51 protein-coding genes and 1 tRNA gene (2 of these 52 running past the window's edge) are annotated in these 55,650 nt (G+C 69.4%); 25 read left to right on the plus strand and 27 right to left on the minus strand.

The genetic code is table 11. The features are described 5' to 3' along the window. Both ACFVY3_RS11040 and ACFVY3_RS11045 read right to left on the minus strand, forming a co-directional pair. A protein-coding gene (locus ACFVY3_RS11040; protein ID WP_290256702.1) for an NUDIX hydrolase family protein crosses the window boundary here: on the minus strand, positions 1-377 show its 5' portion. It extends 163 nt beyond the left edge of the window; the window shows 377 of its 540 coding nt (coding positions 1-377); its start codon is at positions 375-377; its stop codon lies off the left edge, out of view. Between the two features lie 46 nt (positions 378-423). Further along, positions 424-1,221 carry a VOC family protein gene (locus ACFVY3_RS11045; protein ID WP_400159736.1) on the minus strand — a complete coding sequence of 266 codons (798 nt, stop codon included), beginning with the start codon at positions 1,219-1,221 and terminating at the stop codon, positions 424-426. A 43-nt stretch (positions 1,222-1,264) separates the two neighbouring features. On the opposite strand from ACFVY3_RS11045, the gene ACFVY3_RS11050 reads away from it, so the two are divergent. Next, positions 1,265-1,936, plus strand: a complete 672-nt coding sequence (locus ACFVY3_RS11050; protein WP_400159737.1) for a YdeI family protein — start codon at positions 1,265-1,267, stop codon at positions 1,934-1,936. Between the two features lie 41 nt (positions 1,937-1,977). Beyond that, positions 1,978-2,697, plus strand: coding sequence for a phosphatase PAP2 family protein (locus ACFVY3_RS11055; RefSeq protein ID WP_400159738.1), 720 nt, complete (start codon positions 1,978-1,980; stop codon positions 2,695-2,697). On the opposite strand, the gene ACFVY3_RS11060 is transcribed toward ACFVY3_RS11055, so the two are convergent. The 5 genes from ACFVY3_RS11060 to ACFVY3_RS11080 all read right to left on the minus strand — a co-directional run bounded on the left by ACFVY3_RS11060 (position 2,694) and on the right by ACFVY3_RS11080 (position 9,948). Next, positions 2,694-4,568 carry a glycogen debranching N-terminal domain-containing protein gene (locus ACFVY3_RS11060; protein WP_400159739.1) on the minus strand — a complete coding sequence of 625 codons (1,875 nt, stop codon included), beginning with the start codon at positions 4,566-4,568 and terminating at the stop codon, positions 2,694-2,696. The genes ACFVY3_RS11055 and ACFVY3_RS11060 overlap by 4 nt on opposite strands. 36 nt (positions 4,569-4,604) lie before the next feature. Continuing rightward, positions 4,605-5,780 (minus strand): ABC transporter ATP-binding protein, encoded by a 1,176-nt coding sequence (locus ACFVY3_RS11065; protein ID WP_290256697.1) that lies wholly within the window; start codon positions 5,778-5,780, stop codon positions 4,605-4,607. Continuing rightward, a complete protein-coding gene (locus tag ACFVY3_RS11070) occupies positions 5,777-7,369 on the minus strand; it encodes an ABC transporter permease (protein WP_400159740.1) in 1,593 nt (530 codons plus the stop codon). Before ACFVY3_RS11070 ends, ACFVY3_RS11065 begins: the two co-directional genes overlap by 4 nt. Before the next feature lie 4 nt (positions 7,370-7,373). Beyond that, the gene (locus ACFVY3_RS11075; RefSeq protein WP_290256695.1) at positions 7,374-8,426 is read right to left on the minus strand and encodes an iron ABC transporter substrate-binding protein; all 1,053 of its coding nucleotides are present in this window, start codon (positions 8,424-8,426) and stop codon (positions 7,374-7,376) included. Positions 8,427-8,589: 163 nt separating this feature from the next. Further along, the gene (locus ACFVY3_RS11080; protein ID WP_400159741.1) at positions 8,590-9,948 is read right to left on the minus strand and encodes a glycoside hydrolase family 76 protein; all 1,359 of its coding nucleotides are present in this window, start codon (positions 9,946-9,948) and stop codon (positions 8,590-8,592) included. A 160-nt stretch (positions 9,949-10,108) separates the two neighbouring features. Here ACFVY3_RS11080 and ACFVY3_RS11085 point away from each other — a divergent pair, with 160 nt between their 5' ends. Together ACFVY3_RS11085 and ACFVY3_RS11090 are read left to right on the plus strand one after the other, a co-directional pair. Continuing rightward, a complete protein-coding gene (locus ACFVY3_RS11085; protein WP_400159742.1) occupies positions 10,109-10,906 on the plus strand; it encodes an SDR family NAD(P)-dependent oxidoreductase in 798 nt (265 codons plus the stop codon). Continuing rightward, positions 10,903-12,165 (plus strand): acyl-CoA dehydrogenase family protein, encoded by a 1,263-nt coding sequence (locus tag ACFVY3_RS11090; protein ID WP_400159743.1) that lies wholly within the window; start codon positions 10,903-10,905, stop codon positions 12,163-12,165. Before ACFVY3_RS11085 ends, ACFVY3_RS11090 begins: the two co-directional genes overlap by 4 nt. Positions 12,166-12,204: 39 nt before the next feature. On the opposite strand, the gene ACFVY3_RS11095 is transcribed toward ACFVY3_RS11090, so the two are convergent. Further along, positions 12,205-13,059, minus strand: coding sequence for a DUF1684 domain-containing protein (locus ACFVY3_RS11095; RefSeq protein ID WP_400159744.1), 855 nt, complete (start codon positions 13,057-13,059; stop codon positions 12,205-12,207). Between the two features lie 130 nt (positions 13,060-13,189). Next, positions 13,190-13,810 carry a TetR/AcrR family transcriptional regulator gene (locus tag ACFVY3_RS11100; RefSeq protein WP_400159745.1) on the minus strand — a complete coding sequence of 207 codons (621 nt, stop codon included), beginning with the start codon at positions 13,808-13,810 and terminating at the stop codon, positions 13,190-13,192. Positions 13,811-13,933: 123 nt separating this feature from the next. On the opposite strand from ACFVY3_RS11100, the gene ACFVY3_RS11105 reads away from it, so the two are divergent. The 4 genes from ACFVY3_RS11105 (at position 13,934) to ACFVY3_RS11120 (ending at position 19,200) form a co-directional block, all read left to right on the plus strand. Further along, on the plus strand, positions 13,934-14,614 hold the full coding sequence (locus ACFVY3_RS11105) for an NADPH-dependent F420 reductase (RefSeq protein WP_400159746.1): 681 nt from the start codon (positions 13,934-13,936) through the stop codon (positions 14,612-14,614). A gap of 189 nt (positions 14,615-14,803) precedes the next feature. Then, complete coding sequence (locus ACFVY3_RS11110) at positions 14,804-15,658, plus strand: Rieske 2Fe-2S domain-containing protein (RefSeq protein ID WP_400159747.1); 855 nt, start codon at positions 14,804-14,806, stop codon at positions 15,656-15,658. A 128-nt stretch (positions 15,659-15,786) separates the two neighbouring features. Then, complete coding sequence (gene ppc, locus ACFVY3_RS11115) at positions 15,787-18,624, plus strand: phosphoenolpyruvate carboxylase (RefSeq protein WP_400159748.1); 2,838 nt, start codon at positions 15,787-15,789, stop codon at positions 18,622-18,624. A gap of 270 nt (positions 18,625-18,894) precedes the next feature. Beyond that, positions 18,895-19,200 carry a hypothetical protein gene (locus tag ACFVY3_RS11120; protein ID WP_400159749.1) on the plus strand — a complete coding sequence of 102 codons (306 nt, stop codon included), beginning with the start codon at positions 18,895-18,897 and terminating at the stop codon, positions 19,198-19,200. 3 nt (positions 19,201-19,203) lie between these two features. Here the strand turns inward: ACFVY3_RS11120 and ACFVY3_RS11125 are convergent, their stop codons facing one another. Both ACFVY3_RS11125 and ACFVY3_RS11130 read right to left on the minus strand, forming a co-directional pair. Then, on the minus strand, positions 19,204-19,860 hold the full coding sequence (locus tag ACFVY3_RS11125; RefSeq protein WP_400159750.1) for a DedA family protein: 657 nt from the start codon (positions 19,858-19,860) through the stop codon (positions 19,204-19,206). A 27-nt stretch (positions 19,861-19,887) separates the two neighbouring features. Next, entirely contained in the window at positions 19,888-20,859 is a 972-nt protein-coding gene (locus ACFVY3_RS11130; protein ID WP_400159830.1) for an RluA family pseudouridine synthase, read from the minus strand. A 192-nt stretch (positions 20,860-21,051) separates the two neighbouring features. Between ACFVY3_RS11130 and ACFVY3_RS11135 the strand changes: the two genes are divergently transcribed. Together ACFVY3_RS11135 and ACFVY3_RS11140 are read left to right on the plus strand one after the other, a co-directional pair. Next, on the plus strand, positions 21,052-21,681 hold the full coding sequence (locus tag ACFVY3_RS11135) for a helix-turn-helix domain-containing protein (protein ID WP_400159751.1): 630 nt from the start codon (positions 21,052-21,054) through the stop codon (positions 21,679-21,681). A 4-nt stretch (positions 21,682-21,685) separates the two neighbouring features. Next, positions 21,686-22,378, plus strand: coding sequence for an SRPBCC domain-containing protein (locus ACFVY3_RS11140; protein WP_400159752.1), 693 nt, complete (start codon positions 21,686-21,688; stop codon positions 22,376-22,378). Positions 22,379-22,502: 124 nt separating this feature from the next. Here ACFVY3_RS11140 and ACFVY3_RS11145 read toward each other — a convergent pair whose 3' ends face one another. Continuing rightward, complete coding sequence (locus ACFVY3_RS11145) at positions 22,503-24,053, minus strand: PLP-dependent aminotransferase family protein (protein ID WP_400159753.1); 1,551 nt, start codon at positions 24,051-24,053, stop codon at positions 22,503-22,505. A gap of 60 nt (positions 24,054-24,113) precedes the next feature. Here ACFVY3_RS11145 and ACFVY3_RS11150 point away from each other — a divergent pair, with 60 nt between their 5' ends. Then, on the plus strand, positions 24,114-24,779 hold the full coding sequence (locus ACFVY3_RS11150) for a YitT family protein (protein WP_400159754.1): 666 nt from the start codon (positions 24,114-24,116) through the stop codon (positions 24,777-24,779). Positions 24,780-24,804: 25 nt separating this feature from the next. On the opposite strand, the gene ACFVY3_RS11155 is transcribed toward ACFVY3_RS11150, so the two are convergent. From ACFVY3_RS11155 to ACFVY3_RS11180, 6 genes are all read right to left on the minus strand, one after another. Next, positions 24,805-25,644: a DNA-formamidopyrimidine glycosylase family protein gene (locus ACFVY3_RS11155; protein WP_400159755.1), complete on the minus strand. Its 840-nt coding sequence runs from the start codon at positions 25,642-25,644 to the stop codon at positions 24,805-24,807. Next, positions 25,637-30,724, minus strand: coding sequence for a DEAD/DEAH box helicase (locus ACFVY3_RS11160; RefSeq protein WP_400159756.1), 5,088 nt, complete (start codon positions 30,722-30,724; stop codon positions 25,637-25,639). The genes ACFVY3_RS11155 and ACFVY3_RS11160 overlap by 8 nt, the downstream gene beginning before the upstream one ends. 54 nt (positions 30,725-30,778) lie before the next feature. Further along, complete coding sequence (locus tag ACFVY3_RS11165) at positions 30,779-31,417, minus strand: DUF4232 domain-containing protein (protein ID WP_400159757.1); 639 nt, start codon at positions 31,415-31,417, stop codon at positions 30,779-30,781. A gap of 133 nt (positions 31,418-31,550) precedes the next feature. Beyond that, complete coding sequence (locus tag ACFVY3_RS11170) at positions 31,551-32,336, minus strand: YcnI family protein (protein ID WP_400159758.1); 786 nt, start codon at positions 32,334-32,336, stop codon at positions 31,551-31,553. 133 nt (positions 32,337-32,469) lie between these two features. Next, on the minus strand, positions 32,470-33,090 hold the full coding sequence (locus ACFVY3_RS11175; protein ID WP_400159759.1) for a hypothetical protein: 621 nt from the start codon (positions 33,088-33,090) through the stop codon (positions 32,470-32,472). Between the two features lie 91 nt (positions 33,091-33,181). Next, the gene (locus tag ACFVY3_RS11180; protein WP_400159760.1) at positions 33,182-33,502 is read right to left on the minus strand and encodes a DUF1905 domain-containing protein; all 321 of its coding nucleotides are present in this window, start codon (positions 33,500-33,502) and stop codon (positions 33,182-33,184) included. Positions 33,503-33,936: 434 nt separating this feature from the next. On the opposite strand from ACFVY3_RS11180, the gene ACFVY3_RS11185 reads away from it, so the two are divergent. Beyond that, positions 33,937-34,116 (plus strand): hypothetical protein, encoded by a 180-nt coding sequence (locus ACFVY3_RS11185; RefSeq protein WP_400159761.1) that lies wholly within the window; start codon positions 33,937-33,939, stop codon positions 34,114-34,116. 17 nt (positions 34,117-34,133) lie between these two features. Here ACFVY3_RS11185 and ACFVY3_RS11190 read toward each other — a convergent pair whose 3' ends face one another. Next, entirely contained in the window at positions 34,134-34,889 is a 756-nt protein-coding gene (locus ACFVY3_RS11190; protein WP_400159762.1) for a GAF and ANTAR domain-containing protein, read from the minus strand. Between the two features lie 884 nt (positions 34,890-35,773). Here ACFVY3_RS11190 and ACFVY3_RS11195 point away from each other — a divergent pair. Beyond that, entirely contained in the window at positions 35,774-36,433 is a 660-nt protein-coding gene (locus tag ACFVY3_RS11195) for a PAS and ANTAR domain-containing protein (protein WP_400159763.1), read from the plus strand. A 17-nt stretch (positions 36,434-36,450) separates the two neighbouring features. Here ACFVY3_RS11195 and ACFVY3_RS11200 read toward each other — a convergent pair whose 3' ends face one another. Both ACFVY3_RS11200 and ACFVY3_RS11205 read right to left on the minus strand, forming a co-directional pair. Next, entirely contained in the window at positions 36,451-36,876 is a 426-nt protein-coding gene (locus tag ACFVY3_RS11200; protein ID WP_290256671.1) for a low affinity iron permease family protein, read from the minus strand. A gap of 136 nt (positions 36,877-37,012) precedes the next feature. Beyond that, positions 37,013-38,362 carry a sugar ABC transporter substrate-binding protein gene (locus ACFVY3_RS11205; protein ID WP_364136532.1) on the minus strand — a complete coding sequence of 450 codons (1,350 nt, stop codon included), beginning with the start codon at positions 38,360-38,362 and terminating at the stop codon, positions 37,013-37,015. Between the two features lie 218 nt (positions 38,363-38,580). Here ACFVY3_RS11205 and ACFVY3_RS11210 point away from each other — a divergent pair, with 218 nt between their 5' ends. Both ACFVY3_RS11210 and ACFVY3_RS11215 read left to right on the plus strand, forming a co-directional pair. Next, positions 38,581-39,549, plus strand: a complete 969-nt coding sequence (locus tag ACFVY3_RS11210; RefSeq protein WP_290256669.1) for a carbohydrate ABC transporter permease — start codon at positions 38,581-38,583, stop codon at positions 39,547-39,549. Continuing rightward, positions 39,549-40,508 (plus strand): carbohydrate ABC transporter permease, encoded by a 960-nt coding sequence (locus ACFVY3_RS11215; RefSeq protein ID WP_290256668.1) that lies wholly within the window; start codon positions 39,549-39,551, stop codon positions 40,506-40,508. Before ACFVY3_RS11210 ends, ACFVY3_RS11215 begins: the two co-directional genes overlap by 1 nt. Positions 40,509-40,920: 412 nt before the next feature. Here ACFVY3_RS11215 and ACFVY3_RS11220 read toward each other — a convergent pair whose 3' ends face one another. From ACFVY3_RS11220 to ACFVY3_RS11230, 3 genes are all read right to left on the minus strand, one after another. Next, on the minus strand, positions 40,921-41,706 hold the full coding sequence (locus ACFVY3_RS11220) for a hypothetical protein (RefSeq protein WP_400159764.1): 786 nt from the start codon (positions 41,704-41,706) through the stop codon (positions 40,921-40,923). Between the two features lie 20 nt (positions 41,707-41,726). Then, positions 41,727-42,362 carry an ABC transporter ATP-binding protein gene (locus tag ACFVY3_RS11225; RefSeq protein ID WP_290256666.1) on the minus strand — a complete coding sequence of 212 codons (636 nt, stop codon included), beginning with the start codon at positions 42,360-42,362 and terminating at the stop codon, positions 41,727-41,729. Between the two features lie 62 nt (positions 42,363-42,424). Next, positions 42,425-42,973 (minus strand): helix-turn-helix domain-containing protein, encoded by a 549-nt coding sequence (locus tag ACFVY3_RS11230; protein ID WP_400159765.1) that lies wholly within the window; start codon positions 42,971-42,973, stop codon positions 42,425-42,427. 118 nt (positions 42,974-43,091) lie between these two features. Here ACFVY3_RS11230 and ACFVY3_RS11235 point away from each other — a divergent pair, with 118 nt between their 5' ends. Together ACFVY3_RS11235 and ACFVY3_RS11240 are read left to right on the plus strand one after the other, a co-directional pair. Beyond that, positions 43,092-45,416, plus strand: coding sequence for a putative bifunctional diguanylate cyclase/phosphodiesterase (locus ACFVY3_RS11235; RefSeq protein ID WP_400159766.1), 2,325 nt, complete (start codon positions 43,092-43,094; stop codon positions 45,414-45,416). A gap of 171 nt (positions 45,417-45,587) precedes the next feature. Then, complete coding sequence (locus ACFVY3_RS11240; RefSeq protein ID WP_400159831.1) at positions 45,588-45,848, plus strand: rhodanese-like domain-containing protein; 261 nt, start codon at positions 45,588-45,590, stop codon at positions 45,846-45,848. A 167-nt stretch (positions 45,849-46,015) separates the two neighbouring features. On the opposite strand, the gene ACFVY3_RS11245 is transcribed toward ACFVY3_RS11240, so the two are convergent. Both ACFVY3_RS11245 and ACFVY3_RS11250 read right to left on the minus strand, forming a co-directional pair. After that, positions 46,016-46,243: a DUF2188 domain-containing protein gene (locus ACFVY3_RS11245; protein WP_290256662.1), complete on the minus strand. Its 228-nt coding sequence runs from the start codon at positions 46,241-46,243 to the stop codon at positions 46,016-46,018. A 209-nt stretch (positions 46,244-46,452) separates the two neighbouring features. After that, the gene (locus ACFVY3_RS11250; RefSeq protein ID WP_400159767.1) at positions 46,453-47,403 is read right to left on the minus strand and encodes an SRPBCC family protein; all 951 of its coding nucleotides are present in this window, start codon (positions 47,401-47,403) and stop codon (positions 46,453-46,455) included. A 211-nt stretch (positions 47,404-47,614) separates the two neighbouring features. Between ACFVY3_RS11250 and ACFVY3_RS11255 the strand changes: the two genes are divergently transcribed. The 4 genes from ACFVY3_RS11255 to ACFVY3_RS11270 all read left to right on the plus strand — a co-directional run bounded on the left by ACFVY3_RS11255 (position 47,615) and on the right by ACFVY3_RS11270 (position 52,333). Further along, positions 47,615-48,379, plus strand: coding sequence for a histidine phosphatase family protein (locus ACFVY3_RS11255; RefSeq protein ID WP_290256660.1), 765 nt, complete (start codon positions 47,615-47,617; stop codon positions 48,377-48,379). Continuing rightward, complete coding sequence (locus ACFVY3_RS11260) at positions 48,363-49,250, plus strand: NAD(P)H-hydrate dehydratase (protein WP_400159768.1); 888 nt, start codon at positions 48,363-48,365, stop codon at positions 49,248-49,250. Before ACFVY3_RS11255 ends, ACFVY3_RS11260 begins: the two co-directional genes overlap by 17 nt. 120 nt (positions 49,251-49,370) lie before the next feature. Beyond that, the gene (locus tag ACFVY3_RS11265) at positions 49,371-51,875 is read left to right on the plus strand and encodes a molybdopterin-dependent oxidoreductase (RefSeq protein ID WP_400159769.1); all 2,505 of its coding nucleotides are present in this window, start codon (positions 49,371-49,373) and stop codon (positions 51,873-51,875) included. Then, complete coding sequence (locus tag ACFVY3_RS11270) at positions 51,872-52,333, plus strand: hypothetical protein (protein ID WP_290256657.1); 462 nt, start codon at positions 51,872-51,874, stop codon at positions 52,331-52,333. The genes ACFVY3_RS11265 and ACFVY3_RS11270 overlap by 4 nt, the downstream gene beginning before the upstream one ends. Before the next feature lie 175 nt (positions 52,334-52,508). Here the strand turns inward: ACFVY3_RS11270 and ACFVY3_RS11275 are convergent. After that, a tRNA-Ser gene (locus tag ACFVY3_RS11275) sits at positions 52,509-52,598 on the minus strand. Positions 52,599-52,725: 127 nt separating this feature from the next. Here ACFVY3_RS11275 and ACFVY3_RS11280 point away from each other — a divergent pair. The 4 genes from ACFVY3_RS11280 to ACFVY3_RS11295 all read left to right on the plus strand — a co-directional run. Further along, on the plus strand, positions 52,726-53,751 hold the full coding sequence (locus ACFVY3_RS11280) for a dehydrogenase (protein WP_400159770.1): 1,026 nt from the start codon (positions 52,726-52,728) through the stop codon (positions 53,749-53,751). A 3-nt stretch (positions 53,752-53,754) separates the two neighbouring features. Next, on the plus strand, positions 53,755-54,153 hold the full coding sequence (locus ACFVY3_RS11285) for a 6-pyruvoyl trahydropterin synthase family protein (protein ID WP_400159771.1): 399 nt from the start codon (positions 53,755-53,757) through the stop codon (positions 54,151-54,153). A 7-nt stretch (positions 54,154-54,160) separates the two neighbouring features. Further along, the gene (locus tag ACFVY3_RS11290) at positions 54,161-55,270 is read left to right on the plus strand and encodes a glycosyltransferase family 4 protein (RefSeq protein ID WP_400159772.1); all 1,110 of its coding nucleotides are present in this window, start codon (positions 54,161-54,163) and stop codon (positions 55,268-55,270) included. Positions 55,271-55,350: 80 nt separating this feature from the next. Next, positions 55,351-55,650, plus strand: partial view of a DNA glycosylase AlkZ-like family protein gene (locus ACFVY3_RS11295; RefSeq protein ID WP_400159773.1) — the 5' portion only. Its footprint extends 951 nt past the window's final position; the window shows 300 of its 1,251 coding nt (coding positions 1-300); it begins with the start codon at positions 55,351-55,353; its stop codon lies off the right edge, out of view.

Genomic DNA, 55,650 nt, shown 5'->3' on the forward strand with positions numbered 1-55,650 from the left:
TAGGCCAGGGCGACGGCGTGCTGCCGGTCGTCCGTGTAGCCGGTGTGGGAGGGGGAGGGGAAGTATTCGGCCACGGTGAACGGCACGGGGCTGACCGGCAGCTGCGGGAACGCCAGCGGGCCGAGGTCCTTTTCCATGTGCCGCAGCAGCGCGGCGCGGATGGTTTCGCGGTACAGGACGCGGCCGGAGACCAGGGAGCGGACCATGGTGCCGTCCTCGTCGGCCTGCAGCAGCGTTCCCACCTCGTTCACGAACCCGAGCGGGTCCAGCCGGACCGGGACGGCCTCGACGTAGACCATCGGCAACCGGCCCCTGGCCTCGAAGAGGTCGTCGTCGGAGAGCCAGCCGGGATTCGGGTCGGGGGTGCGCACGTTCATGCTTAAGTTCTACCCCATCCGGGCTGGACGGACGTGGTGGACGGGGTCAGTCCGCCGCCGGGGCCCGGGAGATCCAGAGCGGGTGGGCATGCGTGGCCCCGGCCTCCGCGTCCGGGTTGGCCAGGTGCAGCAGCGGGACCGGGGACTGCTCCACCAGGGCCGCATCCTCCCCGGCATCCTCAAGCCGGCGGCGCAGTTCCCCGAGGTCGCCGGCGTACTCGAACGCGAGCCCCGCCGCAGCCTGTCTTGCACCCGGTGCGCCCGTCCCGATCATCAGGATCCCGCCGTTCTTGGCGGTAAAGGACTCGGCTTCCTCTGCGCTGCCGGTGGCGGCTCCGGTGCCGGGGACAGGGCGCGGGCGGGCGCCGATGTCCCGCAGCGTGCGGGCGGCGGTGGCGGGATCCGCAGCGAACCAGAGGCCGACGACGGCGAGGTCCGGGTCGGCGTCCGGCACGCCGCCCCAGCCGCCGTCGGCCGCGCGGACCGCGGGGTCGGCCAGGAAGCTGAACCCGTCGGCGGCGGTGACCTTGCAGGTGGAGCCGTGCTCGGCGTCGAGGACCTCCGCCCGGGTGCCCTGGCCGGAACCGTCGGGAGCCCCGGCGGTGCCGGCGGACTCCGCGGTGCGGCGGGCGAATTCGGCCAGGTCCCCGACCTCGACGCCAAAGTCGGTGCTGCCGTCCTCCGCGGAGCCGGCCTCGGCGAAATGCAGCGCCAGGCGGCCGGACCCGGCGTCGAACTCGCGCCAGGTGGCGTCGTCCACCGTCTTGACCAGGCCAAGCGCGGTCAGCAGCCGCTCCCACTCGTCCATGCGGGAGGTGTAGTGGATGGGACGGACGCGCAGCATGGGGGTCTCCCTCGTGGGTGTGGGCCGGGAGCACAATAGTGCCATGGCTGTTGAGCTGATGGAACTGCTGGTGAAGGACGCCGCCGCGTGGCGGGCATGGCTGCAGGACCACCACGGGACCAGCCCCGGCGTGTGGCTGGTGCTGCACCAGAAGGGCGGCTCGGTCACCGAGCTGGACTACGAGGCCGCCCTGCAGGAGGCCCTCTGCTTCGGCTGGATCGACGGCCAAGGCCGGCGCCGGGACGAGGAGAGCTCGTTCCAGCGGATGACCCGCCGGGGTCCGAAGAGCGTCTGGTCGGCCAGGAACGTGGACCGGATCGCGCGGCTCGAGGCGGAGGGGCGGATGGCCCCCGCGGGCCGGGCCGCCGTCGAGAGCGCCAAGGCGGACGGCCGCTGGGAGGCTGCCTACGAGGGTCAGGCGACCGCCGAGATGCCGGCGGACCTTGCCGCGGCGATCGCGGCGGACCCTCGGGCGCAGGCCATGTTCGAGGTCCTCACCTCCGTCAACCGGTACGCGCTGATCTACCGGACCAACGCCGTGAAGCAGGCCGCAACCCGGGAGCGGAAGATCGCCGGGTTCGTCGAGATGCTGGCCCGTCACGAGACCCCGCACCCGCAGGCGCGCAAACCCCGCGGCCCGGAGAACCAGCGCCCGGAGAATCAGCGCCCTGCGAACCAAGACCCCGAAAGTTCGGGCCCGGGGAGTTCCCGGTAACCGCACGGAGGGCGGACAGCCGGATGTGGCAAGGTGGACCAGTGCCTATTACCGAACGCCAGCAGCAGCGCGGAGCCCTCCGGACCCCGCCCTCGCAGCGGACGGTGTTCTTCTCCGCGGCGGCCTTGCTGGTGGCCGGGGAGGCCGTCTTCTGGCTGATGGTGGCCGGCATCCAGACCAACTCCGGGCTGGCCGTGTTCGACGGCGGGATCCACGACGCCCTGGTGGACCACCGGTCCCCGCTGGCCACTGCCGTCCTCACGGCGGTCAGCACCGTCACCGCGCCGGCCGTCCTCACGGTGATTGGCGGCCTGCTGGCCCTCGGCTGGGCACTGCTCCGGCGCGAACTCTGGCGCCCCGGACTGTTCCTGGCGGCGGTGCTGGCCGCAGCGTGCGCCACCACGCTGGTCAAGCAGATGGTCTCCCGCGCCCGGCCGTCCGCCTCTGACTTCCTGATGGGCCCGGACGACGCGCTGTCCTTCCCCTCCGGCCACACGCTCGGCGCTGGGGTGTTCCTGCTGGTCCTCGGGTACCTGCTGCTCGGCAGCGCGGCCGCCCGCCCGGCACGGCGTTCGACGGCGGCCCTGGCCTTGGCCGGTGCCGTGCTGGGAACGCTGGTGGTCGGCTTCAGCCGGCTCTACCTGGGCTACCACTGGCTGACCGACGTGGTGGCCTCGCTGGGCCTGGCGGTGGCGCTCGCCGGCGTCGCGGTCCTGGTCGACGGGCTCCGCAGCGCCCGGCGCACGTCGCCGGACGCCTAGAAGGCCACCCCGAGGGCCTGCGCCAGGACCACTGCCGAGGCCGAGGACCACGCCTGCGGGTGGCACGAGGCCGGATACGGCACCGCCGTGCGCGACTCCGCCGCACTCACGCCGGCGAAGAGCTCCGGGAGGCGGTGGCCGAAGGCCGCGGACGCCGCCAGCAGCCCCTCGGCCAGCACCCGCGCCTCCTCGGTGAACCCCTCGGCCAGGAGTCCGCGCACCGCAATGGCCGTGTCGTGGCTCCAGACCGATCCGCAGTGGTAGCTGAACGGCCAGAACCCGGTGGCCCGGCGGGAGAGGGTGTGCAGGCCGTAACCGGAGAACAGCTCCGGGCTCAGCAGCCGGTCCGCCACCAGCCGGGACTCGGCGGGGTCGAGGATCCCGGTGCCAAGCAGGTGGCCCATGTTCGAGCCGGGAACATCCAGCGGGGTGCCGTGGCCGTCCAGTGCCATGGCGGGGAACCGGCCGCCGTCGTCCTCCACCCAAAAGCGCTCGCGGAAGTCACCCCTGAGGCCAGCGGCGAAGTCCCGCAGCTCCGCGGCGCCCGGTTCGCCGTAGGCGTCGAAGAGGTCCGCAGCCTCCAGGGCGGCCTGGTAGGCGTAGCCCTGCACCTCGGCGAGGGCGATCGGCCCGTCCGCCTGGCGCCCGTCGCGGAACTGCATGGCGTCGCGGGAGTCCTTCCAGCCCTGGTTGCTCAGCCCATGGCCGGAGGTGTCCTGGTAGCTGAGGAACCCGCCGTTGCCGGCGTCCCGCCCCGCAGCCCCCGCCGCCAGCAGCCAGTCCGCGGCGCGCACGGCGTTAGGCAGGAGGGAGCGGACCGCGGCGTCGTCGGTGCCGGCGCGGCCGAGCTCGCCCAGCAGGCACAGCCACAGCGGCGTGGAGTCCACGGCGCCGAAGTACACCGGCGGCAGCCGCAGCGCCTGGCTCTCGAGAATCAGTTCCTTGGCCCGCAACTCGTGCAGGATCTTGCCGGGCTCCTCCGCCGCGGCGGGGTCCGTCTTCGTGCCCTGATAGGCGGCGAGGGCACGCAGGGTGCCCGCGGCGAGGGCCGCGTCCAAGGGCAGCAGCAGCCGCGCGGCCCAGAGCGAGTCCCGGCCGAACAGGGTGAAGTACCAGGGGGCGCCGGCGGCGAGGAACGGGGCGTCCGGGGCCGTGCGGGTGGCCAGCCGCAGCCCGTCCAGCTCGTCGAGGGAGTTATCCAGCAGGGCGCCCAGCGGCCCGGCCGGGCGGTCGCGGACGGACCGGGCCGCCGGGACGTGTGCGGGGACGACGGCGTCGCCGGTGTCGGTCAGGGTGGCCTGCCACTCGGCCTCCATCGGGCGCCCGGCGGACGCTGTGCCGCGCCAGACCAGGCAACCGTCCTCCACCCGGTCCGGCGCGGCGACGGTCAGGGTTTTGCCCTCCTCGGCCCACCGCAGCGAGGACCCATCCGCGGACACGGGCTCCAGCGGCTCGCGGAAGCGGCCCAGCCGGATGGCGGCCATGTCCGTGAAGTCGGCCGCCAGCCGGACCCGGACCTCGGCGTCCAGCTGCGGCAGCGAGGTGGCCAGCCGGAGCGAGACGCGGACGGCGCCGGGGGTCACGGTCCAGGTCTGGACGAGTTCGACGGCGGGGTCCTCGGTGGGGCCCTCGATGCCGCGGACCAGGCCGCGCACGGTGAGCACCCCGCCGGGCGCCGGCTCCACCGTGGCCGGTTCGGGGGCGAAGCCGTTGACCGTGGTCTCGGCCCGGCTCAGCATCCGGGTGTCCCCGTGGAGCAGACCGGTGAACCAGCCGCCGCCGTCGGCCAGCCGGCCCTCGGCGTCCAGCCAGAGCTGGGTGGGGGCGGCCACGGAACAGTGCTGGCGGTGCAGGGCTGGTTGTACGCTCATCCGACCAGCCTAGGACCCCGAGGTCCCGGGAGGGTCCTAGGCCTGCGGGGTGTCCTCGACCGGGAAGGCCACGGCCTCGCCCACCACACGCAGGCACAGCTCGGTACCGGGACGGGCGATCGAGGCGTTCCAGTGCCGGATGGTGATGATTTCGCCGCCGCCGGGGTAGCGGTGGTCCGCCACGTCGCCCTCGGCCAGCTTCGCCGGGACCGGGAGCTGGAGCCGGACCGTGGTTTCGGGGCCGAAGTAGTCGGTGTCCACCACGGTGCCGCGGATGGGTCCGTCCTCGGCAATCCGGATCTGTTCGGGCCGCAGCATCAGCTGGACCCGGCCCTGCGCCGGCGGGCGGCGGACCGGGATGCCGCCGAGCGAGCAGGTGGCCAGGGACCCCTCCATCCAGGCGTCCAGGATCACGGCGTCGCCCAGGAACTCCGCCGTCGCCCGGTCCGCGGGGCGGGTGTAAACCACGAACGGGTTGCCGATCTGGGCGAGCTTGCCGCCGCGCATCACGGCCACCTGGTCCGCGAAGGAGAGCGCCTCGGCCTGGTCGTGGGTGACAAGGATGGTGGTGACCCCGGCGTCCTGGAGGACCTTGCCCACGGTGCGGCGGGTGGCCACCCGCAGGCCGGCGTCGAGGGCGGAGAACGGCTCGTCCAGGAGCATCAGCTCCGGTTCGCGGGCCAGGGCGCGGGCCAGCGCCACGCGCTGCTGCTGGCCGCCGGAGAGCTGGTGCGGCCGGCGCCTGGCCATCGCCGGGTCCAGCGCCACCATCTCCAGCAGCTCCGCTACCCGCGCCTTGACGCCGCGGTGCCCGCCCGGGAGCTTACCGGCGTCGAGCCCGAACGCCACGTTCTGGCCTACGGTCAGGTGCGGGAAGAGCGCGCCGTCCTGCGCCACGTAGCCCACCTGCCGCTTGTGCGCCGGGACCCAGACGCCGTCACCGGCCACTTTCTGCCCGCCCAGGGAGATGCTGCCGGTGTCCGGATGTTCGAACCCGGCGATCAGGCGCAGGAGGGTGGTCTTGCCCGACCCCGACGGGCCCACGATCGCCGTCGTGCCGCCGCGGGCCACGGAGAGGTTGACGCCCTTGAGCACCGCCTGCGAACCGAAGTTCTTGGTCACGGCCGCAACCTCCAGGTGGCTGTTGGTGCTGGGCGCCACGGAGGCGGCGATCCGGGGTTCCGGAAGCCGGGAGGGGTGTTGTTCGGTCACTGTCCCGCTGCTTTCTTGGACTGCTGGAAGAGGAGGTAGGTCATCGGGGCGGAGAGCAGGATCATCAGCAGCGCATACGGTGCGGCGCCGGCGTAGTCGATCTCGCTGCTCTTGCTCCAGAATTCGGTGGCCAGGGTGCGCGTGCCGTTCGGGGAGAGCAGCAGCGTGGCCGTCAGTTCGTTCACGATCGCCAGGAACACCAGCGCCGCGCCGCCGGCCGCCGCCGGGGCGGTCAGCCGCAGGGTGACGCGCAGGAACGCCAGCAGCGGAGGCTTGCCCAGGGCCTGGGCGGCCTCGTCCAGTTCCTTCGGCGCCTGGGCCAGCCCGGAGCGCAGGTTCACCAGCGCACGCGGCAGGAACAACAGCACGTAGGCGGCGATCAGCAGCGTGGTGGTCTGGTACAGGTCCGGCGCCACCCTGATGCTGACGGTCACGAAGGCCAGGCCGACGACGATCCCGGGCATCGAGCTGGTGACATAGTTCGAGAGTTCCAGGGCCTTGCTGAACCAGCTGGGCCGGCGCACCGCGAGGTAGGCCATCGGAAACGCGACGACGGTGGTGGCGGCGGCCCCGGCCAGCCCGTAGCCCAGGGTCTGCAGCAGAGCGGGCAGGAACTCTTCGGCGGACCAGATGTCCGCGCCGCCGGCGACGATCCAACGCACCACGAAGGTCAGCGGCAGGCCGAACGCCAGCGCGGTAACGGCCAGCAGGAACAGCTGGGCCGGTGCCTGGTAGAAGCGCAGCGGCAGCCGCAGGGCCCTCGCCTGGGCCCCGGAACCCACCCGGGCGTAGCGTGCGGTGCCGCGGCCGCGGACCTCCACCAGCAGCAGGATCAGGCAGAAGAACACCAGCACGCTGGCCAGCATGTTGCCGGCGGCCCCGTTGAAGGTGGACTGGTACTGGACCATGATCGCGGTGGTGAAGGTGTCGAAGCGGATCATCGCGAAGGCCCCGTACTCGGCCAGCAGGTGCAGCGCCACCAGCAGCGCCCCGCCGGTCATCGCGATCCTCAGCTGCGGCAGCACCACCCGGAAGAACGCCCGCCACGCGCCCAGCCCCAAGGACGCCGCGGACTGTTCGATCGCCGGGTCCAGCCGGCTGAGGGTGGCCGCGGCCGGAATGTAGACCAGCGGGAAGTAGGACAGCGTGGCGATCAGGACCCCGGACCACAGGCCGCCCAGTGACGGGACGGCGGAGACCCACGCGTAGCTGTTGACGAACGCCGGGATGGCCAGGGGAGCGGCCAGCAGCACGGCCCACCCCCGGCGGCCCTTAAGCGTGGTCCGTTCCACCAGCCACGCCCCGCCGACGCCGATCACCAGGCAGAGCGGGACGGTGAAGACCATCAGCAGCACGGTGTTCAGCAGCAGCTCACCCACCCGCGCCCGGAAGATCAGGCTGACTGCGGTGTCCCAGCCGGTGGCGACGGTCATCACCGCCACGTAGCCCAGGGGGAGGAGGGAGAACAGGGCGATCAGGACCGCCAGGATGGCCACCACGGACACGCCGAACGGCGGGCGGGGGCGCTTGCCCCGGCCCGCCGTCGTCGTGCTTCCGGTGGTCCCGGGAGCCGCCAGCGTCTTGGTCACTGGTTTAGAGCAGTCCTGCCTTGGTCATCAGATCGGTGACCTTGGCGGAGTTGAGCTTGGCCGGATCGACCTTGGGTGCCTGCAGGTCCTTGATCGGGACCAGCTTGTCGTTCGACGGCACATCGGAGGCGATCGCGTACTCGAAGGAGGTGCCCTTCTGCAGGATCTCCTGGCCCTTCTTCCCGGTGATGAACTTCAGGAAGGCCTGGGCCGCGCCGGCGTTCTTCGAGGACTTCAGCACGCCGCCGCCGGAGACGGAGAGGAACGCGCCCGGGTCCTGGTTCTTGAAGAAGTACGGCGTGACCTTGTTGGAGTTCTCGCCGGTCTTCGCCTGGTCACCGTAGTAGTAGTAGTGGTAGATCAGGGCGGCGTCCACCTCGCCGGCGTTGACGGCCTTCATGGCCGTGCTGTTGCCCTTGTAGGCCTTGAAATTGTCCTTCATGCCCTTGAGCCAGGCCTCCGTGGCGGCCTCACCCTTGAGCTCGAGCAGCGCGGAGACGATTGCCTGGAAGTCGGCGCCCGACGGCGACGCGGCCCACTTGCCCTTCCACTCCGGGTTGGCCAGGTCCAGCATGGACTTGGGCAGCTTGTCTTCGCTGATCTTGGTCTTGTCGTAGACCAGGACGGTGGAGCGGGCGGCGATGCCGGTCCACTTGTTGGTGGACGGGCGGAACTCGGCGGGGACCTGGCCGATGGTGGCCGGGTCAACGTCGGCGAAGAGGCCGGCGTTCTCCACCTGGGCCATGGCCGGGGAGTTCTCGGTCAGGAAGACGTCGGCGCGGGTGGCCTGGCCCTCCTGGATGATCTGGTTGGACATCTCGGTGTCCGAACCCTGGCGGAGGGTCACCTTCACGCCGGTCTCGGCGGTGAACTCGTCCACCCACTCCTTGGTGAGGGATTCGTGCTGGGCGTTGTAGACCGTGATCTCACCGGAGGGCTTGCCGTCGGCGCCGGCGCTGCTGCCGGAGGAGGACGAACCGGAGCCACAGGCTGCGAGGCCGAGCGCGGCGGTGGCGGCGAGGGCGACGCCTGCCAGCGCGTTCTTGCGGATCTTCATGGGGCTGCTTTCTGCAAGGAAAAGGTCGTAGGAACCCGCCTCCGTGAGCGGGAGGTTAGGGCATGCTCACTACAAAAAACTGTAGGTTAGCCAAACCTAAGCAACCAAGCCGAGAGCGCCTTAAGTGAGGGAGATCACACGAATTACGAAACTATTGCGTGACTTAATTGGTTTCGTGTTGCAGCGGGGCCGTGGCGTCGACGACGGCTGAGGCGGGATCGGGTTCGGCGGGCACGTCCGGGCGGGCCTCGCCCGTTTGTTCTTCGCCCGTTTGTCCCTCGCCCGGCTGTCCTTCCGCCGGCTGCTCCGCGTCGGCGGCGTCGACGATCGCGGGCAGGCGGGGCGCGATCGAGGCCGCGGCTTCGAGCACCATCCAGGCCTGCAGCTGGGTGGAGAGTTCGACGTCGGCGCCGGCCGGGTAGGTGCGGCGCGCGGGGAGCTCGGGCCGGGCGGAGAAGACCAGCCGGGCGCCGTTGCGGGCCAGCGGCTCGTTCGCGCCGACCACGCGCCGGCCCTCCCAGAAGGCCTCCGCTGTGTCCGTGACCAGCCGCGCCGCCGTCGCCCGGGTCTCCTCCGGGAGCCGCTCGTCCACCGCGGCGAGGGCCAGGTAGCGCACCAGAATCCCGCTGAAGAGGCCGCCGTCGCCCGTTCCCTCGCCGCGGACCACTTCGCCGCGGCGGCCCAGCAGGGGTGCGTCCACGGTCAGGTGCTCGCGGACCGCGGTGATCAGTTCCTGCGCCCGTGCCAGGTTCGCCTCGCCGCCGAGCTCCAGCAGGGCCCCCAGCGCCGGGCCCTGGTTGTAGGTGTAGACGGCCTCTTCGAGCCGGGGTTCCCCCTCCGGCACAATCCGCAGGCCGTCCTGGTAGAGGCCCTGCTCCGGATCCAGCAGCTTGGCGTCCAGCCAGTCCAGCAGCGACTGGGCCCGCGCCGCCTGGCCGGTCCGGGCGTAGTGCAGCGCCACCGGCCCGGTCGCCGGGGTGTTCTTGAAGTCCCGCTTCTTGCTCCAGAAGGTGCCCCCGCCCAGGTCGTCGGTGGAGGCGGCATCGAACTGTGCCCCCAGCCGGGTGAGGACGCGGGCGTTGCGGCGGCGGCCGGCGCTCTTGCGGCCGTCCTCGGCCAGGAGTTCCAGCCGCCGGGTGGCCAGGGCCAGCCAGGCCATGTCGTCGTAGTAGCTGTTGACCACGGTGAAGAGGTTCCGCACCCGGATGCCGTTGAGCAGGCGGGAGGCCAGCTTGCCGGCGCTGGGCAGGTTCTTGCCGTCGAAGTGCGCCGGGGTGTGGCCCGCGACGCCGAGTTCCCGCCGCCCGGCGTCGACCAGGCAGTCCATGTAATGCGCCTGCCACCAGTAGTGCCAAGGCCGGGAGAGGTTCTTCAGCCGGCTTGAGGGGCGGACGATGGCGCCGATGTGGGTGCCGGGGAGGAAGAAGAGGCTCTGGCCGAACAGCCGGGTCACCGAACGCGCGGCTTCGTCGGCGCGGAAAGACCAGTTCGGGGCAGGGGAATGGGCGGCGGCTGCGGTCATGGTCCCAGAGTAGTGGCGGGGGCGCCCGCGGCGCTGAATCTCCACGAATGGGTGCGCTCTGTGTCAATTCCAGTTAACGTGTACTAACTAACGTTTCCGGACGCCGCGGCCCGGCCGGCCTTGTGCGACCGGGCAGGGGTTTCCACATCAAGGAGGATGTATGGACGTCTTGGGTACCGTCGCACTGATCACGGGCGGCGCGTCCGGGCTGGGCGCCGCCACCGCACGCAGGCTCTTCGACGCCGGGGCCTCGGTGGTCCTGGTGGACCTGCCCGGCGCCGCGGGGGAGGGCCTCGCCGCCGAACTGAACGGGATGGAAAGTGCCGCCGGGAACCGGGCCGTGTTCGTGCCCGCGGACGTCACCAACGAGGAGCAGGTGCAGGCCGCCGTCGACGCCGCCGCGGAGCTTGGACCGCTGCGCATCGTGGTGAACTGCGCCGGGATCGGCACCCCGGGCAAGGTCCTGGGCCGCGACGGCGTTCTGCCGCTGGAGGCCTTCAACCGCGTCATCCAGGTGAATCTGGTGGGCACCTTCAACGTCATCCGGCTTGCCGCCGCCGCGATGGCCGCCACCGAGCCGGTGGCCACGGAGCTCGGCGGCCCCGAACGCGGCGTCATCATCAACACCGCCTCCGTCGCGGCCTTCGACGGCCAGATCGGCCAGCCCGCCTACGCCGCCTCCAAGGGCGCCGTCGCCGCCATGACGCTGCCGATCGCCCGCGAACTGGCGCGCTCGCTGATCCGCGTGGTGACCATCGCGCCGGGCATCTTTGAGACTCCCATGATGGCCGGGCTGCCGCAGGAGGCGCAGGATTCCCTGGGCCACCAGGTGCCGCACCCCTCCCGGCTGGGCCGGCCCGCGGAGTATGCCAACCTGGCCGCGCACATCGTTGACAACGCCATGCTCAATGGCGAGACCATCCGGCTGGACGGCGCCATCCGGATGGGCCCGAAGTGACGCTCGCGATGGACCGGGTGCAAGGAGAGCAGGCGCAGGCGGGCCGGGCGCGGGAGGTGGCTGTTTCCGAGGCCGCCGACGGGCTTCCCGACCTGCCCGGCGCGGACTTCTTCGGCTACGAGGCGCTGCTCAGCGACGTCGAACGCGCCAAGCTGGCCGAACTGCGCGGCTTCCTGGCCCGCGAGGTGGCGCCCTATGCGGAGGAATGGTGGAACCGCGCCGAATTCCCCGCGCACATCCTGCCCAAGCTCGCCGCCCTGGAGCTCAGCACGCCGGTCCAGCGCGGCTACAGCAACCTCTTCGCCGGGATCGTCATCGCCGAGATCACTCGGGTGGACACCTCCCTGGCCACCTTCTTCCTGGTGCACCACGACCTGTTCGTCGAGTCGCTCTACGAGTTCGGTTCCGAGGACCAGCGTTCCCGGCTGCTGGCGGACGCGGCCAGCCTGCGCACCACCGGCGCCTTCGCCCTGACCGAGCCGAACCACGGCTCCGACGTCGCCGGCGGCATGGAAACCAGCGCCCGGCGCGTCTCCGGCGGGGACGAGGGCGATTACTGGGTGCTCAACGGCGCCAAGCGCTGGATCGGCAACGGCACCTTCTGCGACTACATGCTTGTCTGGGCCCGCGACGAGGCCGACGGCGCCATCCGCGGCTTCATCGTCGACGCCACCCTCCCCGGGGTGAGCCGCAGCCGGATCGAGAACAAGATCGCGCTGCGGACCGTGCAGAACGCGGACATCGTCTTCACCGACGTGCGGGTGGCCGAAGCGGACCGCTTCGCCGGCATCAGCAGCTTCGAGGACACCAACGAGCTGTTGCGCGGCTCCCGGATCATGGTGGCGTGGCAGGCGGTGGGCCAGCAGCTGGCCGCGTTCGACGTCGCCCGGCAGTACGCCGTCGAACGCCGCCAGTTCGGCCGGCCGCTGGCGAAATTCCAGCTGGTGCAGCAGCAGCTGGTGACCATGCTGGGCAATGCGGTGGCGAGTACCGGGATGATGGTGCGGATTGCCCAGCTGGAGGACGCCGGCGCCGCGGACATGCCGCAGGTGGCTCTCGCGAAGTCTTACGCCAGCGCCCGGATGCGTGAGACCGTGGCGATGGGGCGGTCACTGCTGGGTGGCAACGGAATAGTCACCGACTACCGGATGGCCAAGATCTTCGCCGACGCCGAGGCGATTTACACCTACGAGGGCTCCTTCGAGATCAACACCCTGATCGCCGGCCGGGCCGTCACCGGGGTCTCGGCGATCGTCTAAGGCACTCGACCTTGGGCGGGCCGCATCGCGCTGCGGCTGTCAGTTGGCGACGGCGTCCTCCGGGGCGCCGTCAGGCACCCGTTCCCCGGCCTCAATCCGGTAGTCCAGGCTGTTGTTCTTCACCGGCATGGGACAGGTGCCGTACGGGGTGAAAGCGCTGGGATAGTTGATGGCCCGGTTGAAGTCCAGGACCACGGTTCCGTCCGGCCTCGGGCGGGCGGTGGAGACCTTGCGCCACTCATCGGTCGAGTCGCCGTTTGTCTCGTCGTGGAACGTCACCGTCAGGGCCCCGAGCTTCTCCTCCTCGGCCTGCAGCCGGTACTCATGGTTGCTGCCGGGCAGTCGGAAGACGAGTTCGCCGACGCTGCGGTGCACCCCGTCCACCAGCGGGTTCGCGGTGCCGATCGGGACGTCCACCGGCTCCGGGTACGGCTCAAACCGCGCCTCAACCACCAGGTCCGGCCGATAGCCGAAGGTGGGGACGCCGCCGAAGTCCGTGAACACCGGAGACCGGGAGTCACGTGTCCGAATGGCGTACTTCCCGCCACGCATGGCCAGCTCCACCCGCACCTGGGTCCCGTCCGTGCCGCCGAACTGCACCCAGATCAGGGATTCCTCGTCGGCCAAACCCGCGCTGATGGTCCCGTCCACCGGCTCTCCGGTCTCCACCAGGGTCAGGCCGTCCACGGCCGCAGCGGTGAGGAACGCCGTCGTGCCGTCCGTCCACCAGAGGCCCGGAACCAGCTCAAGGGTGGACGCCTCATCCGCGAGCCACTGGAATGACGTCAGGGTCAGCCAGCCGTATTCGGTAGCCAGTGCGGCGTCGCGGTTGGTGCGGAACCGCCGCCAGCGGGCCAGCTGCGGGTCGGCGTTCTGCGCGTCTGCGGGGGTCATGGTCATCTCCGGGGGTTCAGCCCAACTGACTGACAGTAGAGGCCGTTATAAGGGCCCAAAACGGCTTCTGCTGCGAGCGAGTTGGGTGGGAGCGGGCAGGGGGAGGGGCGGTTGCGTTGTGCGAGGTGGGTCAGCGGGGGACAGCGACGGCGGCGGCCACCAGCTGCTCGGCCGTGGCCTTGGCGGCGGCCGCGGCGGCGGGGTCGGCGTCGAGCACCCCGCTGGCCAGGCCGCCGTCGAGGATCAGGGTCAGGCTGCGGGCGAGGGCCTCCGGATTCCCGGCGCCGGCCCGTTCGGCCAGCTCGGTGATCCAGGCAAGGATGGACTGCTTGTGCGCGACGGTCCGCTCGTGCACGCGGGTGCCGGAGGGGGACTCGGCGGCGGCGTTGATGAAGGCGCAGCCGCGGTACCCGTCGCGGCGGCAGGCCGTGGTGAGCGCGTCGAACAGTCCCACCAGCTCGCGGGCCGGATCCGGTCCGGCGGCCTCGGCGGCGGCGTGCAGCTGACCGGACCAGACCCCGTCCACGTGCTCCAGATAGGCCAGGATCAGGTCGTCCTTGGCCGGAAAGTACTTGTAGAACGTGGCCTTGGCAACGCCCGATTCGGCGATGATCGTATCAATCCCCGCAGCCCGCAGGCCGTGGGCGTAGAACAACCGGAAGGCCGTTGCCAGAATCCTCTCCCGCGCCTGGCCGACGGGCGTGCGGACCGCCTGTGGGGCGGCCGGGGCGGGTGCTGCTGCTGGACTCATACCTCCATGCTACAGACCGGTCTGTCTGCGCGCCCTTGTGCATAGACAGATCTGTCTGATAGCGTCCCGAAAAGAGGTAGACAAACCTGTCTGCCAAGAATTCCCGTCTCCAGTGAGGTCACCATGAACATCGCAGTCTTCGGCACCGGAACCGTCGGCCCCGCCGTCGCCGCCGCCCTCGTCGCGCTCGGCCACGACGTCGTCATCGGCACCCGCGACCCGGAAGCCACCCTGGCCCGTACCGAGGCCGGCCCCATGGGCGGCGTCCCCTTCGCCCAGTGGCACGCCGAGCACCCCGGCATCCGGCTGACCACCTTCGCCGACGCCGCCGCCGGGGCGGATCTGATCGTCAACGCCACCAACGGCTCCGGTTCCCTCCCCGCCCTCACCGCGGCCGGCGAGGAGAATCTGGCCGGCAAGGTCATCATGGACATCGCCAACCCGCTGGACTTCTCCCAGGGCTTCCCGCCGTCGCTGAACCCGGTGAACACGGACAGCCTCGGCGAGCAGCTGCAGCGCGCCTTCCCGGCGGCCCGGGTGGTCAAGACGCTGAACACCATGAACGCCTCCCTGATGGTGAACCCCGCCAGCGTGGCAGGCGGCGACCACTCCGTGTTCGTCTCCGGCAACGACGCCGAGGCCAAGGCCCAGGTGTCCGGCCTGCTCGCCGAGCTGGGCCACCGCGACATCATCGACCTCGGCGACATCACCACCGCCCGCGGCACCGAGATGCTGCTGCCGGTCTGGCTTCGGCTCTGGGGAGCGCTGGGCAACGCGGACTTCAACTTCAAGATCGCGCGCTAAGGGCGGCCGGGGACCCGAGACCCGGGACCCGGGAGCTGCGGAGGGGTCCGGGGCCAAAGTCCCGGGCCTTGAAGCGGCCCGGGGTGGAACACTTGGTCCATCCGGCGGCCCGGCAGCGCCGGGCCGCCTCAGGCGACCGGCAGTCTCCCGTGCTGTGCGGTCGTTCCGCCCGCCACCCGAGGAGTCGTTATGAACCCGATGGATTCCGTCGTCGCCGCCATCGAACGCCTCGACGGGCTGGACGGTCCGGCGTCGGCCCTTGCCGGCCTGGTCGGCAAGGCGGTGCAGCCCCGCGCCGTCCGCAACCTGCTTAGCGGCACCGTCCTGGGCCACCCGCTGCATCCCCTGCTCACGGATATCCCGATCGGCGCGTGGACCATGGCGTCCCTCCTGGACACCGTGGGTGGAAGGGAGATGGAACCGGCCGCGGACCTACTGGTGACCGTGGGGATCGCCGCGGCCGTTCCGACGGCGGCGGCCGGCCTCAACGACTGGTCGGACACCGCCGGAAAAGCACGCCGGGTTGGGCTGGTCCATGCCGCGGTGAACACGGTGGCCCTGGGTCTCTACGCCTGTTCCAGCGCCGCCCGCTTCCGGGGCAACCGCGGCGCGGGGACGGCGCTGGGCCTGGCGGGACTGGGCGTCCTGACCTTTGGCGGGTTCCTCGGCGGCCACCTGAGCTTCGCCAATGCGGTCAACGTCAACAGGACCGCGGACCGGAACGGCCCCTCGAAGTGGACGCCGGTGCTCGACGACGCCGAACTCCCCGAGGGCGGCTCGCGCAAGGTCGAGGCGGGCAAGGTCACCGTCCTCCTGTACCGGACCGGCATGGCGATCCTCGCCGTCGACAGTGTGTGCAGCCACGCCGGCGGCCCGCTGGAGAAGGGCACGGTCGACAACGGTTGCGTGGTCTGCCCCTGGCACGGCAGCACATTCCGGCTGGCCGATGGAGAAGTGGTCCGGGGCCCGGCCACCCGGCCCCAGCCGGCCTATGACACCAGGATCACCGAGGGGCGGATCGAAATCAGGCGCCGGACGGCCTGATACCCCCGGCCCAATAGACGGAACCGATTCCCCACGCGGCGCGTGAGGCGGGTAACATCCCAGAGGTAACCCGGCTCACAGTATCCAGCGCAGTGTACGAGCCACCTCGAACCTCGAAAGATGCTTCCATGGCTGACACTGCACTGACCTCCGGCCTCGAGCTGGCCGACGACCTCGCCGCCGAACTGCGCGCCGACGTCCGCCGGGTGTCCACGCTTTTGGGCGAATCCCTGGTCCGCCAGCACGGCCCCGAGCTCCTCGATCTCGTGGAGCAGGTGCGGCTGCTGACCAAGGAATCGAAGGAAGCCGCCCGGGGCGGCGCTGACGCCACCGGCCCCTGGAGCTCGTACGACGTCGTCGCCCAGGTCCGCGAACTCCTCGGCTCCCTGCCGCTGGACCAAGCCACCGACCTGGTGCGGGCCTTCGCCTTCTATTTCCACCTGGTCAACGCCGCCGAGCAGGTCCACCGGGTCCGCGGGCTGCGGAACCGCCAGGAAAAGGACGGCTGGCTGGCCAAGACGATCGCCGAGATCGCCGAGAAGGCCGGCGCCGGCGTGCTGCAGGACGTGGTCAACGCCCTTGACCTCCGGCCGATCTTCACCGCCCACCCCACCGAGGCCTCCCGCCGCTCGGTGCTGGACAAGGTCCGGCGGCTCTCGGACATCCTGGCCCAGCCCACCGCCGAGGGAACACCCGCCCGCCGCCGCCAGGACCGGCAGCTGGCCGAGGTGATCGACCAGATGTGGCAGACCGACGAACTCCGCCAGGTCCGGCCCACCCCGGTGGACGAGGCACGGAACGCGATCTACTACCTGACCGGGATCCTGACGGATGCGATGCCGGAGCTGATGTCCGACTTCGCGGACCTGCTGGCCGAACACGGCGTGACCCTCCCGGTGGGCACGGCGCCGGTGCGCTTCGGCTCCTGGATCGGCGGCGACCGGGACGGCAACCCCAACGTCACCGCCGCCGTCACCCGCGAGATCCTGCAGATCCAGAACCAGCACGCCGTCCGGATCTGCATCGAACTGATCGACGGTCTGATCTCGATGCTCTCGAACTCCACCGCACTGGCCGGCGCCGACCAGGCGCTGCTGGACTCGATCGACGTCGACCTCAAGAACCTGCCCGGCCTGGACCGGCGCGTGCTGGAGCTGAACGCCCAGGAGCCCTACCGGCTCAAGCTCACCTGCATCAAGGCCAAGCTGCTGAACACCCGCCGCCGCGTGGCCGCCGGGTCCACGCACGAACCCGGCCGCGACTACGCCGCCACGGCCGAACTGCTGGCCGAGCTCGAGCTGCTGGACACCTCGTTGCGCAACCACCAGGGCGCGCTGGCGGCCGACGGCGCCCTGGCCCGGGTCCGGCGCGCGGCGGCCTCCTTCGGTCTGCACCTGGCCACCCTCGACATCCGCGAGCATGCCGACCACCACCACGACGCCGTCGGCCAGCTGATGGACCGGCTGGGCGGACCGGGAGTGCGCTACGCCGAGCTGAGCCGGGCCCAGCGGCTGGAGGTGCTCGGCGCCGAGCTGGCCTCCCGCCGGCCGCTCTCCGGCCACCCGATCAAGCTCGACGGCGCCGCGGACGGCACCTATGACGTCTTCCGCGAAATCCGCCGCGGGCTGCGCACCTTCGGCCCCGACGTCGTCGAAACCTACATCATCTCCATGACCCGCGGCGCCGACGACGTCCTCGCCGCGGCCGTCCTGGCCCGCGAGGCCGGCCTGGTGAGCCTCTTCGGCGAGGCGCCGTACGCCAAGCTGGGCTTCGCGCCGCTGTTGGAAACCGTCGAGGAACTCCGCGCCTCCGCCGAGATCGTGGACGCGCTGCTCTCCAACTCCTCCTACCGCGAGCTGGTCCGGCTCCGCGGCGACGTGCAGGAAATCATGCTCGGCTACTCGGACTCCAACAAGGAATCCGGCGTCATCACCAGCCAGTGGGAAATCCACAAGACCCAGAGCAAACTGCGCGATGTCGCCGCCAAACACGGCGTCCGGGTGCGGCTCTTCCACGGCCGCGGCGGGTCCGTGGGCCGCGGCGGTGGCCCCACCTATGATGCGATCCTTGCGCAGCCGAACGGCGTGCTCGACGGCGAGATCAAGTTCACCGAGCAGGGTGAAGTCATCGCGGACAAGTACTCGCTGCCCGAGCTGGCCCGGGAGAACCTCGAACTCTCCCTCGCCGCCGTCCTGCAGGGGTCCGCGCTGCACCGGGCGCCGCGCACCACCAAGGACCAGCGCGATCGCTACGGCCACGTCATGGACACCGTCTCGGACGCCGCGTTCGCCCGGTACCGCAGCCTGATCGACGACCCGGACCTGCCGGCCTACTTCGTGGCCTCCACCCCGGTGGAACAGCTCGGCTCGCTGAACATCGGCTCGCGACCGTCCAAGCGCCCCGACTCCGGCGCCGGGCTGGAGGGGCTGCGGGCGATCCCGTGGGTCTTCGGCTGGACCCAGTCGCGGCAGATCGTGCCCGGCTGGTTCGGCGTCGGCTCCGGGCTGAAGGCCGCCCGAGAGGCCGGCCACACCGAGCAGCTGGCCGTGATGATGGAACACTGGCACTTCTTCCGCTCCGTGCTCTCCAATGTGGAGATGACGCTGGCCAAGACGGACATGGACATCGCCGGCTACTACGTCTCCACCCTGGTCCCGGAGAAACTGCACCGGATCTTCCACGCCATCCGCGCCGAGTTCGACCTCACCGTGGCCGAGGTCCGAGCCCTCACCGGGGAGAACCTGCTGCTGGACGCCCAGCCCGGGCTTAGGCGCTCCCTGGAAATCCGGGACCAGTACCTGGACCCGATCAGCTACCTGCAGGTGGAGCTGCTGCGCCGCATCCGGGCGGCAGGCACGGGGTCCTCGGACGCCGAGATGACCGGCGGGGAGATCGACGAGCGGCTGCAGCGGGCCATGCTGATCACCGTCAACGGCGTCGCCGCGGGCCTGCGCAACACCGGCTAGTCCCGGGCCTCTTTGGTGACGCTCCCTCAGGTGTGGCGGGTTTTTTGGGTGATGCTCCCTCAGGCGTGGCGGGTCTTCTGGTGACGCTCCCTCAGCTGTGGCGGGTTTTTTGGTGACGCTCCCTCAGGTGTGGCGAAAAATTCGCCGCAGGAAGCGCTTGATCTGAGGGGGCGTCGTCCTGGGGGCGGCAAGATCTGAGGGAGCGTCGCCTTGGGGGCGGCTGGATGTGAGGGAGCGTCGGGGGTCGGGTGGGGTGGTTAGGCTGGATCCATGCCCTCCTTCCAGACCAGACTGAAGATCACCGGACTCCGGCCGGGGAATCCGCCGGAGGCCGTCATGGACGCGGCGCTGGAGGCGTTGGGCACGCGCCACCACGTGGAGGCCCACCAGTTGGAGCTGGCCGGCGGTGTCCCGCAGCTGAACCTGCGGTTCCTGGTGGAGGCCACCGCCTACGCGGCGGAGAACAGCCAGGCTCTGGAGGCGGCCGCCATGATGCGCGACGCCGTCGAACGCGTGGCGCTCACCGGGAACCTCACGGTGCTGCGTCGCAACCGCGGCCGCTGGGCACCGGTGTAGGCCCTAGAAGTCCAGTTCGGCGTCGGGGTCCGTCTGCCCGTCCCCTGCCGCGCCTTCCCGCTCCACCACCGGGGAGCGGCTGCCGCGGCGGCGCGTCACCACCAGCCCGACGACGGCGCCGATCACGATTCCCAGCGCCACGCCGATCAGTGAACTCGCCCAGAACGGCAGCCTGGTGGCCGAGCCGGTGGCGTAACCCAGACCCACCGACCACATTGCCCACAGCGTCCCGCCCAGGGCCGCGCAGAGGCTGAACCCGCGGGTGGAAACATTCGCAATTCCCGCCGCGGCCGTAGTGGCGAGCCGGCCGCCGGGGATGAAACGGAGGCCGATGATCCCGCCGTAGGTGGATGAGCGGCCAGCCTTGGCGATTGCCTGGTGGATGCCGCTGTGGAACTGCCGGCCCCACCTCCAGCGGTCCAGGACGTGGCTGAGCCGGCGCTTGAAGAGCTGGAACACCAGCAGGTCGCCCAGCCAGGAGGCGGCCGCGGCCAGCAGGATGATCAGGAAAACGTTGGCCCGGCCGTCGGCGCACAAGGCGCCGCCGGTGATGATCAGCATCTCGGACGGGACCGGCGGGAAGATGGCGTCGCCGACCACCATGGGGACGATCCAGAAGTAGATCGCCGAACCCCAAGTATCAGCATTGGCCAGGTCCATGGCCACAACGTACCGCATCCGTGGCGGTTAGTTGGTGCGGGCCTCGGAGAGAGTCAGCCGGCTGCGGTATTCGACGGGATTTCCGGAGACGGGGTCCACGAAGCGGATGCCGCGGGCCAGCAGCTGCAGCGGCTTGGAGTAGTCGTCCGGGGCCTTGTCCAGCAGGTCCGGGTAGAACGCGTCGTTGACGATCCCGAGTCCCAGGGAGGCCATATGCACGCGCAACTGATGGGTCTTGCCGGAGTGCGGCTCGAGCCGGTAGAGGGCACGGCGGGGGCTCGCGTCCCTCCCTGCACAGCCGTCGTCGGTGCCGCCGTGCGCCGCCGCGAAGGTGCGGATCCGCTCGATCCGGGTCTCCGTGTTCGGCTCACCCTCGATCACCTCGGCCAGCAGGTAGCTGCGCGACTTGGTCATCCGGTTGCGCACCACCACGGGGAAGTCGACGGCGGGATGGCCGGGGGCGGGCTCCGCGGCGGAAACGCACTCGTATTCCTTCTGGACCTGGCGCTTCTCGAACAGGACCTGGTACTTCCCTCGGGTCTCCGGGTTGGTCGAGAGCAGCAGGATCCCGGCCGTCATCCGGTCCAGGCGGTGCATCGGGATCAGGTCCGGCAGCTGCAGCTGGTTCCGCAGCCGGACCAGGGCCGACTCCTGGATGTAGGTCCCGCCGGGGGTGGTGGGCAGGAAGTGCGGCTTATCCACCACCAGCAGGTGCTCATCCTGGTGCAGGATGTTCAGCTCCACCGGCATCCGGATCTCCGGCGGCAGGGTGCGGTAGTACCAAATGAACGTGTGGTGCCGCAGCGGGGTGGTGCGGTCCAGCGGGATCCCGCCCTCGCCGACGATCTCGCCAGCGTCAAACCGGTCCGCGATGCCCTGCGGGTCGATGTGGCCCCAGCGGTGCATCATGTAGTCCATCGCGGTTTCCCACGGACCCTCCTCCGGCAGTCGCAGGCGGGTCGCATTCACGCCATCGCGCACGGGGAGGGGGGATTGCATCACCGGTCCATTCTACGCGGCGGGGTTTCGCGGGCCTCCGGCGTTGCCCGCCCCTCCCCGGCGTCTCGGCCACTTCGACGGTTCCCTGCCGGTTAGACGTTCTTGAGCGTCTTTTTGACAGGGAACTGTCGAGGCGGACCGACGGAAAAATATTCCTTGACAAATAAATCTGTCGGTGATGAGACTTGGAGCATGCAAGCTATTGAAGTGATCGAGGATCCGGCGGCCGCGGAAGCCACCCTGGACCCCATCCGTACCCGGATCCTGCGCGAGCTGACGGACCCGGGCTCCGCGACGCAGCTTGCCGCCAGGCTGGGACTTCCCCGGCAGAAAGTGAATTACCACCTGCGGACCCTGGAGCAGCACGGCCTGGTGGAGCTGATGGAGGAGCGGCGGCGCGGCAACGTCACCGAGCGCATCCTGCGGGCGACGGCGTCGTCGTACCTGATCTCACCGGCCGCCCTGGCCTCCGTGGCCCCGGACCCGCGCCTGTTCTCGAACCGGTTTTCGGCCTTCTGGCTGCTGGCACTGGCCGGCCGTATGGTCCAGGAAGTGGGCCGGCTGATCGCCGGGGCGGCCGCCGCCCGGCAGGAACTGGCCACCTTCGCGATCGACGGCGAGATCACCTTTCGTTCCGCGGCGGACCGGGCAGCCTTCGCCGGGGAACTCGGCGAGGCGGTGACCCGGCTGGTCGACAAGTACCACGACGGCGGCACCGAGCACCCGGCGGCCTCCCGGCCCGCGGGGCGGAAGCACCGACTCGTCGTCGCGCTCCACCCTGCACTGAAGAACCCATCCCCAACCCCCACAGCCAAGGACTAGGACCATGACCGACAACCGCGAATTCGAGATCGTCTACGACACCGACCTGCCGGGCACGCCCGAACGCGTCTGGGAGGCCGTCACCGCCGGCACGCCCGCCTGGATGTTCCCCACGGACCAGTGGCCCGCAGTGAAGACGGTGGAGGAGTACCCCTCGCATTTGGTGTCCCGCATGGAGGGCCCGGACGGCTGGTTCAACCAGCTGGAGCACGTGCTGGAACCGCTCGAGGGCGGCCGCGCCCGGCTGCACTACGTCCACAGCGGGATCTTCGCGGACAACTGGGACCAGCAGTACGACGGAGCGAGCAAGCACACGGCGTTCTACCTCCACACCCTCGGCCAGTACCTGAAGCACTTCGACGGCAGGCCCGTCGTCTTCACGGACATCCAGGCGCCGGCAACCTCGCAGGCCCCGGACGGCTTCGACCGGCTCAAGGAGGCCCTCGGCGTCGCCGGCTCCATCGCGGGCGACACCGTGGAGCGTGAGCTCGACGGCGTGGGGCGCCTCGCGGGTGAGGTGGACTTTGTGAACGAGAACTTCCTTGGCCTGCGCACCGCGGACGCGATGTACCGGTTCTTCGGGCGCAACGCCTTCGGCGCTCCGGTCGGCATGACCGTGCACGACTTCAGCGGCCACGGCAATTCCGAGGAAACGGCCCGGGCCTGGGGCAGCTTCTTCGCGAAGGTCTACGCGTAGGGAGCGTCTCCCGCCGTTTCGACGGTTCCCCGCCGGATAGACGTTGCTGAGCGTTGAATCCGCAGGGAACCGTCGAAACGGGCCGGGGCGGACCTCGAAACGGGCGCGGATGTCGAAGTTCGCGTCAGGCGATGGCGGCGGAGGGCCCGGCGGCCAGCGGCCGGCGCAGCTGCGGGGACCGATCCAGCCGGTCCTGGGCTTCGCGCAGGGAGAGGACCGCGGTCTCCAGCTGCTCCGGCGGCAGGGTGAAGGGCAGGCGGAGGAACTGGTCGAAGGCCCCGCCGACGCCGAAGCGCGGCCCGGCGGCCAGGCGGAGGCCGACGTCGGGCGCCACAACGGCGAGGCCCGTGCTGACCGGGGCCGGCAGCCGGCACCAGACGGACAGTCCGCCGACCGGCCGCTCCGCCCGCCAGTCGGGGAGGTGCCGGGAGATCAGATCCAGCAGGACGTCCCGGTTGGTGCGAAGCGACTCTAGGCGCACCGGGAGCGGCTCGTTCAGGTCCCGGACCAGGTGCGCGGCGGCGAGCTGCTCCACCACCGGGCCGCCCAGGTCCAGCGTGGTCCGGGCCGCGGCGAACCGCTGGATCAGCGGCTCCGAGGCGCGGATCCAGCCCACCCGGAGGCCCGCCCAGTGCGACTTGCTGAGCGAGCCGATAGTCACCACGGAGGGGCCGAACGCCGCCATTGGGGTTGAGGGCAGGCCGTCGAGGTTCAGTTCCCGGAGCGTCTCGTCGGCCACCAGCACCGTCCCGGCGGCTGCGGCGGCCGCGGCGAGCCGGCGCCGTTGCGCATCCGGCATCAGGCGGCCGGTCGGGTTGTGGAAATCGGGAACGACGTACGCCATCGCGGGGTGCTGCTGGAGTAACGCCGCCTCCATCGCCTCCAGGTCCCAGCCTGCGTTGCCCGGTGTGGCATCAGGTCCGCTGGCGCCCCGGGAATTGCCCTGGCCGCCCGGTTTTCCAGACCCGGCCGCGGCGCCGGCCGCGACGGGCATCGCCACCGGAACCGCCCGGCACCCGGCGGCGCGGATGGCGTCGAGGGCATTCGGGTAACTGGGGTGCTCCACCAGCACCTTTCCGGACCGGCCCGCGAGGGTGCGCAGCACAATGGTCAGCGCATGCTGCGCGCCCGACGTCACCAGTACCTGGTCCGCCGTCGTCGGCACCCCCGCGGCGGTGTAGCGGTCCGCGATCGCCTCGCGCAGCGGCGCCACGCCCAGCGCGTCGTAGCCGAAGCCGGGCAGCAGGGCCGGCAGTTCGGTGAGCGCGGCGGCGAAGGCGCGGTGCACCACCTCGCCGCTGGCCGGAAGCGAGGCGTATGCCAGGTCCAGGACACCCTCCGGCGCGGCGAGTCCGGGCGCGCCGCTGAGCCTCCGGCCGGTCTCCACCGGGTGCGCGCCCCGGGCGGGAATCCGGCTCCGGCTGCGGCTGCCCTGGCCCCCGCTGAGGTAGCCCTGCTCGCGGAGCAGCGCATACGCGGCGGTCACAGTGGTGCGGCTGATGCCGAGGCTTTCGGCCAGGGACCGCTCGCTGGGCAGTGCGACGTCCAGACCGATCCGCCCGTCGAGGATGAGCAAACGGACGACGTCGGCCAGCTCGCGGTAGGCGGGGGAGGCCCCGGGGTTCCAGCTTCCCAGCAGCCGGCCGAGGGATGCGGGCGTCAGCGATCCTGTCATAGGGCCAGTATTTCAAACTGGATATGGAATTCAATGCCAGTTCTGAGACAGGATGGGTCCATGATGACGCGCAGACTCACCCAGCTCCTGATTGGCCTCGTTCTCTACGGCATCTCCCTCGCCATGGTGATCCGCGCCAGCCTGGGTACTGCGCCGTGGGACGTGCTCCATCAGGGCCTGGCCGGGAAGACGGGGCTGAGCCTGGGCACGACGGTCATTATCGTCAGTTTCCTAGTGCTCCTGATCTGGATTCCCTTGCGGCAGTGGCCCGGGATCGGCACCCTGGGCAACGCCGTGCTGGTGGGTGTCTTCGCCGACATCGGCCTGGCCGTCATCCCGAAGTTTTCGCACCTGGGTGGCCAGGCGGCTCTCCTGGTCGCGGCCGTGCTGCTGAACGGGCTGGCCTCGGCCTTGTACATTGGGGCCGGGCTGGGCCCGGGCGCGCGGGACGGCCTGATGACCGGGCTCGCAAGGCGCACCGGCTGGCCCGTCCGCAGGACCCGTACCGGCATCGAGGTGGTGGTCCTCGGCGCGGGCTGGCTGCTGGGCGGTTCGGTGGGTCTGGGAACGGTGCTCTACGCGCTGGCCATCGGCCCGCTGGTGCAGCTGATGCTGCCCCGCTTCACCATCGCCGACCCTCAGAAGGGCACGGCCGAGGGCGCAGCGGACCTCGCCCGGACCGACCCGGAGGAAGCCGTCGCCGGCACCACCGCGCCGGCATCCTAACCGGCCTAAGCTCTGTCCGCCCGGTTCAGGTGCCCTCGGGTGGCGGCTGGCAGGTCGGGCAGAAGTAGATGTCCCGCTCCTCGGTCCCGGTGGCCTTGGCCAGTACGCCCCGGCGGATCGGGGTCCGGCATTTCAGGCAGGGCTGCCGTTCCCGGCCGTAGACCCAGTAGGGTGGCCGGCCTTCGCTGCGGCCCACGGGCACGCCGCGGGCGTTCAGGATGGTGACCCGCCGGCCGGGGCCGAGGTTGGCGCCCAGCATGAGCTTCGCGTCCATGATCATGGCCGCCAGGTCCGGGACGGCGGAGACCGGGGCGGCGGGGTGCACCTTGGACAGGAAACACGCCTCGCACCGGTAAATGTTGCCGATCCCCGCCAGGTTGCGCTGGTCCAGGAGGGCGACGCCGATCGGCACGTCGGGGGCCGCGAGCAGCCGGTTCTCGGCCTCCGCCAGGTCCCAGTCGGGGCCGAGCAGGTCCGGGCCGAGGTGCCCGACGACGCTGTCTTCCTCCGCGGTGGGCACCACCTCCAGAACGCCGAGGGAGAATCCGACCGCATCGGCGGTGGCGGTGCGGAGCACGCAGCGGGCGGTGAATCCGGGTTTCCGCCAGCGTCCGCCCGGCGGATAGACCTGCCAGGTGCCCTCCATCTTCAGATGCGAATGGATGGTCAGCCGGTCCTGGGGGCGCGGCCCGGCCACCCGCATCAACAGGTGCTTGCCGCGCGGGACCACCTCCTCCACGGTCCAGCCGCCGAGCTTGAGGGTGGCGAAGCGGGGCACCCGGAAGTCGGTGGCCAGCAGTTCCTTGCCGGCCAGGGCGGCGTGCAGCTGCGCGGCGGCACGGAAAACGGAATCTCCCTCAGGCACGGATTCTCAGTCCCTTCGGGGTGGAATAGGCGCCGGCCTGCGCCAGGGCGGCCGCCACCGGGGTGTCCAGGATGCCGTGGCCGTTGACCTTTTCCATGATGAGTTTGTCGACGGCGCCGCGCTTCACCACTCCCACCAGGGCAGCGCCGGCGGCGGCCAGCACCGCGGGATCGGCGCTGAAGGCCAGCAGCGTCTTGCCGCCGCGTTCGACGTAGAGCACCAGTGCGCCGTCGACCAGGACAACCAGCGCGCCGGCCTTCCGTCCGGGCCGGTGCCCGGTGCCGGCTTCGAGGTCCTGCGCCGGCCACGCCAGGGCGGCGCCGTAGGGGTTGGCCGGGTCCGTCGCGGCGAGGGCCAGGGCCACCGGCTCCGCCTTGTGCACCTCGGCATCCTCGACGTAGGAACGCAGCCGGTCCACGGTGGCCGGGACGGCGAACTGGGCGGCGCCGAGCTGTTCGATGAAGTAGCCGCGGCGGCAGCGGCCCGCTTCCTCCAGCCGGGCCAGCACCTTGTACATCAGGCCGAAGCCGCCCAGGATGTTCTCGGCCATGACCGAGCCGCGGGTGACCACGCCGTAGCGGTCCAGCAGGAGCTCGGCGGTGGCCCGGGCATGGATCGTGGCGTCCAGTTCGGGTTCCGGCAGCGCCGACCAGCGGCCGGCGGCCAGCGGCGGCGTCGGGGTCGCCGCCGAGGCGGACCCGTACCTGCCGCCCGTCAGACCCGGGGAGCCTAGCAGACCGGAGCCGTGCGAGCGGCCCAGCCGGTTGAGCCGCGGGGCGCGGGCCCGGGGCGCACGGCTGACCTGCCGGTGCGCGGTATGGCCGCCGGCGATCAGGGCCCGGACCGGGGCGAAGGTGTCGCCGGTGATCCTGCCCGCCCAGGCCAGGTCCCAAAGGGCGGAGACCACGTCCTTGTCGCTGAGGACGCTGTCCATCCCGCCGGCGATCTCGGTCAGCTGCCGGAAGAAGTAGCCGCCGCCGTTGGTCCGCAGATGGTCCAGCAGCCGCTGCTGGGCGTCCCCGGGTTCGAAATCGGCTGCCGGGTTGAGGGTCAGCTCGGCGGAGTCGGCCAGGTGCAGGCTGACCCAGCCGTCGTTGCCGGGCAGCGACCCGGCGCCGGACCAGAGCACCTCGCCGGCGGCCATGAGCTCGTCCAGCATGGCGGGCTGGTAGTTCGAGACCCGGCTGGCCAGGACCAGAGGCTCCCAGGCTGAGGCGGGAATCGGCACACCGGAGAGCTGGTCGATGGCGGTGATGATGCCGTCCAGGCCGCGCAGCGCCGACTGACCGCGGCTGCCGGGGACGCGGACATTCTGCCACGCGGGGAGGAACCGGCCGTAGGCGGACGGGTCCACGGGCTCCACCTCGGCGCGCAGCGCGGCGAGCGACCGGCGCCGCAGTTTCCGCAGCACCTCGGCGTCGCACCATTCACTGGTTCCCGCCAGGGACACCGTCTCCGCCGTCTGGCCGGCGTCGTCGGAGGCAGCGGGCGGGGCGTCGGGCGCGGTGACGTGCGGCCGGAATTCGCCCTCGACCACGCGGCCGTCGGCTCCCAGCCGTTTCAGCGCCGTCCCTACGACGGCGACGCCGAGCCCCAGCCTGGCGGCGGCTTCCGCTGCGGTGAAGGGACCGTGGGTGCGGGCGTAACGGGAGACCAGGTCACCCAGCGGGTCCGCGACGGGTTCGATGAAGGCCAGCGGCACGCCCATGGGCAGCGGCACCCCGAGGGCGTCGCGGAGCCGGGCGGCGTCTTCGACGGCGGCGAACTTTTCCGTCCCGCCGATGTTGACCTTGATGGCGCGGTTGGCCCGCTGCAGCGCCGCCAAGTGCGTCGCGGCCTCGGCTGTGGTGGCACTGGCAGCCCCCGCGGGTGCCGCCGATTCCCCGGCCGCGGCCCCGCCGTCGTCCGGAGTCCCGCCGCCGTTGGACCCGGCCCCGCCGCCGTCCGCGGGAGCTGCCGCGGCCGCGGAAACGTCGGTAGAGGCTTGGCCTGCCTCGGCGGTTTCCAGCCGGGCCGCCACTTCCTCCGGCGTGAGCGGACCGAGCAGCCGGAGCAGGTCGGCCACGCCCTCAACGCCGCGCATCCGCCGACCGGGAGCGAGGCGCTGCAGTTCGCGTTCGGTTTCGTCGATAACCTTGGCGTCGAGGAGTTCGCGCAGCTCCACCCGGCCCAGCAGCTCGTTGAGCAGGGTCGAATCGAGGGCCAGGGCGGCGGCGCGGCGCTCGGCCAGCGGCGAATCGCCCTCGTAGAGGAACTGGGCGACGTAGCCGAAAAGCAGGGACTTCGCGAACGGCGACGGCTGCTGCGTGGTGGTTTGCAGGATCCGGAGCTCCCGCCGCTCGATCGCGGTTGCGATGTCCTTGAGCGCGGGCAGGTCGTAGACATCCTGCAGGCATTCGCGGACCGTCTCCAGCACGATCGGGAAGGTCGCGTACTTGCGGGCCACGTCCAGGAGCTGGGCCGAGCGCTGCCGCTGCTGCCAGAGCGGCTGCCGCTTTCCGGGCGTCTGACGGGGCAACAGCAGGGCGCGGGCCGCGCACTCGCGGAACCGGGAGGCGAACAGGGCACTGCCGCCCACCTCCGCGGTGACGATCTGTTCCAGTTCCTCGGGGTCGAAGAGGAACAGGTCCGCGCCGGGCGGTTCGTCGTCCATCATCGGCACGCGCAGCACGATGCCGTCGTCGGCGGCCATCGCGGAGCCGTCCATGCCGTAGCGCTGGTGCAGCCGCTGCCCGACGGCCAGGGCCCACGGCGCGTGTACCGGCATGCCGAACGGGCTGTGCAGCACCACCCGCCAGTCGCCGAGTTCGTCGTGGAAGCGTTCCACCACCAGCGTGGTGTCGCTGGGGACCACCTCGGTGGCGGCCTTCTGCTCGGCGAGATACTGGATCAGGTTGTTCGCGGCGAAGTCGTCCAGGCCGCTGGCCTTGCAGCGTTCGGTGGCGGGGCCGACGTCGGACGCGGAGAGTTCGCGGATGAACGCGCCCAGGGCGCGGCCCAGGTCCACCGGCCGGCCGAGGGAGTCGCCGCGCCAGAACGGCAGTTTGCCGGGCTGGCCGAACGCGGGGGAGACCAGGACCCGGTCGTGGGTGATGTCCTCGATCTTCCAGCTGGTGGCGCCGAGGGCGAAGACGTCGCCGACGCGGGATTCGTAGACCATCTCCTCGTCCAGCTCGCCCACGCGGCGGCCGCCCTTGGCCGTGGACTTGGCACCGGATGCGCCCTCGCCGGAACCGCCGGAGGAGCCGGTGCCTTCGACCTCGGTGCCGATGATGTAGACGCCGAACATGCCGCGGTCCGGGATGGTGCCGCCGGAGGTGACGGCCAGCCGCTGCGCCCCGGGCCGGCCTTCAATGGTGCCGTTGTTGCGGTCCCAGACGATCCGGGGCCGGAGTTCGGCGAACTCGTCCGAGGGGTAGCGTCCGGCGAGCAGGTCCAGTGTCGCCTCGTACGCGGAGCGGGGGAGGGACGCGAACGGCGCGGACCGGCGCACCGTGGCGAACCATTCCTCCACGTCGATCGCGCCCAGGGCGGTGGCCGCGACGGTCTGCTGGGCGAGGATGTCCAGCGGGTTGGCCGGCACGTAGAGGCGTTCGATCTTGCCGTCCAGCATGCGTTCGACCGTGATGGCGGTGTGCACCAGGTCCGCGCGGTGTTTGGGGAAGAGAACGCCCTGGGAGATCTCGCCCACCTGGTGCCCGGCACGGCCCACGCGCTGCAGGCCGCTGGCCACCGACGGCGGGGATTCCACCTGGACCACCAGGTCCACGGCGCCCATGTCGATGCCCAGCTCCAGCGAGGAGGTGGCCACCACGCAGCGCAACCGGCCGGACTTCAAGTCGTCCTCGATCATGGCCCGCTGGTCCTTGGACACGGAGCCGTGGTGCGCGCGGGCCAGCACCGGATCCGCCCCGGCGGTGCTGCCGGCCTGGGCCATCATCTGCGCGGGGGTGTTGCCGGGTCCGGACGGCGCCGGGGTGCCCCGGCCACCGCCGGCAGCGGCGCCCGCAGAGTTGGTGCCGGGGCCGCCGTCGTCCCAGCCGCCACCCTCGGCCATCAGTTGCCGCTCCGCGTAAATCTCGTTCAGCCGGGCGGTGAGGCGTTCGGCGAGCCGGCGGGAGTTGGCGAAGACGATGGTGGACTGGTTGGCCAGCACCAAGTCCACGATCTTTTCCTCCACATGGGGCCAGATCGAGGCGTGCGGCTGCAGCCCGGACGCCGGCCCGGAGTCGAACGCCCCGGCCGCGCCCTGCAGGTCCGACATGTCCTCCACCGGGACGGAGACTGTCAGGTCCCAGGTCTTCTTCGAGGGCGGCGCCACGATTTCCACCGGCGCTGACCCGGCGAGGAACTGGGCCACCAGCTCCTTCGGCTCCACGGTGGCGGAGAGGCCGATCCGCTGCGCCGGCTTGGGCAGCAGGGCATCCAGCCGCTCCAGCGAGACGGCCAGGTGCGCGCCGCGCTTGGTCCCGGCGACGGCGTGCACCTCGTCGACGATGATGGTATCCACCTCGTCCAGGGTCTCCCGCGCCTTGGAGGTCAGCATCAGGAAGAGCGATTCCGGCGTGGTGATCAGGATGTCCGGAGGGCTGCTGAGCAGCGCCCGCCGGTCCGCGGCGGGGGTGTCGCCGGAGCGGACGCCCACGGTGGTCAGAGGCGCGGGCAGGCCGAGGCGTTTGGCCGTCTGGGTGATGCCGATCAGCGGGGCCCGGAGGTTCCTTTCGACGTCGACGCCCAGGGCCTTGAGCGGGGAGATATAGAGGACGCGGGTCTTGCGCTTCGGGGTCTTCCGGCGGCCCTTCTTCGCGGGTTCGACGGCGTCGGCAGGCTCAGCGTCGGTGGCACCGGCCGGGGCGGAGACCAACAGCCGGTCCAGCGCCCAGAGGAAGGCGGCGAGGGTCTTGCCCGACCCGGTGGGGGCCACCACCAGGGCGTGCGAGCCGGAGGAAATGGCGTTCCAGGCGCCGTTCTGCGCCGGGGTGGGCGCGGAAAAGGCCCCGAGGAACCACTCCCGGGTCGGCCGGCTGAACCGGTCCATTGCGTCGGCCGCGAGTGTGGTCGCGAGCTCCTGCCCCTTCATTCCTCCATCATGCCTTACGGCACCGACAGTATTGGGCGGGCCCCTAAGCCAGGGTTACATCGCGGTGAAGGCGCCGATGGTCAGCAGGTTGATGCCGGCGTTGCTGCAGGCATCCTTGGGCGCGGCGAGGAACAGGGAGGCCGTGTCCTCGGGCGGGTAGACCCGGAAACCGGCTGCGGGGGTGCGGGTGCAGTCGGGGTAGTTGCCGGCCTGGGTGTACCGGAGGGTGGCGCTGCCGGCCTGGCCCGGGGCGAGGAGCACGTCGGCGGCCGGGGTGGAGTCGTCGCGGGTGGCCGCGGCGCCGATGGGGTCGCCGTCGGCGCCGGCGGTGAGCGAGACGCCGGCGAAGCCCTTCAGGACGCACGGTTCGGCGCCGGTGTTGGTGAGGATGAGCTTGCTGTAGACGCTGCCGGCGGCCCCGCCGCCGGTGGAGTCGAGGGTGGCCTTGAGGTTGGCGGCCTTGCAGAGGCCGGGGCCCGCGGCGGCACCCGAGGCGGCCGGGGACGAGGAGGCTGGCGCGGACGACGCCGGTGCGCTGGGCGCTGCCGCGGAGGTGGCCGGTGCCGCCGTCGTGGACTGAGCGGATGACGGCGGTGCGCTGGCGCTCTGGGTCTGGGCCTGGCCGCAGCCGCTGAGCAGCAGGACCGCCGCAGCGGCCGCCGTTACGGAAGTGATTGCTGCTTTGCGATTCATCTGCTGAGGCCTCATGAGACCACTGTTATGCGGCGGGGTTCCCCTCGTCAACGGTGCCACGACGCGGAAACCCGATTGATGCCCGGATTGTGATTTCCGGGCATCAACCGGGGGTCACATGACGCTGCGGAGGCTACTTGGCGGCGGACCGCCGGCCGCGCAGCAGCGCCACGCCGCCCAGCAGCGCCACGCCGCCCAGCACCAGGCCGCCGATCCCGGCGACGAGGCCGGCCCAGCTGCGGGCCTGCGCGCCGCCGTCGTCGTTGCTGTGAGTATCCGCCGACGTCGTTTCCGCCGTCTGTGCCATGCCGTCCCCGGAGCCGGCCGCGCCGTGGCCCGCGTGCCCGTCACCGGACTTCGCCGCGGTGATGGTCACGGATGGGGCGGGGGTCTTGAGGGACTCCTCGTCCTGGCCGGCCTGCGGGATCTGCGACCAATCGGTCTGGCCCGTCTCGCAGCTCTGCAGTGTGGGGAAGTACAGGGTCTTCCCGGCCATGTCCGGCAGCTTTACAGAAAGCACCAGGGTGTCGCGGAGCTCGTGGCTCAGCGGCGCCTTGGCTGTGTAGACGATCTGGCTGGTCCGCGTGGTGATGGAGGTGCCGTCCGCCAGTTTCTTGGGCTGGGGGAGTTCCTCCGTGACCTTGGAGGCGGTCCAGTTGGGGTTGACCGTGGGCTGGGCGTCGTTGAGTTCCTCAGGCAGCGTGATGGTCATTTTGGTGGTGCCGGCCTGGTCGCAGCCGTGCGGGATGGCGAACGTGAGCAGCGAGTAGGAGTTGGCGGCGGTGTTGTTTGGCGTGGCCTCGACGTGGGCGGAGGCGGCGCTTACCCCGGTCAGCAGCAGTGCGGCGGTGCCGCCGGCCACGGCGGTGGCGGTGAAAGTGCGGCGCAGGGCGGAGGGGGTGGAAAGGGCGCGGGTCATCATCGTGTGGGTGCCTTTCGGGCGTGCGCGCATGAGGGCGCGCGGACGTGGGTGGCGCGGCACGGGTGCGGGATTGGGGCCCGGATGGTCCGGGGCAGGCCGGCAGGTTCGGCCGCGGCCGAAGAAGGGTGGGTTAGACGACGACGGCGAGCGGCGGCCCGCGGCGGCAGTCCCGCCGGAGGTTGCGCCAGGGCAGCGGCTGCGCGGGCTCGTCCCGGAAGGGTTGGACGGTGACGGCGGCGCGGGGTGCGGGTAGGGCTTCGGGCAGCCTGATCAGGGGACGCAACCAGGCGGCGAGCGCCCAGAGCGCGGCCTCACCGCGGGCCAGCAGTAGGGCGCAGATGAGGGTCGCCAGGGCGTGCCCGGCGATCATCCAGAGCGCCAGGCCGGAGTCCAGGTCGTGGTGCTCGAGGGTGCCCGCGGGGTGCGGGAGCAGCGTCGGGACCTGGTGGTGTGACCGGACGGGGGCGCCGCCGTCGGCGGTTGCGGCGGGCCCGCTGAGGGCGGAAAACGCCTCGTGCAGCACCACCTGACCGGTTCCCAGCAGCCCGGTCATGGCGGCGGCGTTCAGCTTGAGCCGGGTGGCGGCGGTGGCCGCGAGGCCGGTGAGTGCCAGGACGGCGCCGAAGATTCCCGGGATGGGGAGGTCCCCGCCGGCGATCACGTGTGCCGCGGCGGCGAGACCCACCATGGTGACGGACACCAGGGCGGAGCGAAGCGCGTGGAAAGGCGCCCCGGCACGGGTGTGGCGCACGGTGACCTCCCTGGCGGCATCTGGCGGGCTGCGGACGGGGCCAATTCTACCGTTCGTCGAACTTGCTGCCGTGCATCGGCGGGAAAGTCGGTCACATGGTGGGGCCGGTGCCGTTCGCCGCCCGGCCGTTGCGCGGCGCCACGGACAGGGACACCTCGACGTCGTCGCCCACCCTGAGCCGTTCGCCGAGCCGGACGTGCTTCCGTACGGGCAGCACGTACCCGCCGTCGCGGGGCAGGAGCGAGGTCTCCCACTCGGTGGCGCCGATGCAGACCGCCACCGGGATGGCACCCCAGCCGTAGCTGGCCTCGGCAGCGTCGGCGTGAATCTCGTCGGACGCGTCCGGCGGCAGGGCCAGCCAGTAGAAGGGTGCCGGCCCGCGCCACTCGAAAAGCTCTGCCCTGAAGGTCATGTCCACGGCTCAGCACCGTAGTGGCTGGCCCGGGTGTTGGCAATGGTTCTCCGCGGGTCCCAGGACTTCTGTGGCGCCGGATCCGCACTGGACAATCAAATAAAGCTAGATAGACTAGTGAAATTGCAAGCAAGCTTACTAAAGGGGTGATTCGAATGACGGCAGTCGCCAACCGGAGAATGGCGGGACCCGCAGGCGGAACGCACGCGGAGTCGCTGCGGAGGTTCCAGGAGCCGGTGCGCCCGGCCGTCCCTTCGAGTCAGCCCGCGGTGGATCCCCTCGACGCCGACGGGACGCCCATGCACTGCGGCGCGAAAATGACGTCCACGCCGAGTCCGACGACCGTGCTCCCGTGGGCACAGTTCCACACCGGCCAGGGCGAGTGGGTTTGCACCTGTGGATTCCGTCGGCCGGCAGATTCCTCATCCGACCCTTTGGCCGCGATTCGCGCAGCGGGGGCCCGGCTGGAGAGCCTGCAGTGGGAGATCGACGCCGCGGAGGCCGCCCTGGCCGCCGCCGTCCGAACCGCCACCGAGGCGGGGGTGGACGCGAAGTCGCTGATGTTGGAGACGGGCCTTACGTCGATCGAACTGCTGGAGCTGCAGCTGCGCTGAGGATGGTGCGGCACGGCTTAGGCGAAATGTGTCGTGATCTTGCCGCCCCCTGCCGACTCGACAATGGAGGCGGCTACGTCCCGAAGCTTGATGTTTCGGTGGTTCGAGGCTGACTTGATGATGGCAAAGGCCTCCTCCTGGGTGCAGCGGTTTTGAGCGATAACTATGCCCACCGCCATATCGATGATCGTCCGGGAGGTCATCGCCAGCTTCAGGTTCTCGGCGGCTCTGCTGTGTTCGCTCAGGAGAAGTGCGAGCCGGAGCCCCTTTGCGGCCTGGGCGACAAAGGTGCGGGCCCGCTCCACCGCTCCGCCGTCCAGAGCGTGGGCGGTCTCGGAATACAGGTTGAGACCCGCGCGCGCCGAGTTGTCCGGGAGATGAAACGGTACGGCGAGTACGGAGCGGACGCCGTGGGCCATCGCAATGTAGTTGTAGTCGGGGAACGTGGTGTCGCTGGCGAGGTCCGGTATGTGAACCACCAGCTGTCTCCTGCTGGCCATCAGGCAGGGGCCCTCATCCAGCTGGTATTGAAGCTCATCCAGCATCAGTGCCTTCTCACCGCTGCTGGCCACAGTCCCCGCCTCGCCGTGGCGTAGCAGGGTGATGCCGCAAAAAACCTCGCCCTTCTGGGAGGAGAGGGTAGCCGCGGCGTAACAAGCGAGTTCGTCGAGGAAATCGGCCACATCCTGGGTTTCCAGCAGCAGGTCCTGCAGATCCAGCGCTATGGGCTCGGTGCTGCCGGTGCCCGGCTCGGGATCTTTAACGGAGGTCATGTCTCATAGTTACGCCGATCCCCGGCCGGCGCTAGGGGCAGCCGGCAGGCCGATGGTTCCCTGCGGCCGTTGTGAACAGTCTGTCCTGTGATCTGCTTAGCGCCGGCTCGAAGGTCTCCGGGATAGGGCCGCCCCCCAATGAAGCGGCCCTATCCGGAGGTCGCGCCGACGGCGCAGGATCGCGGCTAGGGGCTCCGTCCTTCCGGTCGGGGAGCGCGCCGGTCCAGTTCCTTGTCGATGTGGTCGAGAAGGTCCAGCCATAGGGAGGGTGCTTCGCTGCCACCGCCGTTCAATGCCGCGCGGCGCAGTGCCCTGAGATCGGATGAAGGCACATCGGACCAGCTTGGATGCCGAAAAAACATCCGTGCCGGCGGCCCGGGGTGGCCGCTCACGCCGCCTGCGCCTGTGTTCGCCGGCCTGCCGTCCGAGAGGCGTGCCGCGGTCCGCTCATCGTCGAGGTCCTAACCCCGATGTCTTTCAGCACGGCCGGGGCTTCGTCCCATGCATAGGCGAGGAAGCTGTCGTCCAGGAACAGATCGCATTGTGGGAGGGCCCTCTGTGCCCTGTTGCATACCGCTTGAAGTGCCCGAACGTTATGCCGAGTGAGTACGCCTACGGGGCGAATCGTGACCGACGAGGCGTCAAGGTCAACCGAAACCGTGACGCCGATTTTTCCGGTGGTCATAGAAATAGATCTCTCTATGGAACACGAAGGGCCGCGTCTTGACCCACAAGCAGGGTACGGTGCTCCGCTATGAACGCGGAAGTAACTTAGCTCACTTTTTCGGAAGAAGGTCCCTGCGCCTACATCAAGCCTTTCGATCCTTGCCGGAGCGGGAAGGAGCCGCTACCGTCAACCCGCGAAGGGGGTTCTCATGGATTGGTTGACACGCCCGCTATTCGCGAGCCGGCCGGGTCCCGACGATCTGATCGCGGGCTCATTCGTCACCGACGGTAAGACCCACGACATGGAGTGGTCGGATGAGATGTACGCCATCCACGGCTACGCGCGCGGGGAAATTGTTCCGACCCTTGCGCTCACGCTTGCCCACAAGCATCCCGAGGATCTGCCCCGCATTTTGGAAGTCAACGAGGACCTCGTGCGGCGTGGAGGACATGTGGCCATTTATCACCGGGTCATCGACGCCGGCGGCCGGGAACGCAAGGTTCTCACCGCGGGAGAGGCCTTCCCCGACGGGTCAGGTGGGCTGCGGACCATCGCGGGCGTCATGCTGGACCTCACGACGACCGTCCACGACGAAACGGCGACGGCGGCGCGCGACGCCATCCAGGGGGCGCTCGGGACCCGGTGCGTCATCACCAAGGCCCAGGGCATCCTCATGGGCCGCGCTTCCATGACATCGTCCGAGGCGTTCACCGTGCTGCGCGCCTACAGCAACCACGTCAACGTCAAGCTGGCGGAGGTCGCAGCGACGCTGGTGGGGCTGGCCGACCGCGACGGGGACAGGATGCCCTTCGAGTGCTTTCTGGACGCGCTCCTCCGCGGCTCCCCAGACCCCGCGAAAGGGTCCCTCCTGCAATAGGAGCGGCCGGAATGACCCTAGGCCAGGCCCGCGGCCGCAGGGGGACCCGACCGTTCGTCCCGGGCCGCCTGTCCGGCGGCGCCAGCGATCCGCTTCCGCTGGGCCTCGATCTCCTTCTCGCCCTCATGCTCGGCGTCGTAGAGCTTGGCATTGCCGACCTGGAGCTCGAGCATCAGGGCGTCAAGCTTCACGTGCAGGGCGGCCGTGTCACGGTTCTGGGTGTTCTGGATGATGAAGACCATGAGGAACGTGACAATCGTGGTGCCTGTATTGATCACCAGCTGCCAGGTGTCGGAGAAACCGAGGAGCGGACCGGTGAAGGCCCAGATGATCAGAACGACCACCGCACCGACGAAAACCCAGGCATGGCCGAGGACCGCCGCCGTCCGGGTTGTAAACCGGGTAAAGATATCCGGGCGCTCCCGCCCCGCCTGCTGAACCATACCGTCACGCTTTCCCTTGCGGAGTGCCGGCCCGGCAGGAGTTGGACGGCCGGTTTTCCGGTTACCTTCAGTGTGGCACCAACCGGTCATTCCGCGCCGCAGTCCGTGCCTGACCGCAGCGAGGAATGACGGCAGCCTAGGAACCTGACTGGTCGTAGGCGCGCTTGGCGGCGGCCTGGGCGTCAGCAAGCGCCTTGCCCGGATCCTTGGTCCCGAGCAGGGCCGAGGCGATGGCGTTGTTCAGTTCCGTTTTGATGGTTTGACCCGCGGGGGAGGCGCCCAGCGTCTTACCGGCCGGGAGGACGTCGTAGTACGTCTTGATCGTTTCGTCGAAGCCGGCGTTGCCACTTGGCTTGACGAAGGTGTCCCTGATCAGCTTGTCGGCCGACGGGGAACCGGTGAACAGCCCGGTGTTGATGCCGCCCGGCGTCGATGCGATCTTCTGTGCCCGAGCCTCCCCGGCGGCCTTCCATGCGTCGTCGGTGACCAGGGAGGTCATCCACGCGCAGGCAGCGTTGGGATTCTTGGCGTTTGCGGGAATGACAAAGGACGTCCCCCCTGCCACGGTGAACGGCTTGCCGTCTTTGTCCTTGAAAGGAACGGCGGACAAGTCCAGGGATTGCGAGTAGGGGGCCAGGACGTTGACGTACCACTGGGCGTCAACCTGGGACCCCACCTGGTTTTTGACGAACTGGTTCTGCTTACCGAACGTGTCGAAGGAATCGGAGAAGCTCTTGGCCTTGGCATAGCCGCCCTGCGCGTCATAGATCTGCTTCAGGAAACTGATCGCGGCTGCGTTGGCCGGGTCGTCCAGGACGGGGGCTCCCTTGTCGTCCACCAACCGTCCGCCCTGGCCGAGGATCCACAGTTCGGCCTGCCCGGCGGCCACCGGGTCGAATCCGAGCGTTGAGGGGTTACCGCCGTCGGCCTTCGACGCTTTTCCGACGGCGTCCAGCAGCTTCGTCTTGTCTGAGGTGTCAATGTCCGCGGCCGCCACGCCGGCGCCCTGGAGAACCTTCTGGTTCAGGATGATGGCTGCCGGCTGATAGAACTGCGGCACTGCCCAGACCTTGTCCTGATAGGTCACCTGTTGGGTGACGGCAGGGTAGAACTGCTTTGCCGGGTCCATGCCGTGGGCCTTGAAGCAGCCGTCCAGTGGCTTGATCAGCCCCTGGGCGGCGTAGGTCGCGACGAACGCGCGGTCCATCTGGACGACGTCGGGTACCTCACCGCTGGCCGCGCGGGTCGTGAATTTCTGCGCATCGAACGGCGTCTGATCCATCGTGATCTTCACGTTCGAGAGCTGGGACGATGCGTAGCCCATGCGTGCCTTGCCGACGTCGTCGGCGTTATCGAAGGCCCATGCCGTGATCGTCCCCGAGGCGTCCTTGGAAAAGTCCGCGCTCGCCGCCGGGGCACTGGTGCCCCCGCCGCCGCAGGCAGTCAAAGCGGTCACCGCCAGGGCCAGCACTGCGGTGTTCGTCATCTTTCGAAAATGCATCTTTGCATCCTCCCCAATCGTCGATGGTGGTGGTCGCTGCCGCGAGACCCTCGGCTAAAAGCGATTCGGGTGCAACACTGTAAGCAAGCTTCCTATTTCGAAAGCTAGCCCACGCCGCGGTGTGACGCAAGGGACCGGCCCCGATGCCGGTGCGCGGCGGGGCAGAGACCGCCGTGGAACCACGGGAGAAAGGGTGATGCCACATGACAGCCGAATCAGCCGCGCGAATCCGGCGCCCCGGGGGCAAGCCCCGGAAGGCCCGGGCACACCGGGTGAAGTACAACCGCAGGGAGGCCCTGGCTGGCTATCTGTTCATCTCCCCGTGGATCGTGGGCTTCCTCGTTTTCATGCTCGGTGCGATGGTCTACAGCCTGGTCATCTCCTTCAGCCGCTACAACCTGGCGACTAACGTGGCCAAGCCCGCTGGCGTGACCAACTACCAGCTCCTGTTTCAGGATCCGAAGGTCGCCTCCTCACTGGCCAACACGCTCTTCTACGCGGTCATGGCCGTTCCCCTGGAGATCTGTGTCGCCCTGGGGCTGGCCCTGCTCCTGAACCGCGTGGGCCGAGGCGCCGGGATTTTTCGGACCATCTACTACCTGCCCAAGATGACGCCGTCGGTGGCGACCGCGGCGGTTTTTCTGCTGCTGCTCAACGGCAACACGGGGGCCATCAACCAGGCGTTGGCGTTCTTCGGCATCTCGGGACCGCAATGGTTGATCGACCCGGCGTGGGTCAAACCCTCGATCGTGCTGATGACGCTGTGGGGGGTCAGCGGCACCATGGTGATCTTCCTGGCCGCACTCAAGAACGTGCCGCGGGAACTCTACGAGGTCGCGGCCCTGGACGGTGCCGGGCCGGTGCGGAAATTCTTCTCCATCACCGTCCCGATGATCTCGGGGGCCATCTTCTTCAACGTGATCGTCCTGACGATCGCCGCACTGCAGGTTTTCGATCAGGCGTACCTGCTCTTCTGGCGGGACCAAACCAGCGCGTCGCCGGAGGCCTCGCTGTTCTACGGCATCTACCTGTTCCAGCAGGCCTTCCGGGAATTCAACTTCGGGTTCGCCTCTGCCATGGCCTGGGTGCTGTTCGTGCTGATCCTGTTGATCAGCCTGATCCAGGTCCGGTTGGGAAACCGGTTCGTCTACTACGAGGGGGAGAAACGCTGATGGCCACCACCAATACCGAAACCGGCGCGACGCCGGAGGCCGGCCCGCTGCTGGCGGAAGCTGGCCGTTCCGCCACTGCCACGCCTGCCCCGGCCCCGCGCCGTCGTGTCCGGCGTCCCCGCACCACGGCCGGCAAGGTGGTGCTTGGCGTCGTCCTGACGGTGATCAGTGCCGTGTTCCTGTATCCCCTCGTGTGGCTCATTGCCGCCAGCCTCAAGCCCCGCGGGGAGGTTTTCGACAACGCACTGATCCCCGCGACGTTTTCCCCGCAGAACTACGTCGAAGTCTGGGATCAGCTCCCGCTGGTGAACTGGGTGACCAACAGCTTCCTCATCGCGGTGCTGGCCGCCACCCTGGTGACGCTCTCCAGTTCCCTGGTCGCCTTCGGGTTTGCCTACTTCCGTTTCCCGGGCCGGAACATCCTTTTCGGTCTTGTGCTGGCGACGATGATGTTGCCGGGCGCCGTGACCATGGTGCCGCAGTACCTCATCTGGAAGAACTTGGGCGTGCTGGGCACCTGGATACCGCTCTTCGGGATGAATCTCTTTGGCTCGGCGTTCTATATCTTCCTGCAGCGGCAATTCTTCCTGGGACTGCCACGGGAGCTCTTCGAGGCCGCGCGGATCGACGGCGCCAGCTACTTCGGCTTGTTCCGCAGGATAGCCCTGCCGCTATCCGTGCCGTCGCTCGTAGTGATCTTCATCTTCGAGTTCCAAGCAAGCTGGAACAACCTGCAGTCCGCGCTCATCTACCTCAATGCCGGTTCTGTCCAGGGCTTCACCGCTCCGCTGGGGATCGCCTATGCCATGACCAAATACAGCCCCACTAACGGCGGTCAGGGCGACTACCAGTACGTCATGGTCGCAACACTTTTGATCACGCTCCCCATGCTCATCCTCTTCGCTTTCGGACAGCGTCACTTCATCGAGGGGGTTGCCACCGAAGGCAGGAAGGGGTAGCGGGACTGCCGTGAAAGTCGGGGGGACCGGCCCGCATGTTGACCTTCACATAACGGGGGAACACGATGGAGTGATCGGGGCGGCGCCCGGTCACCCTCATCGTCTCGCGCCGTCCCGGCAACCAAGCCTCGAAGCCTTAAGAAAGGACGCATCGTGAGTGAAACTCCGGAGTCCGGCGGCCGCCTCCACAGCGAAGATCCGGCCGAGGGTGTGGACCATGACGGCGCGGCGACACCCGCGGGTGGGCCGGATCAGGGAAGCCGCAGTCACGCTGAAGAGCCGTCAGAAGGGCCCGATGCCGGGGACGACGGCGCCCGGCCCAGTGCGCCTGACGCCGGGGCGGGAGAACCGGAAGTCCCGTAGCTCTCTTTCGTAGTGCTGGCGGGCCGAGGACTTCTTCCCGGGTACGGGCTCAGGCGCCCAGTACTTTGCTGCTGCGGAAGCCCAGTGCCGTCACCCTGACCAGAACCGCGGAGCCGGTGAGCATGGCGGCCAGCAGGGCACCGAGCATCGGCACTATCCATGAGGACTGCAAAAGAATCGCGGGCCCGATCAGCAATCCCGGGAGTACGGCCAGGAGGCGGATAGGGCCGCCATTCATCCCGGCCTTGGACTCCAGGCTGCCGGGGTACAGCAGCGCCCCGAGGAGTGTGGCTGCGGAAGACCAGAGGCCCATCGATAAGGGCACGACAATGAGCGCAGCGGTGTAGGCGCTAGTCACCCGGACACCAAGACCTCCTGCGAACGCGGCGAAGGCGGCTGCTCCCGCAAAGGTCACCGTCGCCACGGCCCAGGACGCCGCCGTCATCCACAATCCGGCGCCCAGGTAGGCGTCAAAGAGCCGGCGGCGCGGAATGGGGCTGGCCAAGAGCGCCTCGATGGCACCACCGCCGACGTCGTCTGCCACGACCCCGGGGATCGTCAGCGTGGCGATCAGCGCCACGAGCATTCCCAGGATGGCTGGAGTCATCGTCATCAGGTACGTCGTCATGGGCGCGAACGTCCCTGCGGCGTCGTGGACGGTGACTATCCCGGCCCCCGCGTCCGGCCCGGTTTCGCCCGGCCACGAGGCCCCTGCCAGATTCTGCGTGCCGGCGAACACCATGACCCCCAAGGCTGCCCCGGCGACGGCGGCAAGCCAGACGGCGGTACTTCGCTGCTGGCGCCAGGACCGCCTCGCAAAAGCGAGACTTCTCATGCGCATCAGAGTTGCCGGTGTCATGCGGCTGCCCCGAAAGCGGCAAGGATCTCAGTTTCGGTAACGGGTGTGCTGCCGGGTGAGAGTTTCACCAGGCTGAACCCATCAATAATGAGATAGGTTCGGGCAATCTGGAGCGCCTCCGGAACGCTGTGCGTCGAGTACAGCACGGTGCGGGTCTCTCCCCACTGTCGGAGCAGCTCCCGGGTCTGCGCCGCGTAGACCGGATCAAGCCCGCTGAGGGGCTCGTCGAGAACAATGAACGCCGGGTCGGTCATCGCGAGCCGGGCAAGGTCGGCGCGCTGACGCTGACCGCGGCTGAGCTGCTTTACCTTCAATTGCATCAAGGTTCCCAGATCGAACCGTTCGACCAGCTCCGCCACGCTAACGGTGGTGGCCCCGGGGTAGGTGGCCGTCATGTCCCTCCAGAATGAAAGATTCTGCTCAACAGTGAGTGCGGACGCCAGGGCTGACTCGTGTCCCAGATACCCGATCCGTGAGCGCACCGCCGCGCCATCTTCGACAGGGTGGCCGAGGACCGTGCAGCTGCCGCCAAGCGGCGGGATGATTCCGCACAGTGTGCGCATCAGGGTGGTTTTTCCGGCCCCGTTCCTGCCAAGAAGCGCCGTCACGCCGGGTTCGAGCTCAATGTCCATCGGCCCCACCTTGACGCTGCCCTCATAGCCAATGGTGAGGCCCGAGAGTTCCGCTGTCGCCCTCATTCCGGAGCACCGCCGTCGGTCGGGGGTACCGGTAACAGCACCGTCGTCAGCTTGTGCTTTCGCCGCCCGCCTCCCGGCCCGTTCGACCTCAAGGACACTAACTCCTTGAGGACCGTTTGGAGGAGGGTGTCCACCTCCTCCGGGGTGGCCCAAAAGTCGGCCTGAGCGAAGTTGACCCGGTCGGCCGGGAGGTCCGGCGGGGCACCGTGCACGTAAGCGCCAAAATCTCTGATCAGCCCGGTGCTGAAGACCGTGAAGACTGTCAGCAGTTCCTCGCTGCTCAGCGACATCAGTTCGTCCGCGGTGGGGTTCGCCACTCCCGGCGCTATCCGGTACGTCCTCTCGATGGCGCCGCGTATCTGTTCTTCAACAACGACGTCGATCAGGCCGTGACGCGCCAGGATGGCGATGTGGCGGTACAAGGTGGCGACGGGGACGTCGGGGATCCGCTCCCTGATGGCATGTGTGGTGAGGCCTTCCTCGCCGAGAAGGGCCTGGACAATACGCAGTCTCACTGGATGCAGCAGCTGGGATGAGTTCGCCATACGCCCACAGTATCATTATCGATATTGATACTGTTGGACTGGTGTTCCTCGTTCCGGTTACCCCGTGCGGTCCGAGGTCGATAGTGCGACGGGAGAGATGTCTTTGATGAGGGGCCTTATGAACGATCCGACCTTGCGTGCCGTCCGCGCCGCCAGCGCGTCCCGACGGCTCCGGATCGGATTTTCGGCTGCCCTGCTGGCCGGTGCCGCGATCTTCTCCGCGGGGGTGTTCCTTCGGGAGTCGGACGCCTTCAGCCCGCTGGTGGATGGGTTCCTGTCGCAGCTTACGGAGTGGCTGCCGGCGGCGGTTTGCTGGTTCATGGCCCTGCGGAGGCGCGGTCGGGGACCGGAGCTCGCCTTGGTCGCCGGGGCCCTGTCGTGCCAGGCCGCCGGCGACACGTACTACATGGTCCTTTCTGCCACCGGCCAGGTCGTTCCCGTCCCGTCCCCGGCGGACATTGGGTATATCGGCTTCTACATTCTGTTTCTCGCGGCACTGTGGTCGATCGTGCGGCGACGCCTTGCATCGATGGCGTGGCCCGTCGTCCTCGATGGCATCGTGGGAGGCCTTGGTGCTGCCGCTGTGCTGGCCGTACTCATGGACCCGGTGATGGCCGAAATCATGTCTTCCGGCCAGCGGTCGGCCACGGCGGTCATTGGGGCCGTCTACCCGCTCCTCGATCTGCTGCTGGCGGCGACCGTCCTGGGTATCGCCGCTACGCCCGGACGTGTCCTGGGGCGTGGATGGATCCTGCTGGTCACCGGGCTGCTGCTCTACACCGCTGCCGACGTCGTCTACATCGATCTCCAGCTCCGCGGCCTTTACGCGGTGGGGACACCCCTGGACCTTGCCTGGGCGGTCGGCACGGCGTTGATTGGGTGCTGGGCTGCTTTCCACGGCACCCCGCGGCGACGCTCGCTAAGGGACGTGTCGTGCGTGCCAGTCCAGGCAGTTCCGGGGCTGGCGACGCTGGCGGGGCTGGGTGTCCTCCTGCTGGGGACGCAGGTCCACATCATGCTGCTTGCGGTGGTGCTGGCCGGTCTGACTCTCGCCTCGGCGGCGTTGCCGTTGGTCTTCCGGCAACGCATCCGCCTGTTGGATGCGACCCGGCAAGCACGAACGGACGAACTCACTGGGCTTCCCAACCGGCGGGCTTTGTACTCCGATGTACCGGGCCGGCTTTCGGATGTCCACCGCAGCAGTGCAGTGCTCCTGCTGGACTTGGACAAGTTCAAGGAAGTCAACGACGGGCTGGGTCACCATGTGGGGGATGAGCTCTTGAAGCATGTTGCCGCCAGGCTTGTGGGGACCCTGCGGCCGGAAGACTTTCTGGCGCGTATGGGCGGGGATGAGTTCCTTGTCCATCTGGCCGACTGCGGGCCGAGGGCTGCGGAGACAGTTGCCCTGGCCCTGCGGGATGCGCTGGGCGAGGCGTTTGATCTGGGCGGTGTGGTGGTACAGGTCAACGCCAGCATCGGCATTGCGAGCTTCCCCGAGCACGGCACGGAACTGGGGTTGCTGATGCGAAAAGCGGATATGGCCATGTACGCGGCCAAGTCCACGCGCAGTGGCCACGCTCTCTACACCGGTGTCACGGGCGGCCCCGGAAAGACGCACTTCCACAGCGTGCAGTCCCTGAACGAGGCACTGAGCCAGGGTCAGCTGGTGCTGCATTTCCAGCCAAAGCTGGAGCTCGGAACGGGGGAGGTCCGCGGCGTGGAGGCTCTCGTTCGATGGGACCACCCGACATTGGGGCTGCTGCAACCCGACGCGTTCCTTGACCGCTTTGAGGAGGCCGGCTTGATGCCGGCCTTGACGGAGGTTGTCCTCGGCGCGGCCCTGGACCAGGCGGCACGCTGGGAAGCGCAAAAGCTCGGAATGTCGGTAGCAGTCAATCTTTCGGCCAGATCCATCATGGATTCACGCCTGCCTGCGAAGGTTGCCGCGATGGCGGACGCGCGCGGGCTCCCTGCCTCGGTGCTGGTTGTCGAAATCACCGAGGACGTCCTGGTGGCAGACAGGGCCCGCGCTACCGCTGTCCTGGCGGCGCTTCGCCGCATGGGGGTCAAGATTGCGGTCGATGATTTTGGCAAAGGCTTCAGCTCGCTGTCCTATCTGCGCGAACTGCCCCTCGACGAGCTGAAACTCGATAAGTCCTTCATTTTCACCATGCTGGACGACGCGCGTGCCACGGCCTTGGTTGTCTCGACCATAGATTTGGCGCATAGCCTCGGGTTCGAAATGACCGCTGAGGGCGTCGAAAGTGAGGAGGTGTACCGGGCGCTGGCGGACTTCGGCTGCGACCTCGCCCAGGGTTATTTCATCTCCAGACCGGTCCCGGCGGGGGAGCTGACCGCGTGGCTGGCGTCCCGCGGTTCTGACGAGATCGCGGGTTTTGCGATCGCCACAGACGTTGACTTCGCCGGATCGGCGAGGCCGTAGCCCTGCGTTCAGAGCGATGGCGGATTCGATTAGGCTTTCGCCATGATCCGCCAGTCTTTTCGTTCGATCGACTAGCTGCTGCTCGCGAGTCGCGCCAACCTGAAGCGCGTGTCTGCGTCAGAGCTCGACGGGGAAGTCGCGGCAGGTGCCCTCGTCGTCGACACGCGGCCGGTGGACCAGCGGGAGAGGGACGGCGCCCTTCCGGGTGCGGTCGTCATCGACCGAAATGTCCTTGAGCGGCGGCTCGATCCTTCCAGCGCCCACCGGCTCCCGATGGCACACGATTACGATCGGCGGATTGTGATTGTCTGTAATGAGGGCTACAGCTCCAGCCTGGCAGCAGACACCCTGCAACGACTGGGCCTTTTACGGGTGACCGACCTTATTGGAGGTTTCCAGGCCTGGGCTGCGTGGCGACAGGAAGCCGGCTAGCCCGCTGCGCTGTTTTCCGAGGTTCGCCAGCGCACAACGTTCGGCGCGGTTGGCTCCGGCCGGAGCGCCACTTCGCTCACCAGACTTCCCTCGAGGTGAGGGAGGGGCCGCCACACCGGACCCTCCCTCACCTCATGCATGCCTTGGCGGTCAACCCGCCTCGGGCCTTAGCCCGGGACGTTTCGTGGATCGTTGCCGTAGCTGTTCTTTTCGGAGATCACACCGTCCTGGTTCTTGATGATGTGCTCGACCTTGTCGCCCCGGGCGGCCTCCCGTCCTGCAACGACCGCGTCCTCTTTGGAGCTGTAGCCGGCGCCGAAAGCCCGCTGGGCACCATCGCGCTTGTTCTTCCACTGTCCGTCTTCGTAGTACGTCTCAATATCTCCCTGAGGCATGACACGCTCCTTCTGCCGTTCGGTTTTGCCCTACATTGGGTAGCGAAAAGCCCCGCGGCACTGGGGGACCACGGGGCATTTCCAAGGCTTCTCCGCCGCATGGGGGGACGGGCGGAGAAGCTGATACCAAACTAATAGAAAGTAGGCTTACGATTCAAGTCTCAGTGCCTTTCCGGCGCGGCGGAGGGTCGGGCGAACGGCGGTCGCTTTCAGTGCTGGCCCAGGCTGCCGCCAGCCGGGGGAAGAGTCCCCTCGACGCCATGGCCTCGTTCGTCCCGTTCGGCCTGGCTGGCGGTGTCGGCGGCGGCCGTGCCGTCCGAATCGCCGTCGTCGTCGATCAGTCCGTTGGTCTGGTCGAAGGGCTTGGCGACGGACCGTTCCGAAAGCCGCTCCGTGGCTGAGTCGCTGCCGGTTCCGGCGGGCGTGGTTGTCTCGGTGCCGCCGGGGAAGACGCTCCCGGTGGTTCCTGTCGGTGGAACGGCGTCGGCTGCCCGCGCCGTCGCCGTCCCGGAATCCGCCGTAGCCGCGGAGCCTGCGTCGGTACCTCCGCGCTGTGAGGAGTCTCCCCGACCCACGGCCGCGGCCACCCCTGCCGCTGCTGCGGCCAGCCCGACGCCGGCTATCACCTTTCCGGATACCCCGGCCGTGCCGCTGCTGCCCCGCGAGGCGGCGGCGTCCTCAACCCCCGGCGTGCCTGAGGCGCCGTGACCTTGGACGGTGCCGCGCCAAGCACCCGTGGCGTAACCCTCGTCCTCGATGAAGGCCTTGAACCGGTCCAGGTCGCTTTCGGCCTGCCTGGCGACGACGTTGAGTTTGTCGCCCACCGTTTCAACCATGCCCTCCGGTTCGTATTCGAGGGAGAGCTCCACGGAGGTCTGACCGCCGCCCAGGTCTTCAAAGGTCACCGCGCCGGCGTTGGTAGCTCCCTCCGTGGCAGCCCACGCTACTTTTTGATCAGGGATCTGCTCCAGGATTCTTGCCTGCCACTGGCGGCGCACCCCGGCAATCTCCGCCGTCCATTCCAGGCGGTCGTCGCTGAGCTGCTGCACGCTCTTCACCCCGGACAAGAAGTGCGGAAATTCCTCGAACTGAGTCCATTGGTTGTAGGCCACGCTCACGGGAACGTTCACCAGGATGCGTTTCTCGACTTTCGTGCTCACGGTGTCTCCTTCGACTCTGTAGGAACAAACCAGTGATCAACTGATCATCAGTATGCTTACTTTATCGAGGATTCCGCCTGGCGGCCAGAGCAGAGGTGACTCTCTGCGGCTAACCCGGTCGCGGCGCGGGAGCCAAGCCCGGGTCGTTTTTCACGGGACATCGCTGGGCCGCTGCAGTATGGTGGGCACCTTCCGACGCAAGGAGGAGCACGTGAACAGTCATCGAAGCAACGTCGCCGGGGAGGCCGGTATCACCGCGCTGGTGCTGATCCGGCACGGAGAAAGCGAGGGGAATGTTGCGGCGACGCGGGCCAGGGAGGCGGGCGCGCAGGTGATAGAGGTCCCGGCCCGTGACGCCGACGTCGATCTTTCCGAGACCGGGAGGGAGCAGGCGCTGGCCCTGGGCCGCCTGCTGGCAGGCGTCTCCGAGCAGTTCCCGGTGTGGTCCTCCCCCTACGCCAGGGCCCGGGAGACTGCCGAACTGGCGCTGGACGTCGCAGGGTGGGACCGATTGCCCCGCCTGGACGAACGGCTCCGGGACCGCGAGTTGGGAATCCTGGATCGGCTGACCTCTGCCGGCGTGGAGGCCAGGTTCCCTGAGGAAGGAGAACGCCGGCGCTGGCTCGGGAAGTTTTACTACCGGCCACCAGGCGGCGAGTCCTGGGCCGATGTGGTGCTTCGGCTGCGGTCGCTGCTTGCAGACCTGGACAGGGAGCACCCCGGCCAGGAGGTGCTGCTGGTCTGCCATGACGCCCTCATCCTGCTCTTCCGGTACGTTTTGCTGGGGCTCACCGAGGCGGACCTGCTGGACCTGGCCGCACGCACCACCATTCTCAACGCATCCGTCAGCCGGTTCGTCCGGGAGGGCGGCACCGGCCCATGGGAACTGGCCGGGTTCAATGAGGCTAACCATCTGCGGTCCTATGGCGCCCCCGTCACTGAGCACGCGGGAGAGTCCAATGTCCACCCGCGCTAAGCCGCCGATCCCGCTGACGCCCACGTTGCTGCGCGGCTGGCCGCTGCCCGGCGGGGGCTCCGGGAAGGCGGACCGCGGCTCGGTGCTGGTTATTGGGGGCGCGCGCAAGACCCCGGGGGCCGCGCTCCTGGCCGGTGTCGCGGCACTTCGTTCCGGCGCCGGTCGGCTGACGCTGGCGGTGGCCGAATCGACCGCCGTCCACGTGGCGGTGGCGCTGCCAGAGAGCGGCGTCCTGGGCCTGCCGGAAAGCGCCAGGGGCTCAGTGAAGGGTTCGTCCGCTTCGCTGCTCGTCGACGAATTCGCCGCGGCCGACGCCGTTCTGATCGGCCCCGGCCTGGACGACAAGGACGAGGCCCTGGCGCTTCTTCGCGGACTGCTCGTGCCGGCGCGGACGCCCCAGGGTAGCGGCCCCGCCGTCGTTCTGGATGCGTTCGCCCTCGGCTGTTTGCCCGAACTGGGTGCCGACCTGGGCCCGTGGGCGGGTCGGCTGATCTTGACCCCTAACCCCACCGAGGCGGCCATCCTCTTGCAGCGCGAGATCGGCGACCTTGGCCGCGATATCCGGACTATCGCGAGCCGGTTCCAGGCCGTGGTCAGCTGCCAGGGGTTGATTGCGGAACCCGACGGCGAGTCCTGGGAGGTCAGCACCGGGCACAGTGGGCTGGGGACCTCGGGCAGCGGCGACGTGTTGGCCGGTGCGGTCACGGGGCTGCGGGCCCGCGGTACGACGGGACCCCAGGCCGCCTGTTGGGGCTCTCACCTGCATGCCACCGCAGGGGACAGGTTGGCCAGCAGACTGGGCGGGCTGGGTTACCTTGCCCGGGAACTCTGCGATGAGTTGCCGCCGCTGATGGTGGAACTCAGCAGCTGATCAGCCGCCCGGTTGGGCTGGCTGCCCAAGCGGCCGGAAAGATCGATTCCGTAGCGCGGGAAGAGCCACAGCGCCTAGTATCCGTGGGAGAACCGGCTGTGGACTAACGGAAGGAAGACCATGGTGGACCGCATTGGCAACATTTGGGGAAGCCGCACCCCCTATCCCCGGGACGGTCTCTGGCCGGTACGGGTGGATCAGGCGCTCGCGGAGGGCGTTGCTGAAGACGACGTCGATCGCTGGGTCCAGTCCGCCTGCGTGCTCTGCAGCAACGGCTGCGCCTGCGACATTGCGGTCAAGGACGGTGCCATGGTGGGGATCCGTGGCCGGGCCGGGGACCTGGTCAATCACGGCCGGCTTGGCCCCAAGGGCCTCTTCGCCAGCTGGCAGGGCGTTTCCCACCGAGACCGGCTCACCAGCCCGCTGATCCGTGAGAACGGGCGCCTGGTCGAATGCGACTGGGACACCGCCATGAACCGCATCGTCGAACGCAGCCAACAGCTTTTGCGGGAGCGCGGTCCGCTGAGTCACGGCTTTTATACCAGCGGACAGCTTTTTCTTGAGGAGTATTACGCCCTCGCCATCATCGGGAAGGCGGGGATCGGGACTCCGCATATGGACGGCAACACCCGGCTGTGCACGGCCACCGCGGCGGCGTCGCTGAAGGAGACGTTCGGGGCCGACGGCCAGCCCGGGTCCTACACGGACATCGACAGCTGCGACGCCATATTCCTCTATGGCCACAACATGGCCGAGACTCAGACCGTGCTGTGGTCCCGGGTGCTGGACCGCATCGCCGGCCCGAACCCGCCCAAAGTCGTCTGCATTGATCCCCGCGAGACAGAGGTGGCCCGCCACGCCGACGTGCACCTCGCCGTGCGGCCGGGCACCAACCTCGCTCTGATGAACGCCCTCGTCCATGAGGTGCTGGCCCGCGGCTGGGTGGACGAGTACTACGTCAAGGCGCACACCGTGGGCTTCGATGAGCTGAAGGCCACCGTGGCGCCCTGGACACCGGAGGCTGCCGCCGCGGTCTGCGACGTCCCGGCGGCGGACATCCGGGAGGCTGCGCGGATTTTCGGTGCCTCGGAGCGGGTCCTGTCCACCGTGTTGCAGGGATTCTACCAGTCGGCGCAGGCGACAGCCTCGTCCTGCCAGGTTAACAACCTTCACCTTCTGCGGGGACTGTTGGGGAAGCCCGGCTGCGGAATCCTGCAGATGAACGGCCAGCCGACCGCGCAGAACAACCGGGAATGCGGTGCCGACGGTGACCTGCCGGGTTTCCGCAACTGGGAAAACCCGGCCCACATCGCCGAGCTCGCCGATCTCTGGGACGTCGACCCGCTGACCATCCCGCACTGGGCGCCGCCGACGCATGCGATGCAGATCTTCCGCTACGCCGAGCAGGGGTCCATCGGGTTCCTGTGGATCTCCGCCACCAACCCCGCCGTCTCCATGCCCGACCTCGCCCGGATCCGGAAGATCCTGGCCAAACCTGACCTCTTTGTGGTGGTGCAGGACCTGTACCTGACCGAAACGGCGCAGGCTGCCGACGTCGTCCTGCCGGCGGCCGCCTGGGGCGAGAAGACCGGGACCTTCACCAACGTCAACCGCACGGTCCACCTCTCGGATAAGGCTGTGGACCCGCCGGGATCCGCCCGCAGCGACCTCGACATCTTCCTGGATTACGCGCGGCGGATGGATTTCCGCACGCTTCAGGGCGGGCCGTTGCTGCCATGGGACGGTCCCGAGGACGGCTTCAACGCCTGGCGGGAGTGTTCGCGGGGCCGTCCCTGCGACTACAGCGGGATGAGCTACGGCCGGCTCCGCGGCGGCAGCGGCATCCCTTGGCCCTGCAACGAGGAAAACCCCGATGGCCGCGACCGGCTCTACGCGGACGGGGTTTTCCCCACCGACGCGGACTACTGCGAAAGTTACGGCCATGGCCTCTTAACCGGCGCCACCGTGGGGTCAGAGATGTTCCGTGCCACGGTACCCGGCGGCAAGGCGGTGCTGAAGACGGCCGACTACCTGCCCCCGCACGAAGAGCCCGACGGCCGGTTCCCTATGCGCTACACGACCGGACGCACTGCCTACCATTTCCACACCAGGACCAAGACCGGCAGGTCCCGGCCCCTGGACCGCGCCGCACCCTCCGCCTGGATCGAGCTTTCCCCGGAAGACGCCCAACGGTACGGCATCAGTGAGGGAGACCTCACCCGCGTCACGTCCCGCCGGGGCCGGATCGAGGTACCGGCCCGGATCAGCGACATCCGCCCGGGAACGGTTTTCGCCCCGTTCCACTACGGCTACTGGGACGACGGCGGCTCGCCCGGCGAGCACCCGAGCGCGGCCAACGAACTCACCATCACCGAGTGGGACCCGGTGTCCAAGCAGCCAGTGTTCAAGAACGCGGCGGTCAACGTCCAAAAGATCGCCGACGGCGCGGGGCCGGCCCCCGCCCCGACAACCACCGCGTCTCGGCCGGCCAGCGGCAGCCCGGCGGTTCCCGCGACCACCGGCGTGGGTGGCGAGGCGAGCGAGTCCGTGGGTGCGGCGCCGCCGCGGTTCCCCCAGGCGATCAAGGGAGCCCCGGCGCCAGCCGGAAAGGACGGCACGCGATGAACATGTCCCTGTACCTGGGCATGCTGCACCGGGCCGAGGCCACCCTGGCGGAGTCCTTTCGGCAAGTCGCCGACGGCCACGGCGCCGAACCGGACGTCCATTTCCTGTGCCACTCCCTGGCCAACCAGTGCGATGAGCACAGCCGGCTGTTGCATCCGCTGGTGGAGCGCTACGGTGAGGACCTCTCCGACACGGAGCCGGAGCGGTTGCACGCCGAGGGGCTCTCTGGCACCCGCAGTGGGCCGGTGGGCCTGCTCCGGGACCTTCAGGATCTCTATCTCCTGGCCAGCTTCGTCGATGTGACCTGGACCATGATCCAGCAGGCCGGGTCGGCGCTCCGGGACCGGGACATGCTGGAGGTGGTCTCACACTGTGAGGGAGAAACCGCGGTGCAGCTGCGCTGGCTGCAGACCAGGATGAAGCAGGCGGCGCCCCAGGCTCTCGTGGCCGCCAAATAGGGCGACGGCAGCTGCCGGAGCTTCCCCGCGTCGTCTATCTCGACCGTTGACGTGGAAAAGTCGCGGCGGTCAGGCTTGGGCGATCAGTTGCCAATGCGCTGCCGGGGGACAGTCCCGGGCAAAGCAAAAGCCCCTGCTTCCCTTGTAAACAAAGGGAAGCAGGGGCTTCGCTACGTGGCGGTGACGGTGGGATTTGAACCCACGTTGGCTTTTACACCAAACAACATTTCGAGTGTTGCACCTTCGGCCGCTCGGACACGTCACCAACCTGACTAGGGTACCGGAGCGCGGGGCCGAACCCCAAAACGGGACCCGCACACCGGGGCCGCCGCGCCCGGACTGCCCCGGGAAGCTTCCGGCGGCGACCGCGCGGCACTAGATTCGGAAGCACAATGACTATTTCGAACGCGCCCTCCGCCCGGACCGCCGGCACCGCCACCGCCTATTGGACCGTCGGCCCGGAACAGGGTGAGCTCCGCACCGAGGACCTGCCGGCACCCGGCCCGGGCGAGGCCCTGGTCCGCTCCCTCTACTCCGGCATCAGCAAGGGCACCGAGATGGTGGTGCACAACGCCCGGGTCCCCGACTGCGTCGCTGACGCCATGGCCGCCCCGCACCAGGAGGGCAGCTTCCCCGGCCCGGTGAAGTTCGGCTACCTCTCGGTGGGCGTTGTCGAGGACGGCCCGGAGGAGTGGCTGGGCAAAACCGTCTTCTGCCTGCACCCGCACCAGGACCGCTACATCGTGCCCGTTACCTCCCTCACCGAGGTCCCGGACGGCGTCCCCGCGCGCCGCGCCGTGCTCACCGGCACCGTGGAAACCGCCGTCAACGCACTCTGGGAAGCCGGTCCGCGGCTGGGGGACCGGGTGGCCGTGATCGGGGCCGGGCTGGTCGGCGGCATGGTGGCCAAGCTCCTCGCCGGCTTCCCGCTGGGGCGGCTGCAGCTGATCGACATCGACCCGGCCAAGCGCGCCTTCGCGGACACCCTCGGCGTGGAGTTCAGCCATCCGGACGACGCCGGCGGCGACTGCGACATCGTCATCCATTGCTCCGCCTCGCAGGCCGGACTGGAACGCGCACTGCAACTGGTCGGCGACGAGGGCGAGATCATCGAAATGTCCTGGTACGCGGACCGCAGCGTCAGCCTGCCTCTCGGCGAGGACTTCCACGCCCGGCGTCTCTCCATCCGCGCCAGCCAGGTGGGCGTCGTGGCGCGCGCCCGCCGGCACCGCCGCACCAACGCCGACCGGCTGACCCTCGCCGTATCCCTGCTCCGCGACCCCGTCTTCGAGGCCTTCCTCACCGGAACCTCCCGCTTCGAGGAACTGCCCGACGTCGTCCAGCGACTCTCCGACGGCACCCTCGACGCCCTCTGCCACGTCATCGAATACCCGCACACCACAGAAACCACGAGGTAATCCGTGTTCAGCCTGACCGTCCGCAGCAACTTCATGATCGCCCACAGCCTGCCCCGCCCGGCGTTCGGCCCCGCTCAGGGCATGCACGGCGCCACGTTCGTCACCGAGGTGACCTTCCGCCGCCGGAACCTGAACCAGGACGCGATCGTCCTGGACATCGGCGAGGCGGGCGAGGTGCTCGGCGCCGTCCTCGCCGGCCTGAACTACAAGAACCTGGACGAACACCCCGACTTCGCAGGCAAGCTGAGCACCACCGAAGCGCTGGCGCAATACATCGCCGACGCCGTCGCCGCGCAGATCCGCGAGGGCGACGACGGGCGCGCGCTCGCGGGCATCGACGTCACCCTGCGCGAGACCCCGGACGCGTGGGCCAGCTACTCCCTCGAGTTCGACGCCGACTAGCCTCCCCGTGCAGCCCTCCGCCGTCCGCCTGGTCCTGCCCGGCAACGTCCACCACAACTCCGGCGGCAACGCCTACAACGCGGCCCTGGTCCGCGCCCTCGACGCGCTCGGGGTGCCCGCCACGACCCGGACCGCCGACGGCGGCTGGCCGGTGGGCGGCCCTGCGGACCGGGCGGCGCTGGCGGAACCTGCCGGCACCGGGACCGTCACCCTGGTGGACGGGCTGGTGGCCTGCGGTGCCCCGGAGCAGCTGGAGGCCGCCGCCCGCGCCGGGACGCCGGTGTGGATCCTGCTCCACATGCCGCTCGACGGGTATGCCGACCTGGAAGGACGCGCGGTTGCCGCCGCGGCCGGGGTGATCTGCAGCAGCAGTTCCGCCGCGGCGGAACTGCGCGCCCGGCACGGCCTCGACGGCGCTGCAACCGGCGCTGATACCACCGTCGCCGTCGCGTTGCCCGGCACCGACCGCGCCGGGACGGCGGCTGGATCCACCCCACCGCACCTGGCGATGGTGGCCGCGCTGCTGCCGAACAAGAGCCAGCTGTTGTTCCTCCGGGCGCTCACAGCCCTGACCGACCTGGACTGGACCGCCGCCCTCGTCGGGGCGGACACCGCGGACCCGGATTACGCCGCCCTGCTCCGCGCCGAAACGGAACGGCTGGGGCTCGGTGCCCGCGTCCGGATCACGGGCGAGCTCCGCGGGGACGCCCTGGACGCCGAATGGGCCCGGACCGACCTCACGCTGCTGATCTCGCGCGCGGAAACCTTCGGCATGGCCGTCACCGAGTCCCTCGCCCGCGGCATCCCCGCGATCATCCGGCGCGGGACCGGGGCGCTGGAGGCCCTCACGGCCGGAACTCCGCAGGCCGGAACTCCGCAGGCAGGATCCGGGGCGGCCAGGGCAAAGGGCGGAGAGGCCGAAGGGGACGACGCAGGGCTGCCGGGCGCCGCCGTCGCGCTCGCCGACGATCCCGCACCCCTGACGGAGCTGTTGCGCCGCTGGCTCACCGAGCCGGAGCTCCGGGCACGCTGGCACGCCGCTGCACTGGACGCCCGGCAGCACCTGCCCGGGTGGGATGCGACGGCCCGCACGGTGCTGGAAATCCTGGGCCGGTAACCGGCCGCCCCACCCCGCCGCCGCAGTCGTCGCGGGGCAGCCCCGTATCGCCGTCCGCGGCATGGATGGACAATGGGCGCATGAGCACCCAGCCAGCCACGGTCAGCCTTCCGCCCCAGAGCCTCACGGCCGCAAACCTCCGCGCCTGGTCCTGGCACCGGCAGGGCCTGGACGGGTCGCTGGCCGGCTGCACCGCCGGGCAGGTGCTCGCACGGGCGGGCTGGGCCCGGTCCGTCGGCGGCGCCAACCCCTACCTCTCCCTGTTCGCCCGTGCCGGCCTCCGCCGCGGCCCGGTGGACGCCGACGTCGACGCCCAGCGGATCCTGGAACTTCCCACGGCACGCGGCTGCACCTACGTCCTGGGCAGCGACGACTTTGCC

The organism is Arthrobacter sp. BPSS-3, from assembly GCF_044628475.1.
Classification (GTDB): domain Bacteria; phylum Actinomycetota; class Actinomycetes; order Actinomycetales; family Micrococcaceae; genus Arthrobacter.

Excerpts from the sequence above, each read along its gene's own strand:
- ACFVY3_RS11200 (WP_290256671.1), bottom strand. The coding sequence starts at position 36,876 with ATGGTTCAGCAGGCGGGGCGGGAGCGCCCGGATATCTTTACCCGGTTT.
- ACFVY3_RS11165 (WP_400159757.1), bottom strand. The coding sequence starts at position 31,417 with ATGAATCGCAAAGCAGCAATCACTTCCGTAACGGCGGCCGCTGCGGCG.
- ACFVY3_RS11085 (WP_400159742.1), top strand. The coding sequence starts at position 10,109 with ATGGACGTCTTGGGTACCGTCGCACTGATCACGGGCGGCGCGTCCGGG.
- ACFVY3_RS11135 (WP_400159751.1), top strand. The coding sequence starts at position 21,052 with ATGCAAGCTATTGAAGTGATCGAGGATCCGGCGGCCGCGGAAGCCACC.
- ACFVY3_RS11145 (WP_400159753.1), bottom strand. The coding sequence starts at position 24,053 with ATGACAGGATCGCTGACGCCCGCATCCCTCGGCCGGCTGCTGGGAAGC.
- ACFVY3_RS11205 (WP_364136532.1), bottom strand. The coding sequence starts at position 38,362 with ATGACGAACACCGCAGTGCTGGCCCTGGCGGTGACCGCTTTGACTGCC.
- ACFVY3_RS11260 (WP_400159768.1), top strand. The coding sequence starts at position 48,363 with ATGTCCACCCGCGCTAAGCCGCCGATCCCGCTGACGCCCACGTTGCTG.
- ACFVY3_RS11160 (WP_400159756.1), bottom strand. The coding sequence starts at position 30,724 with ATGAAGGGGCAGGAGCTCGCGACCACACTCGCGGCCGACGCAATGGAC.
- ACFVY3_RS11280 (WP_400159770.1), top strand. The coding sequence starts at position 52,726 with ATGACTATTTCGAACGCGCCCTCCGCCCGGACCGCCGGCACCGCCACC.
- ACFVY3_RS11080 (WP_400159741.1), bottom strand. The coding sequence starts at position 9,948 with ATGACCGCAGCCGCCGCCCATTCCCCTGCCCCGAACTGGTCTTTCCGC.
- ACFVY3_RS11245 (WP_290256662.1), bottom strand. The coding sequence starts at position 46,243 with ATGCCTCAGGGAGATATTGAGACGTACTACGAAGACGGACAGTGGAAG.
- ACFVY3_RS11110 (WP_400159747.1), top strand. The coding sequence starts at position 14,804 with ATGAACCCGATGGATTCCGTCGTCGCCGCCATCGAACGCCTCGACGGG.
- ACFVY3_RS11130 (WP_400159830.1), bottom strand. The coding sequence starts at position 20,859 with ATGCAATCCCCCCTCCCCGTGCGCGATGGCGTGAATGCGACCCGCCTG.
- ACFVY3_RS11230 (WP_400159765.1), bottom strand. The coding sequence starts at position 42,973 with ATGGCGAACTCATCCCAGCTGCTGCATCCAGTGAGACTGCGTATTGTC.
- ACFVY3_RS11180 (WP_400159760.1), bottom strand. The coding sequence starts at position 33,502 with ATGACCTTCAGGGCAGAGCTTTTCGAGTGGCGCGGGCCGGCACCCTTC.
- ACFVY3_RS11105 (WP_400159746.1), top strand. The coding sequence starts at position 13,934 with ATGAACATCGCAGTCTTCGGCACCGGAACCGTCGGCCCCGCCGTCGCC.
- ppc (WP_400159748.1), top strand. The coding sequence starts at position 15,787 with ATGGCTGACACTGCACTGACCTCCGGCCTCGAGCTGGCCGACGACCTC.
- ACFVY3_RS11075 (WP_290256695.1), bottom strand. The coding sequence starts at position 8,426 with ATGAAGATCCGCAAGAACGCGCTGGCAGGCGTCGCCCTCGCCGCCACC.
- ACFVY3_RS11120 (WP_400159749.1), top strand. The coding sequence starts at position 18,895 with ATGCCCTCCTTCCAGACCAGACTGAAGATCACCGGACTCCGGCCGGGG.
- ACFVY3_RS11045 (WP_400159736.1), bottom strand. The coding sequence starts at position 1,221 with ATGCTGCGCGTCCGTCCCATCCACTACACCTCCCGCATGGACGAGTGG.
- ACFVY3_RS11265 (WP_400159769.1), top strand. The coding sequence starts at position 49,371 with ATGGTGGACCGCATTGGCAACATTTGGGGAAGCCGCACCCCCTATCCC.
- ACFVY3_RS11235 (WP_400159766.1), top strand. The coding sequence starts at position 43,092 with ATGAACGATCCGACCTTGCGTGCCGTCCGCGCCGCCAGCGCGTCCCGA.
- ACFVY3_RS11095 (WP_400159744.1), bottom strand. The coding sequence starts at position 13,059 with ATGACCCCCGCAGACGCGCAGAACGCCGACCCGCAGCTGGCCCGCTGG.
- ACFVY3_RS11125 (WP_400159750.1), bottom strand. The coding sequence starts at position 19,860 with ATGGACCTGGCCAATGCTGATACTTGGGGTTCGGCGATCTACTTCTGG.
- ACFVY3_RS11060 (WP_400159739.1), bottom strand. The coding sequence starts at position 4,568 with ATGAGCGTACAACCAGCCCTGCACCGCCAGCACTGTTCCGTGGCCGCC.
- ACFVY3_RS11050 (WP_400159737.1), top strand. The coding sequence starts at position 1,265 with ATGGCTGTTGAGCTGATGGAACTGCTGGTGAAGGACGCCGCCGCGTGG.
- ACFVY3_RS11190 (WP_400159762.1), bottom strand. The coding sequence starts at position 34,889 with ATGACCTCCGTTAAAGATCCCGAGCCGGGCACCGGCAGCACCGAGCCC.
- ACFVY3_RS11225 (WP_290256666.1), bottom strand. The coding sequence starts at position 42,362 with ATGGACATTGAGCTCGAACCCGGCGTGACGGCGCTTCTTGGCAGGAAC.
- ACFVY3_RS11270 (WP_290256657.1), top strand. The coding sequence starts at position 51,872 with ATGAACATGTCCCTGTACCTGGGCATGCTGCACCGGGCCGAGGCCACC.
- ACFVY3_RS11215 (WP_290256668.1), top strand. The coding sequence starts at position 39,549 with ATGGCCACCACCAATACCGAAACCGGCGCGACGCCGGAGGCCGGCCCG.
- ACFVY3_RS11150 (WP_400159754.1), top strand. The coding sequence starts at position 24,114 with ATGATGACGCGCAGACTCACCCAGCTCCTGATTGGCCTCGTTCTCTAC.
- ACFVY3_RS11100 (WP_400159745.1), bottom strand. The coding sequence starts at position 13,810 with ATGAGTCCAGCAGCAGCACCCGCCCCGGCCGCCCCACAGGCGGTCCGC.
- ACFVY3_RS11210 (WP_290256669.1), top strand. The coding sequence starts at position 38,581 with ATGACAGCCGAATCAGCCGCGCGAATCCGGCGCCCCGGGGGCAAGCCC.
- ACFVY3_RS11140 (WP_400159752.1), top strand. The coding sequence starts at position 21,686 with ATGACCGACAACCGCGAATTCGAGATCGTCTACGACACCGACCTGCCG.
- ACFVY3_RS11170 (WP_400159758.1), bottom strand. The coding sequence starts at position 32,336 with ATGACCCGCGCCCTTTCCACCCCCTCCGCCCTGCGCCGCACTTTCACC.
- ACFVY3_RS11220 (WP_400159764.1), bottom strand. The coding sequence starts at position 41,706 with ATGAGAAGTCTCGCTTTTGCGAGGCGGTCCTGGCGCCAGCAGCGAAGT.